We start from the raw sequence: 56,750 nt of genomic DNA on the forward strand, positions 1-56,750 counted from the left end.
ACCGCGCATCCCTGGTCGTGGATGCGCTGGGCATGGCTGCCGGACGTGGCCGGCTCCAACCCGGCTGCATCGTGCATTCGGACCGCGGCAGTGAATACACCTCGGACGAACTCCGGCGCGAGATAAACCGGTTGGGGCTGCGGCAGAGCATGGGCCGCACGGGGTCGTGTTTCGACAACGCCGCCGCCGAGTCGTTCTTCGCGCTCTTGAAGGAAGAGATCGGCACCCGCTCCTGGCCGGACCGGCCGACTGCCCGAGCGGAGGTCTTCGCCTTCATCGAGGCCTTCTACAACCGGCGGCGACTGCGGAAACATCCGGGCTGGGGCTACCTCACCCCGCTGGAGATCAGACAGCGACACGAACAAGGACACGCCCTCACGGCGTAAGCATCGAGTGTCCAGCATCACGGGGAAACTTCAGAGAGTACGACGAGGCCCACACACACCTGCGCGAAGCGCGTCTGCTTGCCAACCGGACCGGATCAGTACGCCACCGACGGCGGATCGAACAGCTCACGCAGCGGATGTAGGCGAAGAGCCAGCAGCGCGCGAAGCGAGCACGTGAAGTAGCCCAACAAGCGTTCCGGAACCCATGAGTTCACCACGCTCCATGAGCCCAGGAATGTCCGAGAGGGGCACCCAGGCCACATGGCCCGCCTCTTCGACGTCAGTCGGGTCACCGATGTGCTGGGCACCGCGCCCAACGAAGATCTCGTGCGGAGAGTCGACCATGCCCACCATGGGTTGGTAGGTCACAACATGTTCCAGCGCGTTAGGTCGCCATCCAGTCTCTTCCTCCACCTCACGCAGAGCCGTGGTGGCAGGATCTTCACTCTCGTCCACGATGCCGCCGGGAAGCTCCCAACCGAATGTCGCGGGAACGAAGCGATAGCGCCAGAGCATCAGGACACGATCTTGATCGTCGATGACGACAGCGATGGCCACATGATGCAAGCGCACAACGTGATGCTCGAAGCGCTCAACGCCGGGCGGCTCGACGTCCACGAGGCTCAGCTTCACCCACCGGTTGTCATACAGAGTCGTCTCACCGTGGATCTGCCAAGGATCCAGGTGTGTAGGCGGCTCTGTGCTAACGGAGAGATCGGGCACGCGGTAAGAGCTTCGACCGTGGACCTCGACGACGCGCTCGGCCACCAGCTTGGCCAGGACCTGCCGAAGGGCCGTACGACCGATGCTCAGCTCTTCAGAAAGCGTGCGCTCAGACGGGAGCTTGGAGCCGGGTGAGTACTTGCCTGTCGAGATCCACTCACGAATGGTGTGGTACACCCGCTCAGACTTGGGTCCCATCCCCTCAGCACGCTCCCGTCGCGTCATTCTGGCCATCACCAGCCTACGGCACCGGCTCGATGAGTTGGTCGCCTGTTGGCGCTGAAACGTCTACCCGAGTGGATCAGAGCGGAGCCAGGCACGCCGGTGCCGCGCGACGGTATACACCTGGTCGACCTGGTCCGCGGTGAGCTTGCCCGCGAGGGGACCCAGAGCGGACACTTCACGCTCCTGATAGATCCGCACGGTGTACTGCGTCACCGCACGGTGCAGGGTTGCAACACCGACAAAGACAAGCACTGGTTCCACTGGAACAACAGCCCCCGTGTGTCTCTCAAGCACCCGCTGAACGTAGGCCGCTTCCGCCTTGCTTGCCGCCGCATACGGGACAGGTCGACCACCGTTGACCTTGGCCATCTCGTCGCCTACCCAGACGGAGGCGCCCTGGTGGCACTTCGTGTTGATGGTGAACACGCCACCAGGGCCGATCAGCAAATGATCGATGTCCCCGCCGTTGCTCTTGGGTACGCCATGCAGAACCCGCCATCCGTACGCAGCGAGGCGTTGTAGCTCTCGGCCTACGCGTCGCTCGCCTTCAAGGCCGACATACCAGCTGTCCCACTCCGAGGAGCGCTTCAATAGCTTGGCCCATGTTCGCTGGACAGTGGATGGACCGCGAGCGGCCATGGCCTCAAGAACCACTGCACCTGGACGGTTCTGCGCCAGATCGTCAGCGACGGTGAGTTCTGGGAGAGCCGGCAGGCGGCGTTGGGCCGGAGTAGGTGGTTGGGCTCCTTTAGGGCGACTCGTCGGCCCTTCGCCCCGGGTAGTGGTGGACTCTGGACGATCAGAACGAACGGTCACCGGATCGCCGAGATGCTGCCGCAGCAACGCCACAGCCTCTCGGCGATACTTCTGTATTTTGATCGTGATGACGCGCGTTGCTCTGTCCGCCCACGCAACCGTGGTTCCGTCCGGCAGGTTGACGTACAACCGATCCTTGCCGTGCCGTTTCCACGGATTCACCGTGAGATCGCTCATTGGCCGCCCCCGGATGTGTGCCGTCCCCACACTCATGGCATCAGCAGCCCCATCACCTGGCAAGAGCGCCTTGCGGTCAGACTTTCCCTACTTCATCAAGGCTCGCTGCGCTCGCTCGCACAGCGGTCATCGGCGCTCAGCGATCATCGCCAACCCAACCGCCGCACCCTCCGCCCAAACGCATCAGCGGTCGCATACGGCCCGCATGCCACTGCCACCACGCTCCGGCCTCAGGAGGGGAAAGACGCAACTGCGGCCAGACCTCAACGCCCCTCTTCCGTGGCCACGCCGCGCCCCTTCCACCCGGTTGCCTACACAAGTAGGTCGGATCAACCGAGGGGCGCACCAAGCGCGGCGGCGCCGGCCGGTCGCCGCCGCGCCGCCTCAATGTCTCCGCCACCGGCCGCACGGCGCCGCCCGCCCGTCGCCGCACACAGCGGCCACATTCCAACACGGGCACGGGGACGAACCGTGATCGCCAACGGTGCAGGTCAAAGACGCTTTGTGTTCCCGAAAGAGGCCGGATCGTGGTGGCAGTGGCATGCGGGCCGACGCTGCCGGATGCGCGGGCGTTCGTGCGGCCCGCTGATCCCGCACCAGGCTGCCGACCGGACGGCGAGCGCGGCCATGAGAGGGGAAAACCCCGCTGGGGCTGGGGCGGTCGGCTCCACGACTTTAGCCAGCCACTTTGGCGCGAGCCTCGAAGATCATGGCCCCAACGTCGTGCTTTACCGGGCAGGTCCACAGACTGCCCGACGCGCCGGAAGCTTACGGGGCCATGATCACTCGCGCCAAAGCAGCTCCCGGCCAAAGTCGCTCCGCCGACCTTGGTCCTTCGGTCACGTTCACGCTGCACACGTTGGGTAATGTCAGGCGGTTGCCAGCGCGCTTGTGCTGCACCAGCCAGGAACGAGAACGCGAACGCATCCTCAGCAACGCCGTCATCCCGTGGCGTCTAGCATCCGGATCGCCACAGTGAACTGTGTTCCCGTAGCCAGAGGCACCTCAAAGCCCAATTACAGGGCGGCGAGCCCACTCCGAGCCCACTCTCTCTATTCTCGGATTACAGCGTGTCTATGGGGCGTCAATCTATTTCGAGGACGTTTCGTCCTCTGAGAAGATGGCACCGCAGCACCGGCCGCTGCACTTGAAAGACTCCTCGCGCGACAGAGGTGCGTAACCCAGGAGCACGGCCCTCCGTGGAGTTAGCCTGCGCTCGGCGCACCTGCCTCGCTGAGAGCACGATGTCCAGGCACAGGATGCCCGTCTCCCTGGCAGGCAGCGCACGGAAGAGAAGTGGCCAGCTGACGCTAAGGCCGTGTCAGTGCGGGCTGCTATCTTCTCACGGGTGAAGGTAGGAGTCATCGGGTCGGCTGTCGCCACCCGCACCGCCCCAGGCAGCAGGGAGAGTCCCTGCACGGGCTCCTGGGCGCACGGACGCCTTCGACAGCGCCCCTCTGATAGGTCGAACCCGCAGATCAGCCGAGGCTCCACCAAAGCTGCCGATGAGCCCAGAGTGAGTGATCGTGCCCACATTGGCTACGTCGGGCCCGAACCACAGCTAGGCATGCTGGGCGTACCGGGCTGCGGCAGTTGGAAGCTGGCGGCACACACTTTCCGGCACGGCACGAGAACAGCACACAGAAGGCGGAGCGAGGCGCGGTGAGCACAGTACAGACGTACGCGATGGGAGAACTGTTCTGCGGTGTCGGCGGCCTTTCCAGGGGCTTCCACAACCAGGGTTTTACTGCACGCTTCGCAAATGACATGTGGGAGCTTGCAGTACACAACTTCTTGATGAATTTCGACAAGAAGTACGCTAAGACCGGCGGCAAGAGCAGTGGCGATATTCTCGGCCTTCCGGGATCTGTAGAGGACCTCGACCCGGCAAAGATCATGCGTCAGGTTCGCTCGTCTCGCGGTACAGCCTCGCTAGTAAGCGGTGAGCTGGACGCCCTCCTGGGCGGACCTCCATGCCAGGGCTTCTCCGTAAACTCTCACATCCGTAACGGCGATGACCCTAGGAATTTCCTCTTCAAGCACTACGTGCGGATTCTGAAAGAAATCGCCCCCAAGGTCTTCGTCCTGGAGAATGTTCCTGGCATGTTTTCCCTCGAAGGAGGTCGCTTCTTCGACGAGCTGCTAGCAGAAATCGGCGCGCTGAACTCCCTCAAATACGGAGGCTACGAGACCAGGTTTAAGATCCTGAACGCCGCACATTACGGCGTGCCACAGGAGAGGTTTCGACTGGTCCTAATCGGCACACGTCGCGACGTCGCAGACGAAGTTGGACCGGTGGAAGTTCCGGAGCCAGTTCACTACTCACTGTCCCGCGCTCACTTCAAGGGCGGTCGTACTCACACCTTCCATTACGCAATCGGCCATCAGCGTATCGAAGGTGTCTCTATGCTGCCCCTGCAGTTCACTTCGCTACTGCCGCCCATCTCGGTCGAAGAGGCCATTGGCGATATTCCCCCGCTCACAAATGGCGGCGGCGTGACAGATGCGATTAGTTACGGCCCGTCTGGTCGCCTGTCTGACTTCCAGAAGCGTATGAGGTTGGGGTCAAAGGCCCTTACAAACCACTGGGCACGAAGCCTCTTCCCGCCGAATACCGAGCGCGTCAAGTACATCCCTGAAGGAGGAGACTGGCGCTCCATCCCTCACGAGCTTTTGCCCGCCGGCATGCAGAGGGCATTGCGCAAGGATCATACGACTCGCTACGGACGGCTGTCGCGAAATCAGCTGGCTGGAACGTTGCTGACCAAGCCCGATCCACACTGGGGCACCTTCATCCACTACGACCTGAACCAACAGCGACTCATCTCCGTGCGCGAGGCTGCTCGGTTTCAGTCCTTCCCGGACACTCACACGTTCTACGGTGCACAGGTCGATCAGTACCGACTCTGCGGTAACGCAGTGCCACCGCTACTTGCCGAAGCTGTAGCAGTCAACGTTAAACAGAAACTTGACGAATACTACGGGCGCACAACCGGCGTTGGATCGGAAGTCGAGCCCCGGATGGCGGTGAACCTCTAGCGTGGCAAAAGATGACGCTCTTCAGGATCTATTCTCTGCTCTCGCGGAATCGTCCGAAGGCAGACTTGCTTTCAGGGTATCGACATCGACGTCACTCGCTAAAGAGTTCGGCATCGAGCTGGCGCGATCTTCCAATCCGGTTTATCTCTTCACGATCACCGAAGCTACAGGTGAGCAGCTTAACTGCGTCGCGTTCACCCTGGCTCTGGATGGAAGTAAGCGTCCAGCAACTCGGGCAGAAGCCTTGGGTAAGAGCTTGGCTGCTTCCGGGGGCAAGCTCTTCCACTTCAACCCATGTCTGCTTGTCTACGACTACGCAGGTCATAGGTTGCTGGGCGTGCCGGCCATCGATCTCTTCGGCGCATTTACGGCCTACGCGTCAGACAGAACCTTGCCCTACTCCGATTCATCATCTTTCTCCCTCACGCCCAACTTTGAGCGCAGCACGGTCTTCATGTACGCGGAAGTGCGCAAGCCAACCGTTTGGGCTAGTTCGACGGCTCTCGAAAACTTTTCGGCCGACGAGTTGATCGCATTTCTGCGAAGAGTCGCAGACAATACGGCGGACCAGGGCGCAGATATCACGACGATCGTGGAGGCGGTCAAGAAACGACTCAACGCCGCCCCGGAGGAAGGAAAGACTAATCACCCCGCAGGGGCTTCTCTGACGCCAGCAACCGCTGAAACCGAGTATGTACACTTGGAACCGCGGGACAACGGGGTACGAATTGAAGACCGCCTCTGGCGTGTAATCTTGGCGGCGATCGCCTCGTCCGCTGCAGTGATTCTTGTCGGTCCACCTGGCACTGGCAAGTCTGCGCTCGTCCGCAAGGCTGTCGGAACGATTAGCGTCGGTCGACAGGCTAGGGGACTACCTGGAATCAAGTCTCCACTTTGGGCCACTCCAGACGAAAGCTGGACCGCCCGTGAGCTGATTGGCGGAGAGACTGTCTCCGAAGGCGATATTGTATTCCGTCCCGGGTGGGTCTTGCGCGCGATTACGGAGGACCGGTGGCTGGTTCTCGACGAAGCTAATCGTGGCGATCTGGACCGGATCTTCGGAGCGCTTCTCACGTGGCTTGCGGGAGGACACGTTGCCGTCGGCGTCGAGTCATCGGCAGCAGACGCAAAGCTCATTGAATTGGGCTGGACGTCGGGGCCTTCTCGAGTCGAGACTGTCGAAGGAACTGATGAGCATAGAGGAGCAATTAAATACCTAGCAGGTGAGAACTGGAGGCTGCTGGGCACGTACAACGCATTCGATTCCCAGCGAGTGTTCCGGATCGGGGCGGCATTGGGACGACGTTTCGTGCGGGTTCCGATTCCACCAATATCACCTGCCCTTTTCATTCAGGTCTTGAAGAGCCACGCTGACGATCTGCATGATGAACTGCTACACAAGATCGGCCTCTTGTACAACGCACATCACCAAGAAGAGGTCACGAAACTAGGACCCGCCCTCTTCTTGGGCATGTGTAATTATTTGAGATCTGCACTCCAAAAGAATTATTTGGGATCCGCTACGCTCGAATCTGTGTCCGACGCGACGACCTCGTTACACCCGGAACATCTGAGCCGAGACCTTGGCCCAGAAGGTGACGGCTCCGATGCCGAGAGGACTCCGAGTGATACGGATGCAATCCTCAGCGAAGCATACGTTTTGAACCTGGGTACTTTCTTGGCCCAGTTGGAAGAGCGAGACTTCGAACAACTTGCCCTCCGCATCCAGGAAGCCTCAGCGCTATCTCGGAAGGAGGTTGAATGGATAAGCGTGATGATCAGGTCGCTAGCCTAACCAGTTTCCCTCCAATTCCGAGTTCGGGGCTCACTGCGGTACTGGCAAGTTGGGTGGGGCGCGGCTCGCTCTTCGAAGCATTGAGCGTTCCTACGGAGGACCGTGAAGTGCGCGAGTGGGCCTCCTCCGATGTGCGCCTTCGCGCGAATAGGATTCTGCTCACACTTCTCGACCCACATCTGGGTGGTTGGCCGAAGCGAACGAGCGAATGGCTTGACTACCTGCCAACCTCCAAGACACATACTCGCGTAATCGAACACGTGCCGTTCGCTGGTGTGGCTTGGGCCGAAAGTAGACGCAGATTTGGGTGGCCTCCGACTGCCTTCATTGGGAAGAATTCTGAGCGCGGCGCAGACATGCTCGCCGTGCAAGTCCTTCGCTGGTGCGCAGACAGGCTCGCACAAATCTGGATGGATGAGAAGGGTGCACAACAGCAGCTCCGGTTTGAGTCCACGGATCAATTGCTGTCAGTGCTTAAATTGCTAGATCTTGAGCCGCTTTCCAGCGCATCCCCAGGGGTTCCTACGCGCGCTGATCTGATCGCGCTAAGGCGAGAAGGATCCCCATGGGGAGGGGTCGCTAGCGTCGCTCAAATCCTCACGGAAGCCGACAACTCCATCGACTACTTGATATATCAGGTTTTGATGCCAGACGATGAAATACGTTGGCGACTATTCCACTTGGCAATTCTGGGCGTACTCTTGTCTGCTCTGCGCGAGGTAGGTTGCCAGATCACATCTCTGCGACCCCTCAGCCCCAAGTCCGGGGGCCCCAATTACGAAGTCGTGAGCCCCAAGGGAGAGTTGTATTTCCTCTGGTTCGAAGCTTCCGGCGTTTGGTCGCACTTCGGTAAATCATCTCCTTTCATCGAGGCGACGAGTGGAATCAGTCATGCCCGCCGCAGCAATGGCGCCGACCTGCTGCTACTAATGCCCGATCGCCGTGCACTGATACTTGAATGCAAGTATTCTTGGAATCATGATGTCGTCGCCCGGGATGGCTATTACCAGGCTATGGCCTATGGCGCTGAGGTGCGATCTCGTCTGGCTGACAGCGTGGTGGCAGCAGCCGTTGGACCCGAGTCCGTCGTATCCGTAGGAAGCTTCTCTAACCTCAGCATTGGGCGAGTAGGAACGATTCCGCCGTCGGGTTTGTCGTCGTTGGTGAATGACTTCGTGAATTCTCCGGCCGTGGGTATTGCCGGAAATTGAAGGGTTGTCCGAGATCAGTTGACCACCCGATCAGTCCCGGGACTGCGAACGCCGGTGGATGCGCGGGCAGCGCCAGTTGGGCAGCACGACCGTCAAGTAGACAAGGCCCGGCGTCGGGCATGCGGTTACGGTGTCAGGGATGACATCCTCCAGTGACCCCTCTCCGTTCGTGCCCCAACCCCAAACCGCTCACGCAATATGGCAGCAGTCAAGCGGCGGGACACTCAGGCAGAGCGGGCCATCCGGTCCCTTCTGCACGCAGCGGGTAAGCGCTACCGCGTCGACGTCCGCGTGGAGCTGGACGGCGCACGCCCAAGACCGGACATCGTCTTCCAACGCGCACGTGTCGCCGTTTTCGTGGACGGGTGCTTTTGGCACTGCTGCCCCGAGCACGGCAGACAGCCGCGTACCAACGGCGGTTACTGGGGACCGAAGCTGGAACGAAACGTTGCCCGAGACCGCGCCGCTGATGCGGCGCTGTCGGCGGCCGGCTGGACCGTCATACGTATATGGGAGCACGAACCTGCGGAAAAGGCCCCTGAACATATCCTGAAGGTTCTGGATACTGTTACCTGAGCTGGGTGGGAAGCCCACTATTACGTGCCATGACACCGTTCAGTCGCCGTTTCACCGAGGTGGCCCGGCGCTGATCAACCCGTACGGAGCCGACGACGCAACCGACAGTCGTGGACGATACGTGGACTGAATGCTTCTGAAGTCAGGTGTGATGCTCCATCACCTGCCCGTACAGTGGCGCGCACAACGGCCTCCGGAGCCGTGTGCGCAGGTTCGAATCCTGCCGGGGGCACCTTGGAGTAGGTGCCTGAGACCCCGCATCAGTGGAGACGCTGACGGCGGGGTCTTTTTGTGTGGTCAGGACGTCGGCGTCCAGGTGTGCCCAGAACGGGGTGGAAAGGAGCGCCATCGCCTTGGTCGTGGCCGCTTCGATGCCGCTCGTGCGGACCTCGTTCAGGGGCATCGCGTGCATGACTGGAGGCAGCGGCTGCATCCCCGCCTCCCTTGATTCGGGCTCGTCCCGGTAGGCGAAGGCGACCTCCAGCCGGGCCGAGTGGGTCACGTCGAAGCCCTCCATCAGTCCCGCCCGTAGGAGCGCTCTCGGCAGGTGCGCCACGCCGCCCGGGCGCAGGTCGAGTACCGCCGGCGCCTCGGTGATCGCCAGGCTGGGCGCCGAGGCATCTCCTTCCGGGGTGGCTCTTTGGGGGCAACTGCGGTGCGAGCGTGACTAGTTGTGTGGTGCGCTTCCTCCTGGTCTGGTTATGGAGCGCATCGCTGCGGGAAGCTCGTACAGATATGGACCAAGTTCCTGTACGTCCGCACTCCGTCAGCGTCGCCGAGGTCGTTCCCGGGGATCTGGTCGCCCTGTCGGGTGAAGACGTCGTACGGCAGCGGTGGTTCGTCGTGATGCACACCCTGCCCGAGTCGCCGGAGTCGGTCCGGGTGACCCTGCGGCCGCCGCTCGGCGGGGTGGACCGGGATGAACTGCTCGCCCGGGGGCGGGAGGTGACGGTGGCCTGCCGGCGGGTGGATGTACGGCACGTGCCGCTGGTGTCGTCGGTGTCGCTGGACGGGGTCGGCTTCCGGGACGGGGACCGGGTGACCTCGCTGCGGGCCGTCGATCCGCTCGCCGCCGAGGTGACGTACGTGCGGCGGTGGGGTGGGTGGCACCGGGACCTCGACGCGGACGCCGGCGAACCGGTGTCGGACGACGACGTGCGGCGGTGGGCCCGCGACGCGGACCGGGACGGGTTCGTCGTACGGCATGAGGCGCGGCCGGCGGCCGAGGCCGCTGCCGTGCCCCGGCCCCGGCGAGTGGTCGTCACCGGGCTCGGGGCCCTGTCACCGCTCGGCGTCGGGGTCGGGGAGTTGTGGCGGGGGCTGCTCGACGGGCGGCACGGGATACGGGAGTTGGCCGGGGAGGAGTTCGCGGGGCTGCCCGTGCGGGTGGCGGGTGTGGTGCCCGTCGACCCTGCCGGACTGCTGCCGCGGGCTGCCGCTCGGCGGATGAACCGGGCCGCACAGTTCGCCGTACTGGCCGCGCGGGAGGCCTGGGCGGATGCCGGGTTCGCCGCGGGCGGGACCCGGGAGAGCGGGATCGATCCGGAGCGGGTGGGGGTGAGCCTCGGGGCGATCCTCGGGGACGCGTCCGTGCTCGTCGGCGGGGACCGCAGGCTGCGGGAGAAGGGGCCGCGAGCGGTCTCACCGCTCACCACGCCGATGACGGTGCCGTCGCAGGCCGCCTCGCAGGTCTCGCTCGACCTGCACATCACGGGCGAGGCGCGGACCGTGACCAGCGCGTGCGCCTCCGGCACGGAGGCCATCGGGGAGGCGATCGACCGCATACGGTACGGCCGGGTCGACGTCGCCCTCGCGGGCGGGGCCGAAGCCGTGGTGACGCCGGCGATCATGGCGTCCTTCGCGTCCATGCGGGCGTTGGCGTCGGGGGGTGTGGACGAGGGGTCGCCCTCCCGGCCGTTCGGGAAGGGGCGCGACGGGTTCGTCAACGGGGAGGGGGCGGGGGTGCTCGTCCTGGAGGCCGAGGAGCATGCCGTCGCCCGGGGTGCCCGGATCTACTGCGAGGCGGCCGGGTGGGGGCTGTCCGCCGACGCGCATCACATGGCCGCGCCCGATCCGTCCGGGAGCGGGGTCGCGCTGGCGCTGCGGCGGGCGGTGCGGGACGCCGGGGGGCATGTGGTGGACGTCGTACACATCAACGCCCATGCCACGGCCACCGTCGAGGGCGATCTCGCGGAGGCGGGAGCCCTGCGGGCCGTGTTCGGGGAGCGCGCCGTGCCGGTCACCGCGCTCAAGGGGCATCTGGGGCATCTGCAAGGCGCCGCGGGCGGGGTGGAGGCCGTCGCCGCGGTGCTGACGCTGCATCACGGGGTGGTGCCGCCGACCGTGGGGAGCGGGGAGGCCGACGAGGCGATCGGGCTGGACGTGGTGCGGGGGGCGCCGCGGGCGTTGCCGGAGCGGGGGGATCTGGTGCTCAGCAATTCGTTCGGGTTCGGAGGGCACAACGCCGTGCTGGCGTTGCGGAGGGTGGGGTAAGGACAAGAAGCCGTAAAGAGGCGGCACCCTCTTCCCGGTCACGCCGACCGCTTGCGCGCCGCCGTCTTCTTCGCCGCCGTCTTCTTCGCCGTGCTCTTGCCCGCCGAGGCCGTCTTCTTCGCCGCCGTGCCCTTCGCCGACGACGCCGTGCTCCTCGCCGACGACGCCCCGCTCTTCGCCGACGACGCGCTCTTCTTCGCCGTGGACGTCGACTTCTTCGCCGAGGGCGAGGCGGTCTTCTTGGCCGCCGTCTTCTTCGCCTCGGACGTCGACTTCTTGCCCGTCGCCTGCTTCGGGGTGGAGCGGGACGTCTTGCGCTGCGGGAGGTGCGTGACCTCCGCCGGCTCCTCGCCCCGCGACTCCTTCGCCGCGCGGACGCTCTTCTCCAAGGCCGCCATCAGGTCCAGGACCTTGCCGCCCGTCGCCGGTTCCGGAGCCTCCCGGGGGACCTCGCCGGCCGCCTTGGCCGCGATGACCTCCTCCACCGCCTCGCGGTACTCGTCGTGCAGGTCCTCCAGGTCGACCTCGCCCAGGGTGTCCATCAGGGCGTCCGCCAGGTCCAGTTCCTTGTCGCGGACCGTGACGTCGACGTCCGGCGCCACGCCCTCGGGGGCGCGGACCTCGTCCGGCCACAGCAGGCCGTGCATCGCGATGGCGTCGCCCACCACCCGGAGCATGCCCAGGCGTTCCCGGCCGCGGAGGGCGAACTTGGCGATGGCGACCTTGTTGCTGCGCTTCAACGCCTCGCGGAGCAGCGTGTAGGGCTTCGCCGCCGGGGCACCGCTGGCGGCGAGGTAGTACGCCGCGTCCATCTGGAGGGGGTCGATGCGGTCCTCCGGGACGAAGGCCACGATCTCGATCGTCTTCGCCGTCGGGATGGGGAGCTGCGCCAGATCCTCGTCGGTGATCGGCACGATCGAGCCGTCCGCGTCCTCGTAACCCTTGCCGATCTCCGACTGGGTGACCTCCCGGTCCTCCAGTTCGCAGAACTTCCGGTACCGGATGCGCCCGCCGTCCTCCGTATGGATCTGGCGGAAGGAGATCGCATGGCTCTCGGTCGCGTTCACCACCTTGATCGGGATGCTGACCAGACCGAACGAGATGGCGCCGTTCCAGATGGATCTCACGTGCAGCACCCTTTCGTTGGATATGAGGCGCGGGATGGGGCGCGGTATGGGGCGCTTTAAGTCTCTTCATCCCATTTTCATGGGAGTCTCATCGTATGACGCCGATCACAGAGGTGGAGGGGCGACGGCTCGCGCTCAGCAACCTGGAGAAGGTGCTGTACCCGGCGACCGGCTTCACCAAGGGCGAGGTGCTGCACTACTACGCCACCACCGCCGACGTACTGCTGCCCCATCTGCGTGACCGGCCGGTCTCCTTCCTGCGCTACCCGGACGGGCCGGACGGACAGGTCTTCTTCACCAAGAACGTGCCGCCGGGTACACCCGAGTGGGTCACCACCGCCGAGGTCCCCCGGTCGGAGGGGCCGGCCCGGATGGTGCTCGTCCAGGACCTGCCGAGTCTGATGTGGGCGGCGAACCAGGTCGCCGAGTTCCACACCCACCAGTGGGTCGCCGGGGCGCCCGGCGCCGCCGACCGGCTGGTCCTCGACCTGGATCCCGGCACCCCCGCGACGATCGTGGAGTGCTGCGAGGTCGCCCTGTGGCTGCGTGAGCGGCTGGCGGAGGACGGGATCGAGGCGTACGCGAAGACCTCCGGTTCGAAGGGGCTGCATCTGCTGGCCGCGGTCCGGGGTTCCTCCTCCGACCAGGTGTCGGAGTACGCCAAGGCGCTCGCGGTGGAGGCCGAGAGGGCCCTGCCCCGGCTGGTCCTGCACCGGATGACCCGCAGCCTGCGCCCCGGCAAGGTCTTCGTCGACTGGAGCCAGAACGCCGCCCGCAAGACCACGGCCACGCCCTACACCCTGCGCGCCCGCCCCGAGCCCTGGGTGTCCGCGCCGGTCACCTGGGCGGAGGTCGAGGAGTGCCGGACCCCCGCGCAGCTCTCCTTCACCGCGCCGGATCTCGCCCCCCGCATCCAGGACTACGGCGACCTGCTGGCCCCGCTCCTCGACCAGGACCGGGCGGGCACCCTGCCGCAGGACTGACCGCCCCCCCATCCGCACCGCCGCGCCCCTTCCCCGGCGTTCCCCAACACCCCACCCCCACCAAAGGAGCCGCATGCATCTCCGACGCGCCCTCATCGTCGGCCTCTCCGCCCTCACCCTCGGTGCCGCTCTCCCCGCCTCCCCCGCCCCCGAGGCCGGCCCGCACACCCCGGACTCCGAGGTGATCACCGACTGGAACCGGACCGCCGAGGAGGTGGTCAGCGTGGACGCCCGCAAGCCCACGGCGGAGCCGTTCATCTGGTACGGCTTCGTCTCGGCGGCCGTGTACAACGCGGTCGTCGGCATCGAGGGCCGCTACACGCCGTACAAGTGGGACGTACGGGGACCCCGTCACGCCTCGTCGGAGGCGGCCGCCGCCGCTGCCGCCCGCCGGGTGCTGCTGACGTACTTCCCGGACTCCAGGGCGCGGATCGACGCGGCCTACGCCGCCTCGCTTTCGAAGATCCCCGACGGCAGGGCCGCGGACGAGGGGGTCGCCTTCGGGGAGCGGGCCGCCGAGCACCTCATCGAGCTGCGGCAGGGGGACGGACGGGACGCGACGGTGACGTACGACCGGACCCCGGCGCCCGGTGTCTGGCGGCCCGCGCCGCCCGGGAACCGGCCCTTCGTGAACCCGTGGATGGCGAAGCTGCGGCCGATGCTGCTGGACTCGCCGGACCGGTTCATGCCCGGCCCGCCGCCCGAGCTGACCTCGGAGCGCTACGCCCGCGACTTCGCCGAGGTGAAGGCGATGGGGGCGAAGAACAGCACCGAGCGGACGGCCGAGCAGACGGAGACTGCCCGGTTCTACACGGATTCGCTGCCGCAGCAGTTGCAGTCCGCGTACCGCGAGCGCGTCACGCGGGGCGGTCTGGACATCGTCGAGGCGGCCCGGCTGTTCGCGGCGGTGAACACCGCCTCCGCGGACGCCACGATCACCACCTGGAACTCCAAGCTGACCTACGCGCTGTGGCGGCCGGTCACCGCGATCCGGCTCGCGGACACGGACGGGAACCCGGACACCGAGGCCGATCCGGCATGGCTGCCGCTGGCCAACACGCCGCCGTACCCCGACTACATCGGGGGGCACTGCGCCACCGACGGGGCCGTGATGGCCGTACTGGACCGGCTGACCGGTGGTGACATCGATCTGCGGGTGCACTCGTCGGTGACGGGCACGACCCGGACCTACCGGGACTCGGCCGACTTCAACCGGGACGTGATCGACGCACGGGTGTGGGAGGGCATTCACTTCCGCACGGCGGACGAGGTCGGCAACCGGATCGGACGGCAGATCGGCCGGTTCGCGCTCGCGCACTACTTCAGGCCGGTCCGCTAGCTCCCGGCGCCCAGGGGGTCAGGGGTTCAGACCCGGGCCCAGGTGTTCCGGTCCCGGGCCATCGCGTGCAGGGCCTCCACGTCCGCCGGTTTGAGGACCCCGCCCTGGCGGGCCAGCTCGCCGAGGTCCGCGTCCTGGAGGATGCGGACCTCGCGCAGCGGGCCGGTGACGGTGACGTCCGCCGGGCCGGCCAGGGCCAGGACCGGGTGGACCTCGGCGGTCAGCGCGTACGAGGCGCGGCCGGCGTCGTCCCGGACGCGGCGCAGCAGGGGCTCCGGCTCGCGGCGGCCGATACGGAGCAGCGGGTCCGCGACCCTGATCCGCTGCTTGCGGGCGTACAGGGTGTGGATCGCGAACAGTCCCGCCGGGCCGATCGCCAGGTGGTGGATCCGCGCTCCGCCGGGCAGTGGGACCGAGTGCAGGGTGTGCCAGCCGGCGCCGTCCAGACGGTCCAGGGCCTCCCCCACCGTCTGTTCGGCGGTGAGCGCGCGGCGCCGGGGGTCGGTGCGCAGGCGGCGGGGCGGTACCGGGTCGCGGTCCAGGGCGATCAGCAGCGCCTCGCCGGGGCGGTTGGGTGCCAGGTCGTCGTCCGGGTGGAGGGTGAGACGGGCCAGCTCGGCCGGGGTCGGGACCGGCGGCGGTCCCACGGTCACCGGTCCGGTGAGGAACGGGCCGAGGACTTCCAGGACGTCCTCCCGGCGCTCGTCGCTGAGCAGGTTGACCCTGGCGGTCTCACGGTCGTACCACGCGATGTTCCTGCCGTCGGTGCGGCAGACGTAGAGCCGTTCCTGACCGTGGCGCCAGGACGGCACGACCCGCAGTGCGCTCATGCACCATCACCCCTTTGACCATGGGAACAGGCGGGGTGCTCCGAGGCAAGAAGACGGTTGCCTTTGAGCGGAGTTGGGTGGGGACGTCGGGGGAGGCGCCGTTTGCGTACCCGCGGGAGGGCGGGGGCGCTCCGCCGAGGGAGCGATCCGGCTGATACGGTCCCGGCGCTCACCCTGGGCCCTGAGCATCGTCCCGCCCTCCCCTCGGCGGGCAAAAGCGACTTACCTCCGCATAAGGTGTACGGGGCCACCGCTCACCTCTGCATCACAGGAGCACCGTGCCTCGCAGCCGTGTCCGTACGACCGCCGCCGTCGCCGTGCTGCTGGCGACCGCCGCGGGCTGCGGGGACGCCGGTGGGCTGCAGGGCGCGGGCGCCACTCCGACCGCGGTCAGCCCGGCCCGGCTCTGGCCGGAGCTGACGCCCGCCTCCAGCCCCGCCTACGAGATCGGCGAGGTGACCACCGAGGTCGTCAAGGGCGTCGAGGTGCCCGGTGACGACATCCGCCGGGTGGACCCGGTCGCGGTGGTCCGCGCCGAGATCGCCGCGCACCCCGACGACTACGCGGGCGCCGAGGCGCCGTATCGCGAGACGGCCCGCCGGATGGCCGACTGCGGCACCGGCGGGGACGCTCGCTGTCCCGTCCTCACCCCGTACTACCGCGACCTCAGCGGCGACGGGCAGGAGGACCTGACGCTCGGCTTCCGGTTGCTGCCCGACCGGCTGACCGCCCTCCGCGTCTACACCGTCCAGAAGCACCGGCTGGTCCGGGTCATGTCCTACGACGACGCCGTGAGCGCGGTCGAACTGGCCGGGCGGTCCGTGATCGTCCGTGCGCCCTCGGAGGTCGCGGGATACGAGTACCGCCTCCAGTGGACCTGGGACGCGCAGGCCAACGCGATGCTGCTGACCCAGGACGAGATGCTGCGCACGGGCGAGCGCAAGCCCTCGGCGTCTGCGTCCGCGTCTGCGTCCGCGTCCGCGAGCGGCCGATGAGGCTCTCGCTGCCCCGCTGGGCCGGGACGCTCGCCACCAAGGCCGCCGTGTTCATCACCGTGATGTGCTGTGCGCTGACCGCGCTGCTCGGGGTGCTGGTGCATGTCTCGGTGACCAACCAGACCGTCGGCCGGGCCCGCACCGAGGCGCTGTCCCGGCTGGCCGACGCGACGACGGCGTTCGAGGCCGGGGACCGGCTGATGCCGGGTGCGGGCGTCGATCCGCCGGGGCTGCCCGGGGCGCTGCGGGAGCTGGCGGTCGGCGGGGACCGGGGCACGATGGTCGCGGACCACGAGGGCCGGCCGACCATGTGGGCGGCGGGGCCGGCCGACGGCGGGCAGGCGCTGGGCGTACAGGTCGACTACGCGCAGCAGGCCCGCACGATCGAGGGTCTGGACCGGGCGATCCTGTGGTCCTCGGCGCTGGCGATCGGGGCGACGCTGCTGGTGGGCGCGCTCGCGGTGACCCGGGTGACCCGGCGGCTGCACACCACCGCCCAGGTGGCCCGGCGGATCAGCGGCGGCGATCTGGACGCGCGCGTGGACGATCCCCGGACGAAGGATCCCTCGCGTCCGCAGGACGAGGTGGCCGCGGTCGCCGCGGCGCTCGATTCCATGGCGGGGTCGCTGCAGGGGAAGTTGCAGACCGAGCAGCGGTTCACCGCGGATGTCGCGCATGAGCTGCGGACGCCGCTCACCGGGCTGCACGCGGCGGCCGAGCTGCTGCCCCCGGGGCGGCCCACGGAGTTGGTGCGGGACCGGGTGGCGGCGCTGCGGACGCTCACCGAGGACCTGCTGGAGATCTCCCGTCTGGACACCGGGCGGGAGCGGCTCGATGTGGACACCGAGCGGCTGGGGGCGCTGGCCGAGCGGGTGGTGCGGGCGGCGGGGAGCCGTACGGAGGTGGTCGTCCTGCGGGATGTGACGGTGGAGACGGACCGGCGGCGGCTGGAGCGGGTGCTGGGGAATCTGGTGGCCAACGCGCACCGGCACGGGCGGGGGCCGGTGTCCCTGACCGTGGACGGGGCTCAGGTGACCGTGCGGGATCACGGGGACGGGTTCCCGGCGTACTTGCTGGAGCACGGGCCGCAGCGGTTCCGGACGGAGGGGGGCGCGAAGGGGCATGGGCTGGGGCTGACCATCGCGTTGGGGCAGGCGGAGGTTCTCGGGGCGCGGCTCACTTTCGCGAATGCGGAGGAGGGTGGGGCCTTGGCGACTCTCTCCCTGCCGGCCGGCGGGGGTTGAGCGCGCTGTCGGGGCGCTCCGGATGGCCCATGCGGAGAGGCGACCGGCGTATCACGCCCCTAGCGTGGCGGTTAGTCAGGATTTGCCCCCTCTCCAGGAGGTACCCCCATGTCGCTCCGCTCCCGCCTCGCCATAACCGCCGCCGCCGGCGCGCTCGCCGCCGCGGCCACCGTCACGCCCGCCGTCGCCGGGGACGACTGGGGCGGGCACCACCAGAACCAGCACTCCCGGCTGTACAAGGGGGTCGTGACCGCCGACACCCTGCTGCTGCGCAGCGCGCCCAACCGGGGGAGCCAGGTCATCCGGACCGCGTACCGCGGGCAGATCGTGAAGATCTACTGCAAGACGGTCGGCCAGAACGTCCAGGGCAACCCGCTGTGGTACCTCCTCCCCGACGGCACCTGGGCCTGGGGATCCGCCCGGTACATCGACAACATCGGGCCCGCGCCACGCTGGTGCTGAGCGACAAGGCGCGCAAGAGGCTCTATTTGGGTAAGTTCCGGACATGAGCAAGGCCGGAATCACCGTGGCGCGAGCGGACGCACCCGCACCCGCCGTTCCCCTCCCCCGGCGCCGTGGCATCGAACTCTCCCTCATCGTCGTCGCCGTCCTGCTCTCCGTGTACGGCTACTGCGCTGTCGGCCTCGCCCGCCACGGCACCGTCCCGCCCGGCGCCGTCGGCTACGGCGCCGGGCTCGGCGTGCTGGCGCTCGTCGCCCACTTGGCGGTGCGGTTCCGGGCGCCTTACGCGGACCCGCTGCTGCTGCCGATCGCCGTGCTGCTCAACGGGCTCGGCCTGGTGCTGATCTACCGGCTCGACCTGGAGACCCCGGGCGACCGGGCGGCGCCCGCCCAACTGGTGTGGTCCACGCTGGGGGTGGCCTTCTTCATCGTGACCATGGTGCTGCTGCGGGACCACCGGGTGCTGCAGCGCTACGCGTACGTCTGCGTGGCCGCCGCTCTCGGGCTGCTGATCCTGCCGATCCTGTTCCCCGCCGTGAACGGCGCCCGCATCTGGGTCCGGATCGCCGGATTCTCCATCCAGCCGGGCGAGTTCGCGAAGGTGCTGCTGGCGGTGTTCTTCGCCGCGTACCTGGCCGCGAACCGGGGGGCTCTCGCGTACGCCGGCCGCCGGGTGTGGCGGGTGCAGCTGCCCACCGGGCGGGTGCTCGGGCCGATCGTGGCCGTCTGGCTGCTGAGCGTCGGCGTCCTGGTCCTGGAACGGGACCTCGGCACCTCGCTGTTGTTCTTCGGCCTGTTCGTGGTCCTGCTGTACGTCGCCACCGGGCGCACCGGGTGGATCGCCGTGGGGCTGCTGCTGGCGTCGCTGGGCGCGGTGGCCGTGGGGTGGCTGGAGCCGCATGTGCACAGCAGGGTCGAGGACTGGCTGCACCCGTTCGCGTCGATCGAGGCGGGCCAGGGCCCCAACCAGCTGGCCCAGTCGCTGTTCGCCTTCGCGGCGGGCGGCGTCACCGGCACCGGCCTCGGGCTCGGCCACTCCGTGCTGATCGGCTTCGCCGTCAAGTCGGACTTCATCCTGGCCACGGCGGGCGAGGAGCTGGGCCTGGCCGGACTGTCCGCGATCTTCCTGCTCTACGGCCTGCTGGTGGAGCGCGGTTACCGGGCCGGGCTCGCGCTGCGCGACCCCTTCGGGCGGCTGCTCGCGGTGGGCCTGGCCTCCATCGTGGCCCTCCAGGTGTTCGTGATCGCGGGCGGAGTGGGCGGACTGATCCCGCTGACCGGCATGGCGATGCCGTTCCTGGCGCAGGGCGGCTCGTCGGTGGTCACCAACTGGGCGATCGTGGCGCTGCTGGTCCGGATGAGCGACTCGGCGCGGCGGCGGTACGACGAGGAGGGGGCGGCGTGACCCGGCACATCCGGCTGGCGGCCGTCTTCTGCGCGCTGCTGCTGGCCGCGCTCCTGGTCAACGCCGCCCGCATCCAGGTCTTCGGGGCCGGCGCCTACGACGGCAACTCCGCCAACCGGCGGGCGACCATCGCCCGGTACGACCAGCCGCGCGGCGACATCCTGGTCGACGGCCGCCCGGTCACCGGCTCCGAGGACACCGGCGAACAGCTCCGCTACGAACGCACCTACCAGGACGGGCCTCTGTACGCGCCGGTGACCGGCTTCGCCTCGCAGGTGTACGGCACGTCGTTCCTGGAGCACGCCGAGGACGGGGTGCTGTCCGGGGCGGACCCGATGCTGTCGCCGTTCCCGCTGCTGAACGACCTGACGCGGGCCCGGAATCCGGGCGGGGACGTGGCGACCACGCTCCGCGCGGCGGCGCAGCGGGCCGCCTACGACGGGCTCGCCGGGCGCAAGGGCGCGGTGGCGGCGATCGAGCCGTCGACGGGCCGGATCCTGGCGCTGGTGTCGGCGCCCTCCTACAACCCGGAGGCGCTGTCGGGCAACGGTCCGGCCGTGGCCCGGTCCTGGATCGGGCTGAACGAGGACCCGGACAAGCCGATGCTCAACCGGGCGGTGCGGCAGACGTATCCGCCGGGGTCGACCTTCAAGGTGGTGACCGCGGCGGCGGCACTGGACGCGGGGGTGGTCACCGAGGTCGGCAGGCGGACCGACTCCCCCGACCCCTACACCCTGCCCGGCACCACGACGAGGCTGACGAACGAGGCGAAGGGGTGCAGGAACGCCTCCTTGCGGGCTGCCTTCGTGTGGTCGTGCAACACGGTGTTCGCGCGGCTGGGGGTGCGGGTGGGGGTGGCCGATCTGGCGGCCACCGCGGAGGCCTTCGGCTTCAACGACACGGGGGTGCGGATCCCGTACGCGGTGGCGCCGAGCACCTTCGACACCTCGGTGGACCGGGCGCAGCTCGCGCTGTCGGCGATCGGGCAGTACAACACCCGGGCCACGCCCTTGCAGATGGCCATGGTCGCGGCGGCGGTCGCCAACGGGGGGCAGGTGCGGGAGCCGTACCTGGTGGAGCGGACGACGAGGGCGGGCGGGACGACGCTGACGACCGCCGGGGCCCGTCCGGTGCGGCAGGCGATGCATCCGGCGACCGCGCGGCGGCTGCGCGAGCTGATGACGGACGTGGTGCGCAAGGGCACGGGCGCGAACGCCGCGATCCCGGGGGCGACCGTCGGCGGCAAGACCGGCACCGCGCAGCACGGGATCGGCAACGCCGGTACGCCGTACGCCTGGTTCGTGTCGTGGGCGCAGGGGGCGCGGGACATGGAGCCGCGGGTGGCGGTCGCGGTGGTGGTGGAGGACGCGGACGCGGACCGCGGGGAGATCAGCGGGGGCGGGGACGCGGCGCCGATCGCGCGGGCGGTGATGGCGGCGGTGCTCGCTGGGTGAGACGGGGGGTTCCGTGGGCCGGGCACCCGACCTAACGTTCGGTCCATGACGCCCATGAGTGAGCCGACGGCCGCTTACCAACTCGCCCAGGTCAATCTCGCCCGCCTCAAGTTCCCCTGGCTTCACCGCAGTTGAAGGACTTCGTCGACGCGCTGGACCCGGTGAACGACGACGCCGACGCGGCGGACGGATTCGTCTGGCGCCTCCAGGGCGAGTCCGGGGACGCGACGGAGATCGCCGTGCTCGGGGACGAGTGGCTGATCATCAACATGTCGGTGTGGCGGGACGCCGAGGCCCTGACGGCGTACATGTACCAGGGCCGCCACCGCGAGATGCTGGCCCGCCGCCGGGTGGGGGTCCCCCCACGCCCTTAAGGCGGTGGGGGAGGTTCGAGAAGGTCGAGGAGGCGATGGTGACCCTGTGGTGGGTCCCGGCCGGTCACCGTCCCACGGTCGCGGAGGCGGAGTCCCGCCTGCTGCACCTGCGGACGAACGGCCCGACGCCGTACGCCTTCACCTTCCGCGCCTCGTTCCCGGCGCAGAGCGCCGAGCCGGTGGCGCTTGCGGTGCCGGACGATCGGGGCTGCCCGGTCTGACGGCGGCCCTGCTCGATCGCAACCGGCGGAACAGGGCCAGGAACTCGGACTGTTCGCTGCACTCCTCCGCCTCGGCCTCGCGCTCGCGCAGTTCGGCGTCGGTGAGCTGCCGGTAGTAGTCGCGCAGGGCCATGCGGCCGAAAGCCACGTGGCGGGCCTCGTCCTGCATGACGTAGGCGAGGATCTGCTTCGGCAGGGGCTTGTCCGTGGTGTCGCGGATCATGCCGAACGCTGCGAGCGCGAGGCCCTCATCGGGTACAGCATCCCGATCTTCTCGTGCAGGAAACGGCCGTAGATCTCGCCCCCTGTTCGCCGTGCAGGAACTGACTGAACTGCCAGCAGGCGTAGTGCCTGCGCAGCTTGCCCTTGTCGGCGTCCGTGAGCTTCGCCCAGTGTCCTTGCCCTTCTGGTACAGGGCGAGCAGACGGTCGCGGCCGTCGTCGCACTCCAGGCGAAGAAAACGGGCCGCGCCGGTCGCCGGCACCTGCCAGAGGGGTTCTCCCGGGTTGTTGGCGTACAGGTCGTATGTCGGCACGTCTCGCAGACTCCCGCCGGGTAGACGCGGGGTCAACAAGTGGCGCGCAGGGGATTGACGAGCTTACTGACAGGCAGTCTCATAAGACACGGAGGATGTGACCCCGGGTAACTGATTGGGAGAACGATGACGACCCTCACCGAAGCCGACGCGCTCGAGGGCCTGCGCGACGCGCTGGGCCTGCTCAAGGACCGGGAGCAGGTGGCCGAACGGCTACTCGACTCCTCCGCCAAACACTCCTTCGATCCCGACAAGGAGCTGGACTGGGACGCGCCCTTCGAGGAGGGCAAGTGGTTCTGGCCGCCGGAGCTGGTGTCGCTGTACGACACCCCGATGTGGAAGCGGATGAGCGAGGAGCAGCGGATCCTGCTCTCGCAGCACGAGTCGGCGGCGCTGGCCTCGCTCGGCATCTGGTTCGAGCTGATCCTGATGCAGCTGCTGGTGCGGCACATCTACGACAAGGCCGCGACGAGCGCGCATGTGCGGTACGCGCTCACCGAGATCGAGGACGAGTGCCGGCACTCGAAGATGTTCGCGCGGCTCATCTCGCGCGGGGAGACGCCCTGGTACCCGGTGAGCCGGGTGCACCAGAACCTGGGCCGCCTGTTCAAGACGATCTCCACGACTCCGGGCTCCTTCACGGCGACGCTGCTCGGCGAGGAGGTCCTGGACTGGATGCAGCGGCTGACCTTCCCGGACGAGCGGGTGCAGCCGCTGGTCCGGGGCGTCACGCGGATCCATGTGGTCGAGGAGGCCCGCCATGTCCGGTACGCCCGTGAGGAGCTGCGGCGGCAGATGCTGACGGCGCCGAAGTGGTCGCAGGAGTTCACGCGGGTCACCTCCGGGGAGTTCGCCCGGGTGTTCTCGGTGGCGTTCGTGAACCCCGAGGTCTACACGAACGTGGGCCTGGACAAGCGGGAGGCGATGGCGCAGGTGCGGGCGAGCGGGCACCGGCGCGAGGTCATGCAGACCGGCTCGAAGCGGCTGACGGACTTCCTGGACGACATCGGAGTGCTGCGCGGCGTGGGGCGGCGGCTGTGGAAGTCGTCGGGGTTGCTGGCCTAGTCGGGGCCGCAGGCCTGGTCGGGGACGGGCGGGGGTGACAGCGCTCAGCGGGCTGCAGGCCCAGTCGGGGACGGGCGGCGGTGGCAGCGCTCGGCGGGCTGCCGACCCAGATCTCGGCCGGGCGGGGGTGACAGCGCTCAGCGGCTGCCGACCCAACCTCGGCCCGGCGGGGGTGACAGCGCTCAGCGGGCTGCCGACTCAGCCGGGGACAGGCGGAAATGGCAGCGCTCGGCGGGCTGCCGGCCCAGCCGGGACCGGGTGGAGCCGATCGAGGGCAGCCGCGCCCCGCCGCTGCCCGACCAGCCGGAGTCGGCCGACGGCAGCCTCACGCCACGGCTGTCCGCCCGCCCGGCGGGGGCGGCGGGCAGCGGCCCCACCCCGCTACCCCCGCCGGGCGGGGGGTGGCCGCGCTGCGCGGCTGACCGCCGCCCGGCGCGGGGGTAGCGGTTACGCTGCACGTCATGAGGCCCCCGGCACCCACTCCCGCGTATCGACGTCTCAGCGTCGAGGAGCGGCGCAGTCAGTTGCTCGCCGCCGCTCTGTCGCTCTTCGCCCACCGGGCGCCCGAAGAGGTCTCGCTCGACGACGTGGCGGAGGCCGCCGGGGTGTCGCGGCCGCTGGTGTACCGGTACTTCCCGGGCGGCAAGCAGCAGCTGTACGAGGCCGCCCTGCGGTCCGCCGCCGAGGAGCTGGAGCAGTGCTTCGACGAGCCCCGGGAAGGGCCGTTGCTGTCCCGGCTCGGACGGGCGCTCGACCGGTATCTGGCCTTCGTCGACCAGCACGACGCCGGGTTCAGCGCGCTGCTCCAGGGCGGCAGCGTCGTCGAGACCTCCCGGACCACCGCCATCGTGGACGGCGTGCGCCGGGCCGCCGCGCGGCACATCCTCAGCCATCTTCGGGTCACCGCGCCCGGGGTCCGGCTCCGGACGACCGTCAAGGTGTGGATCACCGCCGTCGAGGCGGCCTCGCTGCTGTGGCTCGACGAGGACAAGCAGATCCCCCTCGACGAGATGCGCGACTGGCTCGTCGACCAGTTCGTCGCCGTGCTCTCCGTGACCGGCGCCCGCGACCCGCAGACCGCCGAGCTGGTCCGGGCGCTCGCCGAGGATGGCTGACACTGGTGCCGTGAGAAGCGAAGACACCCCCTTCGAGGGCGGGCCCCTGGACGGGCGCGTGCTGCCCGTGCTGCTGGGGATCACCGGGCACCCGCCCAAGACGTACCGCATCCCCGTCCCCGACGCCGCCGGCGGTCCGCCCACCGTGCTGGTCTACCGGCGCGTGCCCCGCGTCGAGGGCCGCCCCGTCGGGCTCACCCGGCGCTGGAAGTACGCGTACGACCCCGAGGGGCGCCCGGAGAACCGGTTGAAGTGGCCCTGGTCGAAGCCAGACGCCACGCCGGGCGGCAAGCCGGACGACGCGCACGGGTGACCCGGTTGCGCCGAACCGCGCACATCCGGCGCGCGCCCCACGAGCGTCCGCCTGATGCTCGCGGTGCGGGGCAGAAGGACTGCTCCGCACCGGAGGTGATGACGTGTCAGGAAGGCTTCCGCTTCTGGTGTGCACGGCGGCGACGGTGGCCGGTGCCGTCCTCGCACCGGTGCCCGCCACGGCCGTCCCCGAGCCCGGCGAGCGGTCCGTCTCCCGGCTGCTGACGGATCTTCAGCGGCTGTACCGGGACGCCGAGCGGGCCACCGAGACCTACAACGCCACCGAGGAGAAGCTCAGGAAGCAGCGCGCCGAGGTCAGGCGCCTGGACGCGGAACTCGCCCGGGTCCGGCTCTCCCTGCACGACAGCCGGGGCGCGGCGGGGCGGCTGGCCCGGCAGCAGTACCAGGACAGCAGCGAGATCTCCTCCTACGTACGGCTGCTGCTCGCCCGGGATCCGCAGCACGCGCTCGACCAGGGGCATGTGATCGGGCAGTTGGCGCGGGAGCGGGCCGAGACGGTGGGGCGGCTGACCGGGAGCGAGCGCAAGGCCGACGCGCTGGCGCGCAAGGCGCGCACGGCGCTCGACCGGCAGCTCGCCCTCGCCGAGCGGCACAAGAGGGACCGGGACGCGGTCGAGGGGCGGCTGGAGGACGTCGAGGAACTGCTCGTCTCCCTCACTCCCGAACAGCTCTCGGAGGTCGCCGCGCTGGAGCGGAAGGGCATCAGCAAGGCGCAGCGGAGCCTGGTGACGTCCGGGGCGCTCAGCAGCGAGCGGAAGGCGTCGAGGGCGGGCGACCGGGCGGTGCGCTATGCCCTGCGGCAGCTGGGCAAGCCGTACCAGTGGGGCGCGGAGGGGCCGCGGACGTTCGACTGCTCCGGGCTCACGTCCCGGGCCTGGAGCCATGCCGGCACCGCCATCCCGCGCACCAGCCAGGAACAGTGGGCGCGGTTGCCGAGGGTGCCGCTGAAGGAGCTGCGCCCCGGCGACCTGGTGATCTACCACCGCGACGCCACCCACGTCGCCCTCTACCTGGGCAAGGGCAAGGTGATCGAGGCGCCGAGGACGGGCGAGAAGATCAAGGTCTCCCCGATGGCTGCCCACCCGGTCCTCGGCGCGGTGCGTCCCGGCTGAATCAGGCCAGGGACGCGAGGTACGCCTCGGTCTTCTCCGGCTCGTAGAAGAAGTTCTCGAAGTCGGCCGGGTCGTTGAACGCGTTGGCGAAACGGTCCGCCGCGGGCTGGAGCTGACCGGCCGCGCCGATCAGGTTCAGGACGTGCTCCGGCGGCGGGGCCAGCATCGCGTTGGTCCACTTGGTGACGTGCTGCGCGGTCGCCCAGTAGCGGTCGAAGGTGGCCTGCATCCACTCCTCGTCGAACGGCTTGTCACCGTGTTCGAGGATGGACGCCAGGTACGCCGCCGCGCACTTGGACGCGGAGTTGGAGCCCTGTCCGGTGATCGGGTCGTTGGCGACGACCACGTCGGCGACGCCGAGGACCAGGCCGCCGCCGGGGAGCCGGCCGATCGGGTTGCGGACGGTGGGCGCGTAGCGGCCGGCCAGTGTGCCGCCGGCGTCGGTCAGTTCGACCTTCGTCGCTCGCGCGTACTCCCACGGCGTGTACTTCTCCATGAGTTCCAGGGTCAGGGAGAGGTGTTCCGCCGGGTCCTTGACGCCGTTGAAGACGTCCAGCGGGCCGCCGGGGATGCCCTCCCAGAACAGGATGTCGGCGCGGCCGGAGGTGGTGAACGTCGGCATGATGAACAGCTCGCCGACGCCGGGCACGAGGTTGCAGCGGACCGCGTCGAACTCCGGGTGCTCCGGGCGCGGGCCGAGGCCGTGCACGTAGGCCACCGCGAGGGCGCGCTGCGGCTCGCTGTACGGGGAGCGCTCCGGGTCGCGGGCGAACATGGAGACCAGCTCGCCCTTGCCGGCCGACACCAGCACCAGGTCGTACGTACGGGAGAAGTAGTCGAGGTCGCCGACCGCCGCGCCGTGGATGACCAGCTGGCCGCCGCGCTGGGCGAAGGTCTCCATCCAGCCGGCCATCTTCACCCGCTGGTCGACGGACTGGGCGAACCCGTCGAGCCGGCCCACCCAGTCGATGGCGCGGGCCGCGGGGCCCTCGGCCCAGGAGCCCGGTGCCGCCACCGAGACGCCGAGGCCCTCGATCTTCGGGGCCTGGGACTCCCAGAAGTTCAGCTGGAGGTCGCGCTCGTGCTGGAGGGCCGTGTGGAACATGCACTGCGTCGACATGACCCGGCCGGTGCGGATCTCGTCCGCGGTCCGGTTGGACATGAGAGTGACCTCGTACCCGTTCGACTGCAGTCCGAGGGCGAGCTGGAGACCGGACTGACCGGCTCCGACGACGAGTATCTTCCGCATGCGGGGCAGTTCTCCTACTCGGGGGTTTCGTCCAGCGCGTGGCCCACCAGGGCCAGGAGGGTCTCGATCACCGAGATCCGGCGCCGCGCATCCATGATCATGACAGGTATGTGCGCGGGGATCGTCAGCGCCTCCCGCACGTCCTCCGGCTCGAACCGCTCACTGCCGTCGAAGTGGTTGACCGCGACGACGTACGGCAGCCCGCAGCTCTCGAAGTAGTCCAGCGCCGGGAAACAGTCCTTCAGCCGGCGGGTGTCGGCCATCACGACCGCGCCGATCGCGCCGCGCACCAGGTCGTCCCACATGAACCAGAACCGCTGCTGGCCCGGTGTGCCGAACAGGTAGAGCACCAGGTCGTCGTCGAGCGTGAGACGGCCGAAGTCCATGGCCACGGTGGTGGTCAGCTTCTCCGGCGTGGCGGTGAGGTCGTCGGTCTCCTCGCTCGCCTCGGTCATCAGCGCCTCGGTCTGCAGCGGCGTGATCTCCGAGACCGCGGTGACCAGGGTGGTCTTGCCGACGCCGAACCCGCCCGCCACGACGATCTTCGTGGCGACGGGGGCGCGGGTGCGGTCCGTCTGCCAGGACTTCAGGTCCTCATCGGTGTCTTCAAAGACGACGGAGTCCACTCAGCACCCTTTCGAGCAGAGCGCGGTCCGGACGGCCGGTGCCGTGACCGGTTCCGGTGCCGTACACACGGATCTTTCCCTGGTCCGCGAGATCGCTCAGGAGCACGCGGACCACGCCGAGCGGCATCTTGAGCAGCGCGGCGATCTCGGCCACCGTGCGCATACGGCGGCACAGTTCGACGATGGCCCGCATCTCCGGCATCACCCGGGTGTTGAGGGAACCATTCGTCAGCTCCCGGCGCTCCGGCGCGGCTTCGAGCGCCGCGGTGCTCGCGACGAACGTCTCCACCAGGAGGACGTGTCCGAAGCGGGTGCGCCCGCCGGTGAGCGAGTAGGGGCGTACGCGGGCGGGCTTGCGGTCGCCGCCGCGGACGGGGAGCTTCTTCGGCGCGCTGCTGCTCATCGGGGACTCCCGGTCGACTCGGCTTCCAGGGATTTTCGTAGCTCGCTGCGGAGTTCGGGCGTCAGGACGTGGCCGGCGCGGCCGACGAACAGGGCCATGTGGTAGGCGACCACACTCATGTCGCACTCCGCGGAGCCGTGCACGCCGAGCAGCGAGCCGTCGCTGATCGACATCACGAACAGGCTGCCCTCGTCCATGGCGACCATCGTGTGCTTCACCCCGCCGAACTCCATGAGCCGGGCGGCGCCGATGGTGAGGCTGCCGATGCCGGAGACGATGGTGGCGAGGTCCGCCGCGGAGCCCCTGGGGCCGGTGCGGGTGCGCTTCGCCTTGGCCTGCTCGTTGCGGTCCGGGTCCGAGGACAGCAGGAGCAGGCCGTCCGAGGAGACCACGGCGACCGACTCGATGCCCGGCACCTCCTCGACCAGGTTCGTCAGCAGCCAGTGCAGGTTGCGGGCCTCACTGCTCAGTCCGAAGGTACTGGGCGCGGTCAACTGCTTGCCTCCTCGACAGTGCCCCCCGTGGCTTCTTCGGATTCGCTGACGGCCGCTCCCCCACGGCCCGTCCCTTCCGCGATCTCTGCTTCTACGTCGCGATAACCGGCCGCCGCCCCCTGACGGAACCCGCCCAGCCTCCTGCGCAGGGCGTCCGCGTCGACGGAGGCGCTGCGCATGCGGGGCGGTTCCGCGGGCGCGGTGATCTTCGGGGTGCGCTTGGGCAGCCCCTTCGCGGTGAGCTGGTCCTCGTCGTCGTCGGCACGGCCGTGTTCCGTCTCGGCTTCCCCTGGGGGGTCCTCGCCGGTGGCGGGGGCCGGTGCGTCCGGTGCGGGGTCCGGCTGTGCGGGCTCCGGCGGTACGGGTGCCAGGAGCTCCATCGTGGTCTCTGCCGGGGTCTCCGGCGGGAGCTGTGCCGGAGTCCTCGGCGGGGTCTGTGCCGGGGCCTCCTCCGCCTTGCGTACGGCCCGCTCGGCCAGCTCCACCAGGCGGTCACCCTGGCCGGCCCGGCCGTGCAGGACGTTGGAGTTGGCCTCGGCGTCGGCGCCGGGCAGGGAGAAGCTCTGAGTGGCGCCGGGGGCCGGGGCGCCGGACGGGGCCGGGACCGCCGTGGGGGCCGCCTGGGCCAGCAGCGCCTTCGGGAGGACGACGACCGCCGCCACTCCGCCCTGCTTCTGCTCCCGGAGCTGGACCCGGACTCCGTGGCGGTGGGCCAGCCGGGCCACCACGTAGAGGCCGAGGCCGAGGCCCTCCTCGCCCTCCTGGTCGTAGGAGGCCTCGGGGTCGAAGTCGGCCAGGCGGTTGTTGAGGCGGGTCATGCGGTCGTCCGTCATGCCGATGCCCTCGTCCTGGACGGAGAGCATCACCTCGCCGTTCTCCAGCAGCCAGCCGGACACCTCGACGGGCATGTCGGGCGGGGAGAACGCGGTGGCGTTCTCCATCAGTTCGGCGAGCAGGTGGGAGAGGTCGTCCGCCGCGAAGCCCGCGAGGTGGGCGTGCGGCGGGAGCGCGGCGATCCGGACGCGTTCGTAGCGCTCGATCTCGCTGACCGCCGCCCGGACCACGTCCACCAGCGGGACCGGGCCCGCGCTGTGCTGGACGTGTTCCGTGCCGGCGAGGACCAGGAGGTTCTCGCTGTGGCGGCGCATCACGGTGGCGAAGTGGTCGAGCTTGAAGAGGGTGGCCAGGCGGTCCGGGTCCTGCTCGCGCTCCTCCAAGCCCTCGATGACCGCCAGTTGGCGTTCCACCAGGCCCAGGGTGCGCAGGGCGAGGTTCACGAAGGTCGAGCCGATGCTGGTGCGCAGCCGCTCCAACTGGGCAGAGGACTTGGCGAGTTCGGCGCGGAGGTCCTCGCGGGCGTCGGCCATCTTCTGGCGCTGGCCCACCAGGTGCTTGCGGTCGGACTCCAGCGTGGCGATGCGCTCGTGGAGGGCGACCGCCTGCGCGTGCAGGGTGTTGACGGAGTCGACGACCTGGGCGAACTCGTCCTTGCGGCCGGTGAACCGGACCGGCTCCTCCGCCGTCGGGTCCGCGGCGCCCGCGAGCCGGGCCGAGCCCAGGCGCACCACGGCCAGCGGGCGGGTGAGGCCGCGGGCCATGCCGGTGGCGACGCCGATCGCGAGCAGCACCAGGACGCCGAGGACCGCGATGCGGATCTCCAGCTCGGTGACGTCGTCGTCGCGCAGGAGGGCGAGGTCCTTGGTGCGGCGGTCGTGCAGGGCGGACTCGGCGCCGCGCATCATCTCGACGCGGGCGGAGAGCGCGGCGTCCAGCTTCTTCACGCCGGTGGCGAGTTCGGCGTCGGTCAGGGTCGGCTGGTCGGTCAGGGCGGCGAGGTACTTCTCGGCGGCCTCGGCCTCCGGTCCGGTGACCGTGGAGTCGTAGGACGTCACCGATGCCTTCGGCGCGGTCTCGCGGAAGTCGGCGAGGGCCGCGTCGGAGCGCAGCCGGGCCTCCTGGGCGGCGGCGGTGAGCGCGTCGCGCTGCTTGGTGTCGGCGTCGGAGGAGGAGCTGACCGTGTCCGGCAGGCCCGTGACAGGGTCGATGACGGTCTGGGTGGTGCGCGGGACGCTGAGGGCCGCGAGCAGCAGGCCGCGGGCGGAGGCGGCCTGCTGTACGGCGGTGTCGAGCTCCACGAGGGCGTGGGCGCCGGAGCCCGCGCGGGGCGGCATGTCCTCGGCCAGCTGTTCGGCGAGCCGGTGGAGTTCGGCGAGGGAGGCGGAGTACGCCTTGTGCGTGTCCAGAGCGGTGCTCTTGCCGGTGAGAGCCGCTCTGCGCAGGGCCGCGATGTCGTCCAGGTCCGCCCGCAGGGAGGCGGGGGTGTCGGGGTTCGCGCGCAGCTCCTCGACGAGGCGGTCGACCCGGGCGCTGCGCTGCTCGGAGGGCGCCTTGGACTTGGGGCGCCCGGCGGCGACGTAGGAGGTGACCTCGTCGCGTTCGTCGGCGAGCGAATGGGCGAGGGCCAGGGCGTCCTCGGTGCGCTCGGAGAGGGTCACCAGCTCCTGGGTGTCGTGCACCTGGGCGGAGGCGGTGACGATCGAGGGGGCGCCGGCTGCCGCGATGGCGGCGGCGACCACGGCCACGGCGACGAAGAGCCGGTTGCGTACATGGGTGGGCCGGCCTTTGCCTGCCGAGGTGGCGCCGGTCCCTGCCGTGCTGCCGGGCGTGTGCTCCGGGCCCCCTGCGGGGACCTTCTGCTTGCCTGAGCGACGAGGCCGCGTCTTCTGCACCGGTGCTCGCATTCCTGAACTCGTGGTACTCATGGGCCCGGGTGACGCTCCGTCAACTGGCGCATACGCCCGGTACGCTTCCCGACCCTCCCAGTGCCGGTGGGCGGGGGTCCCGCATCATCTGACCCGCCACCCGAAGGAGTGAACCCCGGAGGGGAGTTGGCGGGCAAGTTCCGGTGGCGCTTGCGACGGCCGTTCCCGGCGGGCCGGTTGGACGTCCGCGGCGGGCGATGGCAGGATTCGCCGCCACGTCTGCGCGGAGTGAATCATTCCCTCCCAAATCTGGCGCCTGACCTGCGTGCGGGCGCCAATTGCGCGATCGTTGCCAGCCTTTGGCGAACCTTGTGAAGGGCTCGTGCAGACTGGCTGGATGCGTACTGAACTTGTGTCGGAGCCCGGCGATGCCGCCCGCCCCAACGAGGACTTCGCAAGCGTCGGGCTGCCCGCCTCCGGACAGGGCGGCGCGGTGGTGGTCCTCGACGGGGTGACTCCGCCGAGGGGTGCAACGGGCTGTCTGCATTCCGTTCCCTGGTTCACCGCGCGGCTCGGCGGGGCCCTGACCGAACTGACCGTTTCACTCCCGGATGTTCCTCTCACCGACGCCCTGTCGCTCGCCCTCGCGCGTACCGCCGAGGCGCACCGGGGAACATGTGACCTTTCTCACCCGCGCACACCTCAGGCGACGGTCGTCCTGGCCCGCTGGTCACCGGAGACCGTGGAGTACCTGATCCTGTCGGACTCGGCCCTGCTGGTGGAGTCGCCGGACGGCACCCTGACGCCGTACCTCGACGACCGGCTGTCCCTGCTGCCCCGGTCCGCCCTGGCCACGGACGAGATGGTCGACGCCGGCCTGCGGAACAAGGAAGGCGGCTTCTTCACCGCCGCGGCGGATCCCTCGGTGGCCGCCAGGGCGGTGACCGGAACCCTGCCCCGCACCGAGGTACGCGCCCTGGCCGCCCTCACGGACGGGGCGACCCGCTGGGTGGACACCTTCGGCGCCGGAGAATGGCCCGACCTGTTCGACGTGGTCCGCAAGGAAGGCGCCCAGTCCCTCATCGACCAGGTCCGCGCACTGGAACTCGCCGACGAGGACCGGGCCTTCCTCCGGCGAAGCAAGACCCACGACGACGCGACGGTGGTCTTCATCGAGCTCTGACCCACCCCACGCGCGCCCTCCCTGGCCGCGTCGGCCCCCGCGCGTCCCGCGACGGACACCGGTCGGGCCCCGATGCGGACGGGGTCCGGGGCCCGACCGGGGGCAGGCCCTCGACGGGACGCCGGAGGCGACGCGGGGGGCGAGCCTCGACACCGACGGCGGGCCGGGGCCCTTCCGGCGAGCAGGCCCTCGACCGGACGCCGGAGGCGGGGCAGACCCGACACCGGGAGGCGGCCCTCGACGCCAGCAGCAGGCCAGACCCTTCCGAGGGCAGGCCCTCAACAACACGCCGGAGGCGAGGCGGACCCGGCACCGGGGGGCAAGCCTCGACACCAGCAGCGGGCCGGGCCCTTCCGGGCAGCAGGCACCTCGACACGACGCCGGAGGCGGGGCAGACCCGACGGCGGGGGCAAGCCCCGACACCGACAGCAAGGCAAGCCCCTTCCGGCGAGCAGGCACCTCGACACGACGCCGGGAGGCGGACCCAACGCCGGGAGGCGCCCTCGACGCCAGCAGCAGGCCAGACCCTTCCGAGGGCAGGCCCTCAGCAACACGCCGGAGGCGAGGCGGACCCGACACCGGGGGGCAAGCCTCGACACCGGCAGCGGGCCGGGCCCCTTCCGGGCAGCAGGCACCTCGACACGACGCCGGAGGCGGGGCAGACCCGACGCGAGGGCAAGCGCCGACACCGACAGCAAGGCAAGCCCCTTCCGGCGAGCAGACCCTCGACAGGACGCCGGAGGCGAGGCGGACCCGACGCCGGGAGGCGAGCCCCGATACCGGCAGCGAGGCAGATCCAACGCCGGGGCGAGCCTCGACACCGGTGGCAGCAGACCCTCGACACGACGCCAGAGGGAGCCTCGATACGGGCGGCGGGCCAGGGCCTGTGGTCTGGTGCCGAAGGCGCGGCCGGGTCTGGAAGCGACGCCGCGGGCGGGCCTGCCCCACGTCGGAGGCGCGAGGCGGGCCCGGGTCTCGGCGCGGGGCGCAGGCGTGCCGGGGTGTCAGCCCTGGCCCTCCATTTCCTCGTTCAGCTGGTTCAGCAGGCGGGCCAGTTCCGCGACCTCTTTGGGGTCCCAGCCGGAGAGACGGCGGGCGTAGCGGGCTCGGCGGGCGTTGCGTACCTTGCTCACCCGGCCGCGGCCCTCCTCGGTGAGGTGGACCAGCCAGGCCCGCCCGTCCGCGGGGTCGGGCTCGCGGGCGACCAGGCCGAGGTCCTCCAGGGCGCGCAGCTGGCGGGACATGGTGGCCTTGCCGACGCCGATGTACGCCGCGAGTTCCGTCGCCCGTTGCTGCCCGCACTCGTCGAGGCGGATCAGCAGCCCGTAGGCCGCCGACTCCAGGTCCGGATGGACCTCGCGGGCCATCTCGCCCTGGCTGGCCCGTGCCCGCCGCAGCAGTACGGTCAACTCCCGCTCCAGGGAAAGGAACTCGGGCTGGTCCACGCCACGCCCCGGCATCCCCGCGGACACCCCGGATCCGACTCGACGTCCGTCGCCGTTTCCGTCTTCGCGCACGTCAGCCCCTGCCTCGGTTTCCCAGTTCTGAAAGTTTCCGTCACATGCCGTCATCGCCGCAGCTCCGTCAGTATTTCTCAGGCGTAGACCAACGGCAGCCCCCAGCCCCCGGACATCCGACTGGCATGCCCACGCCAGCATTGTCCGACGGCGGACCAACAACAGGCCAACGCCGAGGCGTCGCGTGCCGCCGCGTCCCAGGTCTCTCCGCCGAGCGCCACCGAGCCTTCGGAGGCAGGCTGTGCGTGTGCACAGACCCGGACTGCTCCGCCTCAGCCTCACGGCCCTCCTGCTCACCGCGCTGTCCCTGACATGCGCCGCCCCCACCTCCGCCGAGCCCGGCTCCCCGGCCGGCCCCGACACTCCTGCCCGGGGCTCCGCCCACATGGGCATGGGCGTCCCGGCCCACGACGGCGTCCACGGCCTGCCCGGGGACACCCGCGCCAGCCAGACGGAAGGCGTCGACGTCTCCTCCCACCAGGGCGACGTGGCCTGGTCGACCCTCTGGAGCAGCGGCGTGAAGTGGGCCTACGCGAAGGCCACGGAAGGCACGTACTACACGAACCCCTACTACACCCAGCAGTACAACGGCTCCCACACCGTCGGCATGATCCGCGGCGCCTACCACTTCGCCACCCCGGACACCACGTCCGGCGCAACCCAGGCCGACTACTTCGTCGACCACGGCGGCGGCTGGTCCCGCGACGGCAGGACCCTCCCCGGCGCCCTCGACATCGAGTGGAACCCGTACGGCGCGGCCTGCTACGGCAAGACCCCGAGCGCCATGGTCACCTGGATCCGCGACTTCCTGAACCAGTACAAGGCGCGCACGGGCCGGAACGCGGTCATCTACACGGCGACGAGCTGGTGGACCCAGTGCACGGGCAACTACGCCGGTTTCGGCGCCAGCAACCCGCTGTGGATCGCGCGGTACGCGGCGACGGTGGGGACGCTGCCGGCCGGCTGGAGCCACCACACCATGTGGCAGTACACCTCGACCGGCCCGACGGTCGGCGACCACGACAGGTTCAACGGGGCCCTGGACCGGGTCCAGGCCCTCGCCCACGGCTGAGCGCACGACGAAGGCCCGGGCCTCCCTCTCAGGAGCCGGGCCCTCGCCTTCGTCCGGCAGCGTCCGTCACGCCGCCGCCGGAACCTCCGCCCGCGCTCCGGCCGTGGCCGGGGACAGGGCCAGGTCGAGCACCTGCCGTACGTCCGTGACGGCGTGCACGTCGAGCTTGTCGAGGACCTCGGCGGGCACGTCGTCCAGGTCCGGCTCGTTGCGCTTGGGGATGATCACCGTCGTGACGCCCGCCCGGTGCGCGGCCAGCAGCTTCTGCTTCACCCCGCCGATCGGCAGGACCCGCCCGGTCAGGGACACCTCCCCCGTCATCGCCACGTCCGTGCGGACCAGCCGGCCCGACAGCAGCGAGGCGAGCGCCGTCGTCATCGTGATGCCCGCGCTGGGCCCGTCCTTCGGGACCGCGCCCGCCGGGAAGTGGATGTGCACACCCCGGTCCTTCAGATCGGCCACCGGCAGTTCCAGCTCGGCGCCGTGCGAGCGGAGGAAGGACAGGGCGATCTGGGCGCTCTCCTTCATCACGTCACCGAGCTGCCCGGTCAGCGTCAGCCCCGCCGCGCCCGTCTCCGGGTCGGCCAGGGACGCCTCCACGAACAGCACGTCACCGCCGGCACCGGTCACCGCGAGGCCGGTCGCCACACCGGGGACCGCCGTACGGCGTTCCGCCGGGTCCTGGGCCGACTCGGGCACGTGGTGCGGGCGCCCGATCAGACCGCGCAGATCGCCGTCCGTCACGGTGAACGGCAGCTCCCGCTCGCCCAGTTCGTGCTGGGCCGCGACCTTGCGCAGCAGCCTCGCGACCGAGCGCTCCAGGTTGCGCACGCCCGCCTCGCGCGTGTACTCACCGGCGAGCCGGCGCAGCGCGCTCTCGTCCAGGGTCACCTCGTCCCGGTCCAGACCGGCCCGCTCCAGCTGGCGCGGCAGCAGGTGGTCGCGGGCGATGACGACCTTCTCGTCCTCGGTGTAGCCGTCGAGGCGGACCAGCTCCATACGGTCGAGCAGGGCCTCCGGGATGGCCTCCAGGACGTTGGCCGTGGCGAGGAACACCACGTCGCTGAGGTCGAGTTCGACCTCCAGGTAGTGGTCGCGGAAGGTGTGGTTCTGCGCCGGGTCCAGGACCTCCAGCAGCGCCGCCGCCGGGTCGCCGCGGAAGTCGGAGCCCACCTTGTCGATCTCGTCGAGCAGGACCACCGGGTTCATCGACCCGGCCTCCTTGATCGCCCGCACGATCCGGCCGGGCAGCGCGCCGACGTACGTACGCCGGTGACCGCGGATCTCCGCCTCGTCCCGGACACCGCCGAGGGCCACGCGCACGAACTTGCGCCCCATGGCGTGGGCGACCGACTCCCCGAGCGAGGTCTTGCCGACGCCGGGCGGGCCGACGAGAGCCAGTACGGCACCGCCGCGCCGGCCGCCGACGACACCGAGCCCCCGGTCGTTGCGGCGCTTGCGCACCGCGAGGTACTCGGTGATCCGCTCCTTCACGTCCTCCAGGCCCGCGTGCTCGGCGTCCAGGACGGACTTCGCGCCCTGGATGTCGTAGGCGTCCTCGGTCCGTTCGTTCCAGGGCAGTTCGAGGACCGTGTCGAGCCAGGTCCGGATCCAGGAGCCCTCGGGCGACTGGTCGCTGGACCGCTCCAGCTTGTCGACCTCCTTCAGGGCCGCCTCGCGGACCTTCTCCGGCAGGTCGGCGGCCTCGACGCGGGCGCGGTAGTCGTCGGACTCCTCGCCCTCCGCCTCGCCGTTCAGCTCGCGCAGCTCCTTGCGCACGGCCTCCAGCTGGCGCCGCAGCAGGAACTCGCGCTGCTGCTTGTCGACGCCTTCCTGGACGTCCTTGGCGATGGTCTCGGCGACGTCCTGCTCGGCGAGGTGGTCACGCAGTTGCTGGGTGGCGAGCTTGAGGCGGGCGACCGGGTCGGCGGTCTCCAGCAGCGCCACCTTCTGTTCGGTGGTGAGGAACGGCGAGTACCCGGAGTTGTCGGCGAGCGCGGATACGTCGTCGATGGCCTGGACCCGGTCCACGACCTGCCAGGCGCCGCGCTTGCGCAGCCATGCGGTGGCGAGCGCCTTGTACTCCTTCACCAATTCGGTGACCTGCCCCGGCAGCGGGTCGGGGGCGCTGTCGTCGATCCGGGTGCCCTCGACCCACAGGGCGGCGCCGGGACCGGTGGTCCCGGCGCCGATCCGCACGCGGTCGCGGCCGCGGATCAGGGCCCCCGGGTCACCGTCGGCGAGCCGGCCCACCTGCTCCACCGTGCCGAGCACGCCGGTGCTCGCGTACGTGCCGTCGATGCGCGGAACCAGCAGCACCCGTGGCTTGCCCGGCTCGGATCCGGCGGCCGCTTGGGCCGCCTCCACGGCGGCGCGTACATCGGCGTCGTTCAGATCCAGCGGGACCACCATTCCGGGCAGCACGACCTCGTCATCGAGCGGCAGCACAGGCAGGGTGAGCGGTGTGGACGTCGATGCCATGATCTCCCCTTCGGCAGTCAAGTTGAGCTATGCCGACTCAATGCTCGGGAAAGCTTGAATGTTCCCCGACCTCCGTTCGCTGTGAGCGATCACCGCCGACGAGGCCGGAGCTGCCAAGATGAGGGGATGCCCGCTTCGTACGACATCCCCGAAGTCCTGGACCGTCGCGAAGGCCCGCATGGCGAGGTCGTGTTGCGCCGGCACGGTGACCTGCTGCAGATCATCGCCAACGGCTGTTTCCTCATGGACACTTCCGACGGCCGCTCCGAGCGGCTGCTCGTGGACGCGGCCCGGGACGCCCTCGACGGCAGACCTCGACCGAGGGTGCTGATCGGAGGTCTCGGCGTGGGGTTCTCGCTCGCACACGCCGCCGCCGATCCCCGCTGGGGGCGGATCACGGTCGTCGAACGCGAGCCCGCCGTCATCGACTGGCACCGCACCGGACCTCTCCGCGACCTCACCGCACAGGCCTGCGCGGACCCGCGGACCGAGATCCTCGAAACGGATCTCCTCCCCTACGTCAATGAGACATCCGACACGTTCGACGCGCTGTGTCTGGACATCGACAACGGCCCCGGCTGGACGGTCACGGAGGGCAACCAGGGCCTGTACTCGGTGGCCGGACTGGCAAGCTGTGCAAGGGTTTTGAGCCCCGGCGGGGTGCTGGCCGTGTGGTCCGCGCAGCCCTCTCCGGAATTCGAAGAAACCTTGCGGAATGCCGGGTTCAATCAGGTGCGTACCGAAGAGATCCCCGTTGCCCGGGGCGTTCCCGACGTCGTGCACCTCGCCGTCGGACCTGGATAGCCGAGCTGCGGCGACTCCCCGTACGCTGCTGCCCTGGCGCGGATCATTCAAGCGTCAATCGCAAGCATGCGCAGGCATGTGCCAGACAAACGGATCACCCCACGGATTCCGGAAAGCAACTTCAGGGGCGGGCGATGGAGCAGACACACACCTCCCACAACGGCACGACGGCGACACCCGGCGCACAGCGCCGGGTGCTGGTGGTAGAGGACGATCCGACCATCGTGGACGCCATCGCGGCCCGCCTGCGCGCCGAGGGATTCCTCGTGCAGACCGCGGGCGACGGGCCCTCGGCCGTCGACACGGCGGAGGCCTGGCAGCCCGACCTGCTGATCCTCGACATCATGCTGCCGGGCTTCGACGGTCTGGAGGTCTGCCGTCGCGTCCAGGCGCAGCGCCCGGTCCCGGTGCTGATGCTCACCGCGCGCGACGACGAGACCGACATGCTGGTCGGACTCGGCGTCGGCGCCGACGACTACATGACCAAGCCGTTCTCGATGCGCGAGCTGGCCGCCCGCGTCCATGTGCTGCTGCGCCGCGTGGAGCGGGCCGCGATCGCCGCCTCCACCCCGCGCAGCGGCATCCTGCGCCTCGGCGAGCTGGAGATCGACCACGCGCAGCGCCGGGTGCGGGTGCGCAGCGAGGACGTCCACCTGACGCCCACCGAGTTCGACCTCCTGGTGTGCCTGGCGAACACCCCGCGCGCGGTGCTCTCCCGTGAGCAGCTGCTCGCGGAGGTGTGGGACTGGGCGGACGCCTCCGGCACCCGGACCGTCGACAGCCACATCAAGGCGCTGCGCCGGAAGATCGGCGCCGAGCGCATCCGTACCGTGCACGGCGTGGGCTACGCCCTGGAGACCCCGACGCCATGAGCGACGGGCCGGCCGCGCGGAGAGGCCCCAGGGAGCCCTGGGGCGGCGTACGTCCGTTCTCGATCAAGACCAAGCTGGGCGCGCTGGTCGTCATCTCGGTGCTGATCACCACCGGTCTGTCGATGATCGCGGTGCAGACCAAGACGGAGCTGCGCTTCATCACCGTCTTCTCGATGATCGCCACCCTGCTCATCACCCAGTTCGTGGCACACTCGCTCACCGCGCCGCTGGACGAGATGAACACGGTGGCCCGTTCGATCTCGCACGGCGACTACTCCCGCCGGGTGCGCGAGAACCGCCGGGACGAGCTGGGTGACCTGGCCGAGACGATCAATGTCATGGCCGACGAGCTGGAGGCCCAGGACCAGCAGCGCAAGGAGCTGGTGGCGAACGTCTCGCACGAGCTGCGCACCCCCATCGCGGGCCTGCGCGCGGTGCTGGAGAACATCGTCGACGGGGTCACCGAGGCCGACCCCGAGACCATGCGCACCGCGCTGAAGCAGACGGAGCGCCTGGGCCGCCTGGTCGAGACGCTGATGGACCTGTCCCGCCTCGACAACGGCGTCGTACCGCTGAAGAAGCGCCGGTTCGAGGTGTGGCCCTATCTGTCCGGGGTGCTGAAGGAGGCCAACATGGTCGCCTCCACGCGCGCGGGGATCGCCTCGGGCTCGGGCGGCCACACCCGTACGGACGTCCATCTGCACCTCGACGTCTCGCCGCCGGAGCTGACCGCGCACGCGGACCCCGAGCGCATCCACCAAGTGGTGGCGAATCTCATCGACAACGCGGTCAAGCACAGCCCCGCGCACGGGCGTGTGACGGTGAAGGCCCGGCGCGGGCAATGGCCCGAGTCGCTGGAGCTGGAGGTGCTGGACGAGGGCCCCGGCATCCCGAAGTCGGAGTGGCACCGGGTGTTCGAGCGGTTCAACCGCGGCGCGGTGTCCGCGCCGCACGGTCCGGGCAGCGACGGCGGTACGGGTCTGGGCCTGGCCATCGCCCGCTGGGCGGTGGATCTGCACGGCGGCCGGATCGGAGTGGCCGAATCCGAGCGGGGTTGCCGGATTCTTGTCACTCTTCCGGGACTGCCATCCGCGTCGAGTTGACGTAGGGTTCGAACCGGAGCCACAAGATCCACGGGCGTTCGGGCAGCCGGACACGTGTGATCAGGCAGAGGCCCGCGCCGTCGGCGCGTCAGGCCGGTATCGACGCATCCCCGAGCAAGCGGAACCACGCTTGTTTCCCGCCATTTCCCAGCGCGAAACACGCTCTCCGATGTGACTTACGCGACGATGAACGGGCCCGGACTGACCTTCCCCGCCAGGGAGGCGTAGCCTTTATTCCCGCTGTCCATCACCTTGTGAAGCGGAAGAGGGCGGTTGCCGCCGTGTCGCCACAGTCCCCCAGTAACTCGAGCATCTCGACCGACACCGACCAAGCGGGCAAGAACCCCGCTGCCGCGTTCGGTCCCAATGAGTGGCTCGTCGACGAGATCTATCAGCAGTACCTCCAGGACCCGAATTCGGTAGACCGCGCCTGGTGGGACTTCTTCGCCGACTACAAGCCGGGGTCGCCTGCCGCCCCGGCTCCGGCGGGCAACGCGGTCGCGGAGACCGCCGCGCCCGCCGCATCCGCTCCGGCCGCCCCCGCGGCTCCGGCTCAGGCCGCTCCCGCGGCTCCGGCTCCAGCGGCCCCGCAGCCGGCCGCCGCCGCGCCTGCCGCGCCGGCGCCCGCCGCGCCCGCCCAGGCCCCAGCTCCGGCTGCCGCTCCGGCTGCCGCCAAGCCCGCCGCCGCCAAGCCGGCCGCCGCGAAGGCCGCTCCGGCCGCCGCGGCCCCGGAGGGCCCCGAGCTGGTGCCGCTGCGCGGCCCGGCCGCCGCGGTCGTGAAGAACATGAACGCCTCGCTGGAGCTGCCCACGGCCACGTCCGTGCGCGCGGTCCCGGTGAAGCTGCTCTTCGACAACCGCATCGTCATCAACAACCACCTCAAGCGGGCCCGGGGCGGGAAGATCTCCTTCACGCACCTGATCGGCTACGCGATGGTGCAGGCCATCAAGGCCATGCCGGCGATGAACTACGCGTTCGGCGAGAAGGACGGCAAGCCGACGCTGATCAAGCCGGCGCACGTCAACCTCGGCCTCGCCATCGACCTGGTCAAGCCCAACGGCGACCGCCAGCTGGTCGTCGCGGCGATCAAGAAGGCCGAGACGCTGAACTTCTTCGAGTTCTGGCAGGCCTACGAGGACATCGTCCGCCGCGCCCGCGACGGCAAGCTGACGATGGACGACTTCTCCGGCGTCACGGTCTCCCTGACCAACCCCGGCGGCCTCGGCACCGTCCACTCGGTCCCGCGTCTGATGCCCGGCCAGTCGGTCATCATGGGCGTCGGCTCCATGGACTACCCGGCGGAGTTCCAGGGCACCTCCCAGGACACGCTGAACAAGCTCGGCATCTCGAAGGTCATGACGCTCACGTCGACCTACGACCACCGGGTCATCCAGGGCGCCGCCTCCGGCGAGTTCCTGCGCCAGGTCGCCAACCTGCTCCTCGGCGAGAACGGCTTCTACGACGACATCTTCGAGGCGCTGCGGATCCCGTACGAGCCGGTCCGCTGGCTCAAGGACATCGACGCCAGCCACGACGACGACGTCACCAAGGCCGCCCGGGTCTTCGAGCTGATCCACTCCTACCGGGTCCGCGGCCACGTCATGGCCGACACCGACCCGCTGGAGTACCGCCAGCGCAAGCACCCCGACCTGGACATCACCGAGCACGGCCTGACCCTGTGGGACCTGGAGCGCGAGTTCGCGGTCGGCGGTTTCGCGGGCAAGTCCCTGATGAAGCTGCGCGACATCCTCGGCGTGCTGCGCGACTCGTACTGCCGCACCACCGGCGTCGAGTTCATGCACATCCAGGACCCCAAGCAGCGCAAGTGGATCCAGGACCGCATCGAGCGGGCGCACACCAAGCCGGAGCGCGAGGAGCAGCTGCGCATCCTGCGCCGGCTGAACGCCGCGGAGGCCTTCGAGACCTTCCTGCAGACGAAGTACGTCGGCCAGAAGCGCTTCTCCCTGGAGGGCGGCGAGTCGGTCATCCCGCTGCTGGACGCGGTCATCGACAGCGCGGCGGAGTCGCGGCTGGACGAGGTCGTCATCGGCATGGCCCACCGCGGCCGCCTGAACGTGCTGGCGAACATCGTCGGCAAGTCGTACGCCCAGATCTTCCGCGAGTTCGAGGGCAACCTCGACCCGAAGTCGATGCACGGCTCCGGCGACGTGAAGTACCACCTGGGCGCCGAGGGCACCTTCACCGGCCTGGACGGCGAGCAGATCAAGGTGTCGCTGGTCGCGAACCCCTCGCACCTCGAAGCCGTCGACCCGGTCCTGGAGGGCGTCGCCCGCGCCAAGCAGGACATCATCAACAAGGGCGGCACGGACTTCACCGTCCTGCCGGTGGCCCTGCACGGCGACGCGGCCTTCGCGGGCCAGGGCGTGGTGGCCGAGACCCTGAACATGTCGCAGCTGCGCGGCTACCGCACCGGCGGCACGGTCCACATCGTCATCAACAACCAGGTCGGCTTCACGGCGGCTCCCGAGTCGTCGCGCTCCTCGATGTACGCCACCGACGTGGCCCGCATGATCGAGGCGCCGATCTTCCACGTCAACGGCGACGACCCCGAGGCCGTCGTCCGCGTGGCCCGGCTGGCCTTCGAGTTCCGCCAGGCGTTCAACAAGGACGTGGTGATCGACCTCATCTGCTACCGCCGCCGCGGTCACAACGAGTCGGACAACCCGGCCTTCACCCAGCCGCTGATGTACGACCTGATCGACAAGAAGCGCTCGGTGCGCAAGCTGTACACCGAGTCCCTGATCGGTCGCGGCGACATCACCCTGGAAGAGGCCGAGCAGGCGCTCCAGGACTACCAGGGCCAGCTGGAGAAGGTCTTCACGGAGGTCCGTGAGGCCACCTCGCAGCCGTCCGCGGCCGAGCCGTCGGACCCGCAGGCCGAGTTCCCGGTCGCGGTGAACACCGCGGTCACCGCCGAGGTCGTCAAGCGGATCGCCGAGTCCCAGGTCAACGTCCCCGACAACATCACCGTCCACCCACGGCTGCTGCCGCAGCTGCAGCGCCGGGCGTCGATGGTCGAGGACGGCACGATCGACTGGGGCATGGGCGAGACGCTCGCGATCGGCTCGCTGCTCCTGGAGGGCGTCCCGGTCCGCCTCGCCGGCCAGGACTCCCAGCGCGGCACCTTCGGCCAGCGGCACGCGGTGATCATCGACCGTGAGACGGGTGACGAGTTCACGCCGCTGATGTACCTCTCCGAGGACCAGGCGCGCCTGAACGTCTACAACTCCCTGCTCTCCGAGTACGCGGCGATGGGCTTCGAGTACGGCTACTCGCTGGCCCGTCCCGAGTCGCTGGTGATGTGGGAGGCGCAGTTCGGCGACTTCGTCAACGGCGCGCAGACGGTCGTGGACGAGTTCATCTCGTCGGCCGAGCAGAAGTGGGGCCAGACCTCCGGCGTCACCCTGCTGCTGCCGCACGGCTACGAGGGCCAGGGCCCGGACCACTCCTCGGCCCGCCCGGAGCGCTTCCTGCAGATGTGCGCCCAGGACAACATGACGGTCGCGATGCCGACGTCCCCGTCGAACTACTTCCACCTCCTGCGCTGGCAGGTGCACAACCCGCACCACAAGCCGCTGATCGTCTTCACCCCGAAGTCGATGCTGCGTCTGAAGGCCGCGGCGTCGAAGGCGGAGGAGTTCACCACGGGCCAGTTCCGCCCGGTGATCGGGGATGCCTCGGTCGACCCGGCCGCGGTGAAGAAGGTCGTCTTCTGCGCCGGCAAGGTCTACTACGACCTGGAGGCCGAGCGGCAGAAGCGCGGCGTCACGGACACGGCGATCATCCGCATCGAGCGCCTGTACCCGCTGCCGGGTACTGAGCTCCAGGCCGAGATCGCCAAGTACCCGAACGCCGAGAAGTACCTGTGGGCCCAGGAGGAGCCGGCGAACCAGGGCGCGTGGCCGTTCATCGCCCTGAACCTCATCGACCATCTGGACCTGGCGGTCGGCGCGGAGGTCCCGCACGGCGAGCGGCTGCGCCGCATCTCCCGCCCGCACGGCTCGTCGCCGGCGGTGGGTTCGGCCAAGCGCCACCAGGCCGAGCAGGAGCAGCTGGTGCGCGAGGTGTTCGAGGCGTAAGCCCGCTGCGTACCCGGCAGGGCCGCACCCCATTTGGGGTGCGGCCCTGCCGTTTATCCTGGTGGGCATGTACTTCACCGACCGAGGCATCGAAGAACTGGAGAAGCGGCGGGGCGAGGAGGAGGTCTCCTTCGAGTGGCTCGCCGAGCAGCTGCGCACGTTCGTCGACCTGAACCCGGACTTCGAGGTGCCGGTGGAGCGGCTCGCCACCTGGCTGGCCCGACTGGACGACGAGGACGACGAGTAGCCGTCCACCCCACGGCGGTGAGAAGCGGGGCGCCCCGAGGGCGCCCCGTCGTCAGTGGGCGCGGGCAGCCGCGTCGCCAGTCGCACGGCGGGGTCACGCCGTCAGTCACGCCCCGGGTCCCGCCGTCAGTCGCGCGCCCGGGTCACGCCGTCGGTCGCGGCCGGGTCACGTCGTACGCCAGTCCCAACGCGCCGTGCGCCAGCAGCGCCCCCGCCACGGTTCAGCCGCCGTCAGCGCTACGGCGGTGAGGAGCGGGGTGCCCAGAGGGCGCCCCGTCGTCAGTGGGGGCGGGCCGCCGCGTCGCCAGTCACGCGCCAGGGTCACGCCGTCAGTCGCGCGGCCGGGTCACGTCGTACGCCAGTCCCAGCGCGCCGTGCGCCAGCAGCAGCGCCCCCGCCGCGGTCCAGCCGCCGCTGCGCCGCCGCAGTCCGAGGGCGGTGAGCGGGAGGCCGGCGGCGAGCTGGGCGGCGGCGAGTGTGCGGGCCTTGGGGGTGCCGGACCAGGGGAGCCAAGGGGCCAAGCGGCCGACGTCGATCGCGTCGAGTTCCGCGCGGAGGGTGCGGTGCGGGCCGGGCCGCCGGCCGGGGCGGGCGTACGGCTGGGCGCGGGCCGTCGCGTGGAGGCGGTCGGCCGGTTCGCCGGGGGTGAGACCGGCGGGGAGGGAGACGCCCGCCCGCGTGAGGACCGCGAGCAGGCCGAGCAGCCGGGCACGCGCGTCGGCGTCGGGGTCCGGCCGGGTGAGCCGGTCCAGGGACTCCATGTCGAGGACGGGATCGAGGCCGAGGCGGGCGGCGAAGGTGCGCATGGCCTCGTCCTCGCCGACCGGGGTGCCGTTGGTGAGCCAGATATATCCGACGGGGCGGCGGAAGCCGGACGCGAGGGTGTAGCCGGCGCGGTCCTCGTCCCACCACAGCGCGAGCACGGGCCAGGGGGCGGCGACGGCGAGGGCGGTGGCCCAGCCGGTCAGCACGCGGTCGACGGACTCGTCGCCGTCCGCCCAGGGCCTGCCCTCGGGCACCAGCACGCTCCACTCCCCGCCCGCGGGGCGGACCAGCATGCGGGTGCCCAGCAGCCGGGCGGGAAGGGCGACGGCATCGGGGTCCGCCCGGCAGAGCAGCAGGGCTCCGGGAGCGGGCGCCCCGGAAACGGGACCGGTGCGGGGAGAATCCGGCGACATGGTCACACGCTAGGGCGATTTCTGATGGTTGGGCGTATTTCCGGGCCACGATCGTCCCCAAAAAGAGTGTCTTGACTTTCCGTGAGCGCGATATATCGTGAATGACAAGAGACGCGATATGGCGCGTCGCCTTCGGGGAGGTCGTCACCATGTCCGAGTGGTCCGTCGCGGAGCCGACCAAGCTCACCTTCGACGTGCCCGTGCGAGATCTCCACGTACGGATCGTCAACGGCACGGTGAACGTGGTGGGCACGGACGAAGGTTCCGCCCGCCTGGAGATCTCCGAGATCGAGGGCCCTCCCCTGCTGGTCACCCAGGAGGACGGCACCCTCACGGTCGCCTACGAGGACCTGCCCTGGAAGGGCTTCCTGAAGTGGCTCGACCGCAAGGGCTGGCGGCGCAGCGCCGTGGTCTCGCTGGCGGTGCCCGCCGACACCCGGATCGAGGTGGGCGTGGTCGGCGCGGGCGCGGTCATCTCCGGGGTGCGCGGCCCCGCGGTGGTGAAGGGCGTCACCGGCGACACGACCCTGGTCGGGCTCTCCGGCCCGGTGCGCGCCGACACGGTCTCCGGGAATCTGGAGGCCCAGGCCGTCACCGGAGATCTGCGCTTCAACTCCGTCTCGGGGGATCTGACGGTCGTGGAGGGCTCGGGCCCCTCCGTGCGGGCGGACTCGGTCAGCGGCTCGATGATCGTCGACCTCGACCCGGAGGGCCCCACGGACGTACGGCTGACCAGCGTCTCCGGCGAGATCGCCATCCGGCTTCCGCAGCCGGCCGATGCCGACGTCGAGGCCAACACCGCGAGCGGCACCATCTCCAACGCCTTCGACGGGCTCCGGGTGCACGGCCAGTGGGGCGCCCACAAGATCACGGGCCGGCTGGGCGCGGGCAACGGCAAGCTGCGGGCGACCACGGTCTCCGGTTCCATCGCCCTGCTGCGCAGGCCACCCCGCGAGGAGGAGCCCTGGGAGGCGGAGGCATGGGAGGAGGCCCCGGCGGACAGCGCCCCGGCCGCCTCGGGGGAGAATTCCGGTTCCGGCCGGGAGACCACCGCCCCCACCGACGCCGAACCGGGCGACCCGGCCGACGGCACGACCGACAAGAAGGTGCTCTGACATGCCTCCCGTCTTCGCCCACGGCCGCCTGCGCCTGTACCTGCTGAAGCTGCTGGACGAGGCCCCGCGCCACGGCTACGAGGTGATCCGCCTCCTGGAGGAGCGCTTCCAGGGCCTGTACGCACCCTCGGCAGGCACCGTCTACCCCCGGCTGGCGAAGCTGGAGAGCGAGGGCCTGGTCACCCACACCACCGAGGGCGGCCGCAAGGTGTACGCCATCACGGACGCGGGGCGGGCCGAGCTGGCCGACCGCAGTGGCGAACTGGCCGATCTGGAGCTGGAGATCCGGGAGTCGGTCGCGGAGCTCGCCGCCGAGATCCGGGCCGATGTGCGCGGCGCCGCCGGTGATCTGCGGCGCGAGATGCGGGCGGCGGCGTCCGAGGCCCGCCAGGGCAACGGCGCCCAGGCGGACGCCGCCTTCGGTGACTTCGCGGACTTCACCGACAAGGAGGCCTGGCGCGCCGCCAAGGAGGAGATGCGCCGCGCCAAGCAGGAGTGGAAGGAACAGGCCCGGCGCGCCAAGGACGAGAGCCGGCGTGCCCGCGACGAGGCCCAGCGCGCCCGGCGCCAGGCCAAGGAGGCCCAGGACCGGGCCCGGGTCCAGGCCCAGGAGGAGGTGCAGCGCATCGCCAAGCGCGTCCAGGACCATGTGCAGGACCACTTCGCGCGGGGCGACTGGCCGGCCGGGGTGCGCGAGGGCCTGACCGAACTGGCCAAGGAGTTCGGCGAGTTCGGGAAGGACTACGGCAAGGAGTTCGGCCGGGGCTTCGGCTTCGGCCGCGGCGGTACGGATTCCGGGCCCGCCCCCGAGTACACCGACACCCCCGAGGACTTCCCCGCCGCGTACGAACCGGCCTGGGCCCATGAGGCCCCGACCGGGGACCCGGCCCGCGATCTGGACCGCCTCCTGGACCGCTTCCGCGACGACATCCGGGACGCGGCCCGGGACCACGGCGTCACCGCGGACCAGCTCCGCGACGCCCGTCGCCATCTGTCGACGGCGGCGGCGCACATAGGGGTGGTCCTCCGGACGCCGCAGCCCTGAGGCGCCGCAGCACCTCGTGGACCGGCCGAGCAGGCACCGGGATCACCCGGCCTTGGCCTCGCCGCCCCGTAGAGGACCCGGGTCAAAGACGCATCGCCCGCGACGCCCGCGACGCCCGTCGCCATCTGTCGACGGCGGCGGCGCACATAGGGGTGGTCCTGCGGACGCCGCAGCCCTGAGGCGCCGCAGCACCTCGTGGACCGGCCGAGCAGGCTCCGGGGTCACCCGGCCTGGGCCTCGCCCGCCCCGTAGAGGACCCGGGTGAGGGACGCGTTGGTCACGCCGTGGTCGGCCAGGACCTCGGCGGAGACGCCGGGGCGGGCCGTCAGGGCGAGGAGGAGGTGCTCGTCGCCGATGTGCCGGTCGCGGTGGGCCATCGCGATGCGCAGGGAGCACACCAGCGTGTCCTTGGCCTCCCTGCCGAAGGGAATGCGTCCGGACCACCAGCCCTTGCCCTTGCGGTTGCCGGACATCGCGCCGGCGCCGTGCACCTCCTCGACCCGGGCGACGATCTCCGCGACGTCGATGCCGAGTCCCGCGAGGGCGTCGGTCTCCGCCTGGGACAGCCCGGCCCGCCGTCGGGCCTCGCCGAGCGCCTCCCGTACCGACTCCCTGCGCTCCGCGAGCCCCAGCGCGGCCAGCGCGAAGGAGGCGCGGCTGCCCTGCCGGTCCAGCAGGGCGAGCAGCAGATGCTCGGCATCCACCCTCCCGGCCCCCGCCCCCTCCGCGTGCTCGACCGCGCCCGTCACGATTGCCCGGGCATCCTTGGTGAACCGCTCGAACATCAATGCCTCCCGTACTTCTTGTGCACGGCCTGCCTGCTGACACCGAGCTCCGCGGCGATCTCCTGCCACGACCACCCCTGATTGCGCGCATTGCGCACCTGCACCGCCTCCAGCTGCTCCAGCAGCCGGCGCAGCGCGGCGACGGCACGCAGTCCGACCCTCGGGTCGCGGTCGCCCGCGCGCTCGGCGAGATCCGTTGCCTCACTCATGCCGTCAATCTAGGTTGACATCCCCCACGTTGTCAACCTCGGTTGACATCTCGCGCACGGGAAAGGCGGGCCCGGCAACCGCCCGGACCCGCCTGACCGACATGCTGGGAGAGGCTCAAGAGTTGGTGAGCACGATCTTGCCGAACTGCTCCCCCGACGCCAGCCGTTCGAAGCCCTCCCGGGCCCGGTCCATCGGCAGCACCTCGTCGATGACGGGCCGCACACCGGTGGCGGCGCAGAAGGAGAGGAGGTCCTCCAGCTCGCCCTTGGTACCCATCGTGGAGCCGACGACCTTCAGCTCCAGGAAGAAGATCCGGGTCAGCTCGGCGTGCGAGGGCCGGTCACCGCTGGTGGCACCGGAGATGACCAGCGTGCCACCGGGCTTCAGCGACTTGACCGAGTGCGACCAGGTCGCGGCGCCCACGGTCTCGATGACGGCGTCGACCCGCTCCGGCAGCCGCGCCCCCGACTCCACGGCCTCCACCGCGCCGAGCTCCAGCGCCCGCTTGCGCTTGGCCTCGTCCCGGCTGGTGGCGAAGACCCGCAGCCCCGCGGCTTTGCCGAGGACGATCGCCGCCGTGGCGACACCGCCGCCCGCGCCCTGGACGAGGACGGAGTCGCCGGGGCGTACCCCCGCGTTGGTGAAGAGCATCCGGTACGCCGTCAGCCAGGCCGTGGGCAGACAGGCGGCCTCCGCGAAGGAGAGCTCCTTCGGCTTGGGGAGGATGTTCCAGGTCGGCACGGCGACCTGGTCCGCGAAGGTGCCCTGGTAGCGCTCGGTGAGGATGGAGCGCGGCTCCTTGGGGCCCACGCCATGGCCGCTCTGGCCGATGACGGAGTGCAGGACGACCTCGTTGCCGTCCTCGTCGACGCCGGCGGCGTCGCAGCCGAGGATCATCGGCAGCTTGTCCTCTGCGAGGCCCACGCCACGCAGGGACCACAGGTCATGGTGGTTGAGGGAGGCGGCCTTGACATGGACGACGCTCCAGCCGGGACGGGCCTCGGGGGCGGGACGCTCCCCCAACTCAAGGCCGGTGAGCGGCTGGTCGCGGTCGATTCGGGCGGCATAGACGGCGAACATGACCTTGACGATAGGCCCGCACGCCCGGCTCGGGAACCGGGGGCGGCTGTGACACATGCCCTCTTGCCAGCAGTAGCCACCGCGCATCCGGGTGCGCGGGCCGGAACCACCCGCCCGGCCCACCGCCAAGGTAAAAAATGACCCCGGCCGGACAACAGCCCGGCCGGGGTCATCTCGCCTACGACTCAGCTCACCGCCGAGCCACGCCCTCCGCGCGGGCCGCGGCGGCGACCGCCGCCGTGACCGCCGGGGCGACCCGCTCGTCGAACGGCGACGGGATCACGTAGTCCGCGGCCAGGTCGTCCCCGACCACCGAGGCCAGCGCCTCCGCGGCCGCGATCTTCATGCCCTCGGTGATCCGGGAGGCCCGGACCTGAAGGGCGCCCGCGAAGATGCCGGGGAACGCCAGGACGTTGTTGATCTGGTTCGGGAAGTCCGAACGGCCCGTCGCCACGACCGCCGCGTACTTGTGCGCGACGTCGGGGTGCACCTCGGGGTTCGGGTTGGCCATCGCGAACACGAAGGCACCCGGCGCCATGGAGGCGACCGCGGCCTCCGCGACCGTACCGCCGGAGACGCCGATGAAGACGTCGGCACCGGCGAGGGCGTCCTCCAGGGAGCCGGTCAGCCCCGCCTTGTTGGTGAAGGAGGCGACCTCGCGCTTCACGTCGGTCAGATCCGCACGATCCGCCGAGATGATGCCCTTGCGGTCGGCGAGCGCGACATCACCGATGCCGGCCTCGACCAGCATCTTGGCGATGGCGACCCCGGCCGCGCCGGCGCCCGAGATGACCGCCCGCAGTTGCCCGATCTCCCGCCGGCTCAGCCGCGCCGCGTTCCGCAGCGCCGCCAGCGTCACGACCGCCGTACCGTGCTGGTCGTCGTGGAAGATCGGGATGTCGAGGCGCTCCTGGAGCTTGCGCTCGATCTCGAAGCACCGCGGCGCCGAGATGTCCTCGAGGTTGACGCCCCCGAAGGAGGGCGCGAGGCGCACCACGGTCTCGACGATCTCGTCGACGCCGGTGCAGTCCAGCGCGATCGGCACCGCGTCCACGCCGCCGAACTGCTTGAACAGAATCGCCTTGCCTTCCATCACCGGAAGGGAGGCCTCAGGACCGATGTCGCCGAGCCCGAGCACGGCCGTACCGTCCGTCACGACGGCGACGACCGACGACTTCCACGTGTAGTCGTGGACGAGATCCGGCTGCTCGGCGATGGCGCTGCACACTTTCGCCACGCCGGGTGTGTACGCGAGGGACAGGTCGTCCTTGTCGCGGACCGGCACGGTGGCTTGCACAGCCATCTTGCCGCCGCGGTGCAGCGCGAACGCGGGGTCGAAGGAATCGAGGGGCTCCGCCCCTCCGTCCTGACCCGTATCGCTGTCGCTGCGAGGATTGACGATCTCCGCTGCCACTTTGTCTGACCCCTTAAATATTCATGGTTTGAGGGTGGCCACTCCCAGGTGAGGGGTGGGCGGGCACCGCGCACAGCCCAGTTACCGATACGTACGGTCACTTGAGGGCACATACGCGACGGGCGCGCCGCACACGCGCCCTGGAGCCCCGGATGAGGGGTGTAAAGCACCTTCTTACCGGACGGACGGCGTCGAGGACGAGTCCAATACGTGCAAGCTCACATGGCGGAACGAAGAACGATCATCGATCACCGCATTCCGGTGACATGAATCATGCGGCGGCATACCGACAAGTAGCCCAACGCCCTTGACGAGGGCCCGACCGGCGCTCAAGCGCAACGGTGGCGAGGCCCCACGGCCATCCGCATCATGAGATGCACCGAAGATCTTCCGGCCGGAAGGAGGGATTCCCGCAGAAGATGCGGTCGGGATGTACCGACCTGGTGCGGTTCGGGGGTAACCCGTTATCCGATTTTGACATAGCTGGCCCCCTGAATGGCTCAGTCCGAATGGCAAGATGCCGTAATCACACGAGGTCGCGACACTCGAAGACGTGTGCTCTCGTCGACCCATCGGCAACTCCACCCATCCGCCGGAGGAACCCACCATGACCGCACGCACCACCCGTCGTACGACCGCCACGCGCTCCCGGCTGGCAGCGGTCGGCTCGATCGCGGTCGCAGGCGCCCTGATGCTCACCGGCTGCGGTGACCAGACGAAGGACGACAGCAGCGAGACCGAAACGAAGACCTCGGCGCCCCTGGCCGACAAGCTTCCGGCATCCATCGCCAGCAAGGGTGTCATCAAGGTCGGCTCCGACATCGCGTATGCGCCGGTGGAGTTCAAGGACGATTCCGGCAAGGTGGTCGGGATCGACCCCGACATCGCCGCGGCGATGGGCAAGCAGCTCGGCGTGAAGTTCGAGTTCCAGAACGCCACGTTCGACACCCTCATCGGTGGTCTCGCCTCCAACCGGTACGACATCGCCATGTCGGCCATGACCGACACCAAGGACCGCCAGGAGGGCGTCGACTCGGACACGGGCAAGAAGGTCGGCGAGGGCGTCGACTTCGTCGACTACTTCACCGCCGGTGTCTCCCTCTACACCAACAAGGGCGACACCCAGGGGATCAAGACCTGGGACGACCTGTGCGGCAAGACCATGGCCGTGCAGCGCAACACCTTCTCGCACGACCTCGCCAAGGAGCAGGCGAAGAAGTGCAAGGACGACGGCAAGAAGGAACTCAAGGTCGAGGACTTCGCCACCAACCCGGAGGCCGAGACCCGGATGCGCTCCAAGGGCGCCGACGTCGTCTCCGCCGACTTCCCGATCGCCGCCTACTCGGTGAAGAACGCGGGCGGGGGCAAGAACTTCGAGATCGTCGGCGACCAGGTCGAGGCAGGTCCGTACGGCATCGCCGTGTCCAAGGAGGACACCGAGCTGCGTGACGCGCTCCAGGCCGCCGTGCAGGCCATCATCGACAACGGCGAGTACGAGAAGATCATCAAGAAGTGGGGCGTCGAGGACGGCGCGATCACCGAGGCCAAGATCAATGGTGGTTCCTGATCCCGTCTCGGCACCGCTCGTTCTGAAAGGCACCACCCGTGACTGTTGACGTCAACAAGACGGACGGTCCCGCCGACCCGACGCCCTCAGCCGGGCCGGAGGCCATCAAGGCCATCCCGGTCCGGCACCCGGGGCGCTACGTGTCCGCGGCCCTCGCTCTCGCCATCTTCGGCGTGATCGTCTACGCCTTCGCGCAAGGCAACATCAACTGGGACGCGATCCCCGAGTACTTCTTCGACGACCGCATCATGGACGGCGTCTGGAAGACCCTCCTGCTCACCGTGCTCTCCATGGTGATCGGCATCGCCGGCGGCATCCTGCTCGCCGTCATGCGCCTGTCGAAGAACCCGGTGACCTCGTCGATCGCCTGGCTCTACATCTGGTTCTTCCGGGGTACCCCGGTCCTGGTCCAGCTGTTCGTCTGGTTCAACCTCGGCCTGGTCTTCGAGTACATCAATCTCGGCCCGATCTACAAGGACTACTGGTCGTCCTTCATGACGCCGCTGCTGACGGCGCTGCTCGGGCTCGGCCTCAACGAGGCCGCGTACATGGCGGAGATCTGCCGCGCCGGCCTGCTCTCGGTCGACGAGGGCCAGAGCGAGGCGTCCCAGGCGCTCGGCATGAGCCACACCAAGACGCTGCGCCGCATCGTCATCCCGCAGGCGATGCGCGTCATCGTGCCGCCCACGGGCAACGAGGTCATCAACATGCTGAAGACCACGTCACTGGTGGCGGCGGTGCAGTATGCGGACCTGTTCAAGCAGGCCCAGGACATCGGCCAGAACGCGGGCTCCACCGTGGAGATGTACTTCCTCGCCGCCGCCTGGTACCTGATCATGACCTCGATCCTGAGCGTCGGCCAGTACTACATCGAGCGGCACTACGCGCGCGGCTCGTCCCGAAGCCTGCCCCCGACGCCCATGCAGCGCATCAAGGCGGCCGTCCTGCCCGCTCGCCGCCCGAAGGGAGTCACGGTATGACCGACGTGACGAAGCAGCCCTCCCAGGACTCGGAGTCCGCCCGGGCCATGGTGAAGGCCGAGGGCGTCCACAAGTCCTTCGGCAGTATCGAGGTCCTCAAGGGCATCGACCTGGAGGTGCGGACCGGCGAGGTGTTCTGCCTCATCGGCCCCTCCGGCTCCGGCAAGTCGACGTTCCTGCGGTGCATCAACCACCTGGAGAAGATCAACGCCGGCCGGCTGTACGTCGACGGCCAGCTGGTCGGCTACCGCCAGAAGGGCGACAAGCTGTACGAGCTCAAGGACAGCGAGGTCGCGCAGCAGCGACGGGACATCGGCATGGTGTTCCAGCGCTTCAACCTGTTCCCGCACATGACCGCCGCGGAGAACGTCATGGAGGCGCCCATCCAGGTCAAGGGCGTCAGCAGGAGCCAGGCCCGGGAGCGGGCGCGGGAGCTGCTGGAGAAGGTCGGCCTCGGCGACAAGGCCGCCAACTATCCCTCGCAGCTCTCCGGCGGCCAGCAGCAGCGGGTGGCGATCGCCCGGGCGCTGGCGATGGACCCGAAGCTGATGCTGTTCGACGAGCCGACCTCGGCCCTCGACCCGGAGCTGGTCGGTGACGTCCTCGACGTCATGCGCGACCTCGCCGAGTCCGGCATGACGATGGTCGTCGTCACCCACGAGATGGGCTTCGCCCGCGAGGTGGGCGACAACCTCGTCTTCATGGACGACGGCGTGGTCGTCGAGTCGGGCGACCCGCGCGAGGTCCTGACGGACCCGCAGCACGAGCGGACGAAGGCGTTCCTGTCCAAGGTCCTCTGACCCTGGCAGGACCCCGGCGGAACGAAGGGGCGGTACGGGACTCCCGTACCGCCCCTTCGTGCACTGCCGCTACGGCCGCAGCCGACAGAGCGGGTCTACTTCAGCGCCAGCACCAGGGCGTCCGACGGTGAGCACCACACCGGCCGGGCCTCGGCGAAGCCCTTCTCGCGCAGCACGCGCGCGTGCCACTGCGCGGACGGGGTGTCGCCGTCGGCGTGCTCGCCGTAGATCTCGAAGCGGCGCGCCGTGGGCTCGGCGAGGACGGGGTCCTTGGCCGCGACCTGCCACCACTCGGCCCAGTCCAGGGCGCCGTCGGCCTTGGCCCGTTCCATGCGCGCGTGCCGCTGCGCCCGCTCGACGGCGTTGATCCGGGGGGTGGTGTCGTCGATCATGTGGTCCGCGTTCATGAAGACACCGCCTTCGCGGACCAGACCGGCGACCTGGCCGTAGAGGGCCGCGAGGGGTTCGCTGTGCAGCCAGTGCAGGGCCGTGGCGGTCAGCACGGCGTCGTAGGAGTCGTACGGCAGCTTCGCCGGCCAGTCGGGGTCCTTGAGGTCGGCGGTGACGAAGGCGACCCGCTCGTCGCCCGCGAAGGTGCCCTCCGCAATGGCGAGCAGCGCCGGGTCCAGGTCCACGCCGGTGCTGGTGGCGCCGGGGAGCCGGGCGAACAGGCGGGCCGTGATGGAGCCTGTGCCGCAGGCCAGGTCGAGGACCCGGGGCTCGGGCCCGACGAGCGCCTCCACCATGTCCAGCATGATCCGGAAGCGCTCCTCCCGGTCGGGCATGTACCACTCCTGCTGCCGGTCCCAGCTCTCCTGCCAGGCGTGCCAGTCGGTTCCGGTACCGGTCGTCATGGGAGCCCCCTCCTCGGACGTATGCGTAATACCCTGGAAGCACGATCGTCTGTTACCCCGACCGCACCCCGACCATAGAGCGCCTTCGTAAGGACTACAAGTGGAACTGGCCTATTACTCGGACTACGCTGTGCGTCTCGTCAACAGCGAGGACCCGGCCCGGGGCAAGGACTCGCTGACGTCCGTCGAGGCCGTCCGCGATCTGTTCGGCGGGAACCAGTCGGCGGCCCGCCGTGCCACGGACGCCGACGTCACCCGGTTCCGCTCGGTCCGGGGCCGGCTGCGTTCGGTGTTCGAGGCGGCCGACGGCGGCGACGAGACGCTCGCCGTGGACCTGCTGAACTCACTGCTGCTGGAGTTCCCGGTCAGCCCGCAGATCTCCGGGCACGACTTCCGGGACGACGACGGCCGCCCGCTGTGGCACATGCACCTCGCCGACCACCCGTCGAACGCCACCGCGGGCTACGCGGCCATCGCGGCGATGGGCCTGGCCTTCCATCTCACGGAGTACGGCGTGGACCGGCTCGGCCTGTGCGAGGCGGCGCCGTGCCGCAACGCCTACCTAGACACCTCGACCAACCGCTCCCGGCGCTACTGCTCTGACCGCTGCGCCACCCGCGCGAACGTGGCCGCCTACCGGGCCCGCAAGCGCCTGGCGGCCGACCGGTCGGACAGCACGGGCCGCACCGCGGACAGCGCCCAGCGCACCAGCGCGAACGGCGAGCGCTGACCGGTCCCGCGCGGCCGGAACCGGGCCCGCACCTTGCCCAGCACCAGCTCCGCCGGGACCGTGCCGTAGTCGGTGCTGTCCCCGCCCGCGTAGGCGTTGTCCCCG

General features: G+C 69.9%; 49 protein-coding genes, 1 tRNA gene and 2 pseudogenes (1 of these 52 running past the window's edge). 32 read left to right on the forward strand and 20 right to left on the reverse strand.

The genetic code is table 11. The annotated features are described in order from the left end of the window. A partial coding sequence (locus ACWD11_RS00005) for an integrase core domain-containing protein (protein ID WP_451280328.1) occupies positions 1-386 on the forward strand: 386 nt, incomplete at its 5' end. 126 nt (positions 387-512) lie between these two features. On the opposite strand, the gene ACWD11_RS00010 is transcribed toward ACWD11_RS00005, so the two are convergent. Together ACWD11_RS00010 and ACWD11_RS00015 are read right to left on the reverse strand one after the other, a co-directional pair. Continuing rightward, a complete protein-coding gene (locus ACWD11_RS00010; protein ID WP_451280330.1) occupies positions 513-1,307 on the reverse strand; it encodes an NUDIX domain-containing protein in 795 nt (264 codons plus the stop codon). A 90-nt stretch (positions 1,308-1,397) separates the two neighbouring features. Next, positions 1,398-2,327, reverse strand: a complete 930-nt coding sequence (locus ACWD11_RS00015; RefSeq protein ID WP_451280332.1) for a nuclease-related domain-containing protein — start codon at positions 2,325-2,327, stop codon at positions 1,398-1,400. 1,662 nt (positions 2,328-3,989) lie between these two features. Between ACWD11_RS00015 and ACWD11_RS00020 the strand changes: the two genes are divergently transcribed. The 6 genes from ACWD11_RS00020 to ACWD11_RS00045 all read left to right on the forward strand — a co-directional run bounded on the left by ACWD11_RS00020 (position 3,990) and on the right by ACWD11_RS00045 (position 11,441). Beyond that, positions 3,990-5,366 carry a DNA cytosine methyltransferase gene (locus ACWD11_RS00020; RefSeq protein ID WP_451280334.1) on the forward strand — a complete coding sequence of 459 codons (1,377 nt, stop codon included), beginning with the start codon at positions 3,990-3,992 and terminating at the stop codon, positions 5,364-5,366. A 1-nt stretch (position 5,367) separates the two neighbouring features. Then, positions 5,368-7,161: an AAA family ATPase gene (locus ACWD11_RS00025; RefSeq protein WP_451280335.1), complete on the forward strand. Its 1,794-nt coding sequence runs from the start codon at positions 5,368-5,370 to the stop codon at positions 7,159-7,161. A 785-nt stretch (positions 7,162-7,946) separates the two neighbouring features. Continuing rightward, positions 7,947-8,372: a hypothetical protein gene (locus ACWD11_RS00030; RefSeq protein WP_451280337.1), complete on the forward strand. Its 426-nt coding sequence runs from the start codon at positions 7,947-7,949 to the stop codon at positions 8,370-8,372. 198 nt (positions 8,373-8,570) lie between these two features. Beyond that, positions 8,571-8,948 (forward strand): very short patch repair endonuclease, encoded by a 378-nt coding sequence (locus ACWD11_RS00035; RefSeq protein ID WP_451280339.1) that lies wholly within the window; start codon positions 8,571-8,573, stop codon positions 8,946-8,948. A 165-nt stretch (positions 8,949-9,113) separates the two neighbouring features. After that, positions 9,114-9,180 (forward strand) — tRNA-Arg (locus tag ACWD11_RS00040). Positions 9,181-9,683: 503 nt separating this feature from the next. Continuing rightward, positions 9,684-11,441, forward strand: a complete 1,758-nt coding sequence (locus ACWD11_RS00045) for a beta-ketoacyl-[acyl-carrier-protein] synthase family protein (protein WP_451280341.1) — start codon at positions 9,684-9,686, stop codon at positions 11,439-11,441. Between the two features lie 38 nt (positions 11,442-11,479). Here the strand turns inward: ACWD11_RS00045 and ku are convergent, their stop codons facing one another. Continuing rightward, the gene (gene ku / locus ACWD11_RS00050) at positions 11,480-12,568 is read right to left on the reverse strand and encodes a non-homologous end joining protein Ku (protein WP_451280343.1); all 1,089 of its coding nucleotides are present in this window, start codon (positions 12,566-12,568) and stop codon (positions 11,480-11,482) included. Between the two features lie 95 nt (positions 12,569-12,663). Between ku and ligD the strand changes: the two genes are divergently transcribed. Together ligD and ACWD11_RS00060 are read left to right on the forward strand one after the other, a co-directional pair. Further along, positions 12,664-13,551 carry a non-homologous end-joining DNA ligase gene (gene ligD, locus ACWD11_RS00055; protein WP_389414949.1) on the forward strand — a complete coding sequence of 296 codons (888 nt, stop codon included), beginning with the start codon at positions 12,664-12,666 and terminating at the stop codon, positions 13,549-13,551. A 73-nt stretch (positions 13,552-13,624) separates the two neighbouring features. Next, on the forward strand, positions 13,625-14,890 hold the full coding sequence (locus ACWD11_RS00060) for a vanadium-dependent haloperoxidase (RefSeq protein WP_389414950.1): 1,266 nt from the start codon (positions 13,625-13,627) through the stop codon (positions 14,888-14,890). Between the two features lie 26 nt (positions 14,891-14,916). On the opposite strand, the gene ACWD11_RS00065 is transcribed toward ACWD11_RS00060, so the two are convergent. Continuing rightward, positions 14,917-15,720: a nuclease-related domain-containing protein gene (locus ACWD11_RS00065; RefSeq protein WP_389414951.1), complete on the reverse strand. Its 804-nt coding sequence runs from the start codon at positions 15,718-15,720 to the stop codon at positions 14,917-14,919. Positions 15,721-15,998: 278 nt separating this feature from the next. Between ACWD11_RS00065 and ACWD11_RS00070 the strand changes: the two genes are divergently transcribed. The 6 genes and pseudogenes from ACWD11_RS00070 (at position 15,999) to ACWD11_RS00095 (ending at position 21,875) form a co-directional block, all read left to right on the forward strand. Further along, entirely contained in the window at positions 15,999-16,715 is a 717-nt protein-coding gene (locus ACWD11_RS00070) for a hypothetical protein (protein ID WP_389414952.1), read from the forward strand. Further along, the gene (locus ACWD11_RS00075) at positions 16,712-17,959 is read left to right on the forward strand and encodes an ATP-binding protein (RefSeq protein WP_451280346.1); all 1,248 of its coding nucleotides are present in this window, start codon (positions 16,712-16,714) and stop codon (positions 17,957-17,959) included. Before ACWD11_RS00070 ends, ACWD11_RS00075 begins: the two co-directional genes overlap by 4 nt. A gap of 108 nt (positions 17,960-18,067) precedes the next feature. Continuing rightward, positions 18,068-18,421, forward strand: a complete 354-nt coding sequence (locus tag ACWD11_RS00080) for an SH3 domain-containing protein (RefSeq protein WP_451280348.1) — start codon at positions 18,068-18,070, stop codon at positions 18,419-18,421. 43 nt (positions 18,422-18,464) lie between these two features. Next, positions 18,465-19,826, forward strand: a complete 1,362-nt coding sequence (locus ACWD11_RS00085; protein WP_389414955.1) for an FtsW/RodA/SpoVE family cell cycle protein — start codon at positions 18,465-18,467, stop codon at positions 19,824-19,826. Next, positions 19,823-21,280 (forward strand): penicillin-binding transpeptidase domain-containing protein, encoded by a 1,458-nt coding sequence (locus ACWD11_RS00090; protein ID WP_451280351.1) that lies wholly within the window; start codon positions 19,823-19,825, stop codon positions 21,278-21,280. The genes ACWD11_RS00085 and ACWD11_RS00090 overlap by 4 nt, the downstream gene beginning before the upstream one ends. A gap of 54 nt (positions 21,281-21,334) precedes the next feature. Beyond that, positions 21,335-21,875, forward strand: a pseudogene (locus tag ACWD11_RS00095) (DUF3291 domain-containing protein). Positions 21,876-21,882: 7 nt separating this feature from the next. On the opposite strand, the pseudogene ACWD11_RS00100 reads toward ACWD11_RS00095, so the two are convergent. Continuing rightward, positions 21,883-22,410 (reverse strand): annotated as a pseudogene (locus tag ACWD11_RS00100) (aminobenzoate oxygenase); the annotation flags it as partial. Between the two features lie 126 nt (positions 22,411-22,536). Here ACWD11_RS00100 and ACWD11_RS00105 point away from each other — a divergent pair. Beyond that, complete coding sequence (locus ACWD11_RS00105; RefSeq protein ID WP_389414957.1) at positions 22,537-23,475, forward strand: AurF N-oxygenase family protein; 939 nt, start codon at positions 22,537-22,539, stop codon at positions 23,473-23,475. A 182-nt stretch (positions 23,476-23,657) separates the two neighbouring features. Here the strand turns inward: ACWD11_RS00105 and ACWD11_RS00110 are convergent, their stop codons facing one another. Next, positions 23,658-23,804, reverse strand: a complete 147-nt coding sequence (locus ACWD11_RS00110) for a hypothetical protein (protein ID WP_389414958.1) — start codon at positions 23,802-23,804, stop codon at positions 23,658-23,660. A 132-nt stretch (positions 23,805-23,936) separates the two neighbouring features. Here ACWD11_RS00110 and ACWD11_RS00115 point away from each other — a divergent pair, with 132 nt between their 5' ends. The 3 genes from ACWD11_RS00115 (at position 23,937) to ACWD11_RS00125 (ending at position 26,035) form a co-directional block, all read left to right on the forward strand. Next, positions 23,937-24,590 carry a TetR/AcrR family transcriptional regulator gene (locus ACWD11_RS00115; protein ID WP_451280353.1) on the forward strand — a complete coding sequence of 218 codons (654 nt, stop codon included), beginning with the start codon at positions 23,937-23,939 and terminating at the stop codon, positions 24,588-24,590. Further along, complete coding sequence (locus ACWD11_RS00120; RefSeq protein WP_451280355.1) at positions 24,583-24,903, forward strand: hypothetical protein; 321 nt, start codon at positions 24,583-24,585, stop codon at positions 24,901-24,903. Before ACWD11_RS00115 ends, ACWD11_RS00120 begins: the two co-directional genes overlap by 8 nt. 103 nt (positions 24,904-25,006) lie before the next feature. Next, entirely contained in the window at positions 25,007-26,035 is a 1,029-nt protein-coding gene (locus tag ACWD11_RS00125; protein WP_389414961.1) for a C40 family peptidase, read from the forward strand. A gap of 1 nt (position 26,036) precedes the next feature. On the opposite strand, the gene ACWD11_RS00130 is transcribed toward ACWD11_RS00125, so the two are convergent. From ACWD11_RS00130 to ACWD11_RS00150, 5 genes are read right to left on the reverse strand one after another with little or no spacing between them, the layout of a single operon-like run. Then, entirely contained in the window at positions 26,037-27,284 is a 1,248-nt protein-coding gene (locus ACWD11_RS00130; protein WP_389414962.1) for a styrene monooxygenase/indole monooxygenase family protein, read from the reverse strand. A 14-nt stretch (positions 27,285-27,298) separates the two neighbouring features. Next, on the reverse strand, positions 27,299-27,910 hold the full coding sequence (locus tag ACWD11_RS00135) for a GTP-binding protein (RefSeq protein WP_389414963.1): 612 nt from the start codon (positions 27,908-27,910) through the stop codon (positions 27,299-27,301). Further along, positions 27,891-28,313 carry a DUF742 domain-containing protein gene (locus tag ACWD11_RS00140; protein ID WP_250075918.1) on the reverse strand — a complete coding sequence of 141 codons (423 nt, stop codon included), beginning with the start codon at positions 28,311-28,313 and terminating at the stop codon, positions 27,891-27,893. Before ACWD11_RS00140 ends, ACWD11_RS00135 begins: the two co-directional genes overlap by 20 nt. Then, positions 28,310-28,807, reverse strand: coding sequence for a roadblock/LC7 domain-containing protein (locus ACWD11_RS00145; protein ID WP_250075916.1), 498 nt, complete (start codon positions 28,805-28,807; stop codon positions 28,310-28,312). The genes ACWD11_RS00140 and ACWD11_RS00145 overlap by 4 nt, the downstream gene beginning before the upstream one ends. Beyond that, positions 28,804-31,536, reverse strand: coding sequence for a nitrate- and nitrite sensing domain-containing protein (locus ACWD11_RS00150; RefSeq protein ID WP_451280358.1), 2,733 nt, complete (start codon positions 31,534-31,536; stop codon positions 28,804-28,806). The genes ACWD11_RS00145 and ACWD11_RS00150 overlap by 4 nt, the downstream gene beginning before the upstream one ends. A gap of 370 nt (positions 31,537-31,906) precedes the next feature. Here ACWD11_RS00150 and ACWD11_RS00155 point away from each other — a divergent pair, with 370 nt between their 5' ends. Further along, positions 31,907-32,692: a protein phosphatase 2C domain-containing protein gene (locus tag ACWD11_RS00155; protein ID WP_389414965.1), complete on the forward strand. Its 786-nt coding sequence runs from the start codon at positions 31,907-31,909 to the stop codon at positions 32,690-32,692. Positions 32,693-33,696: 1,004 nt separating this feature from the next. Here the strand turns inward: ACWD11_RS00155 and ACWD11_RS00160 are convergent. Further along, positions 33,697-34,209, reverse strand: a complete 513-nt coding sequence (locus ACWD11_RS00160; protein ID WP_389414966.1) for a MarR family winged helix-turn-helix transcriptional regulator — start codon at positions 34,207-34,209, stop codon at positions 33,697-33,699. A 241-nt stretch (positions 34,210-34,450) separates the two neighbouring features. On the opposite strand from ACWD11_RS00160, the gene ACWD11_RS00165 reads away from it, so the two are divergent. Next, positions 34,451-35,281, forward strand: a complete 831-nt coding sequence (locus ACWD11_RS00165) for a lysozyme (protein WP_451280361.1) — start codon at positions 34,451-34,453, stop codon at positions 35,279-35,281. Between the two features lie 66 nt (positions 35,282-35,347). On the opposite strand, the gene lon is transcribed toward ACWD11_RS00165, so the two are convergent. Then, a complete protein-coding gene (gene lon, locus ACWD11_RS00170; protein WP_389414968.1) occupies positions 35,348-37,762 on the reverse strand; it encodes an endopeptidase La in 2,415 nt (804 codons plus the stop codon). 126 nt (positions 37,763-37,888) lie between these two features. Between lon and ACWD11_RS00175 the strand changes: the two genes are divergently transcribed. The 5 genes from ACWD11_RS00175 (at position 37,889) to ACWD11_RS00195 (ending at position 44,888) form a co-directional block, all read left to right on the forward strand. Next, positions 37,889-38,566, forward strand: coding sequence for a spermine/spermidine synthase domain-containing protein (locus ACWD11_RS00175; RefSeq protein ID WP_451280363.1), 678 nt, complete (start codon positions 37,889-37,891; stop codon positions 38,564-38,566). Between the two features lie 134 nt (positions 38,567-38,700). Next, positions 38,701-39,438: a response regulator transcription factor gene (locus ACWD11_RS00180; RefSeq protein WP_389414970.1), complete on the forward strand. Its 738-nt coding sequence runs from the start codon at positions 38,701-38,703 to the stop codon at positions 39,436-39,438. Further along, positions 39,435-40,541, forward strand: coding sequence for a sensor histidine kinase (locus tag ACWD11_RS00185; RefSeq protein WP_451280365.1), 1,107 nt, complete (start codon positions 39,435-39,437; stop codon positions 40,539-40,541). Before ACWD11_RS00180 ends, ACWD11_RS00185 begins: the two co-directional genes overlap by 4 nt. Before the next feature lie 281 nt (positions 40,542-40,822). Then, positions 40,823-44,641, forward strand: coding sequence for a multifunctional oxoglutarate decarboxylase/oxoglutarate dehydrogenase thiamine pyrophosphate-binding subunit/dihydrolipoyllysine-residue succinyltransferase subunit (locus tag ACWD11_RS00190; protein ID WP_451280367.1), 3,819 nt, complete (start codon positions 40,823-40,825; stop codon positions 44,639-44,641). Positions 44,642-44,708: 67 nt separating this feature from the next. After that, positions 44,709-44,888 (forward strand): DUF6104 family protein, encoded by a 180-nt coding sequence (locus ACWD11_RS00195; RefSeq protein WP_018544467.1) that lies wholly within the window; start codon positions 44,709-44,711, stop codon positions 44,886-44,888. A 328-nt stretch (positions 44,889-45,216) separates the two neighbouring features. On the opposite strand, the gene ACWD11_RS00200 is transcribed toward ACWD11_RS00195, so the two are convergent. Then, positions 45,217-46,065 (reverse strand): hypothetical protein, encoded by an 849-nt coding sequence (locus ACWD11_RS00200; protein ID WP_451280369.1) that lies wholly within the window; start codon positions 46,063-46,065, stop codon positions 45,217-45,219. A 149-nt stretch (positions 46,066-46,214) separates the two neighbouring features. Here ACWD11_RS00200 and ACWD11_RS00205 point away from each other — a divergent pair, with 149 nt between their 5' ends. Continuing rightward, complete coding sequence (locus ACWD11_RS00205; RefSeq protein WP_451281108.1) at positions 46,215-47,180, forward strand: DUF4097 family beta strand repeat-containing protein; 966 nt, start codon at positions 46,215-46,217, stop codon at positions 47,178-47,180. A 1-nt stretch (position 47,181) separates the two neighbouring features. Beyond that, positions 47,182-48,225, forward strand: a complete 1,044-nt coding sequence (locus ACWD11_RS00210; RefSeq protein WP_451280371.1) for a helix-turn-helix transcriptional regulator — start codon at positions 47,182-47,184, stop codon at positions 48,223-48,225. A 221-nt stretch (positions 48,226-48,446) separates the two neighbouring features. Here the strand turns inward: ACWD11_RS00210 and ACWD11_RS00215 are convergent, their stop codons facing one another. The 4 genes from ACWD11_RS00215 to ACWD11_RS00230 form a co-directional block, all read right to left on the reverse strand. Next, complete coding sequence (locus tag ACWD11_RS00215) at positions 48,447-49,010, reverse strand: Clp protease N-terminal domain-containing protein (RefSeq protein ID WP_451280373.1); 564 nt, start codon at positions 49,008-49,010, stop codon at positions 48,447-48,449. Then, positions 49,010-49,219, reverse strand: coding sequence for an HTH domain-containing protein (locus tag ACWD11_RS00220; protein ID WP_250075886.1), 210 nt, complete (start codon positions 49,217-49,219; stop codon positions 49,010-49,012). The genes ACWD11_RS00215 and ACWD11_RS00220 overlap by 1 nt, the downstream gene beginning before the upstream one ends. 115 nt (positions 49,220-49,334) lie before the next feature. Continuing rightward, the gene (locus tag ACWD11_RS00225) at positions 49,335-50,300 is read right to left on the reverse strand and encodes a zinc-binding dehydrogenase (protein WP_451280375.1); all 966 of its coding nucleotides are present in this window, start codon (positions 50,298-50,300) and stop codon (positions 49,335-49,337) included. A 190-nt stretch (positions 50,301-50,490) separates the two neighbouring features. Then, a complete protein-coding gene (locus ACWD11_RS00230) occupies positions 50,491-51,714 on the reverse strand; it encodes an NAD(P)-dependent malic enzyme (RefSeq protein WP_451280377.1) in 1,224 nt (407 codons plus the stop codon). A gap of 607 nt (positions 51,715-52,321) precedes the next feature. On the opposite strand from ACWD11_RS00230, the gene ACWD11_RS00235 reads away from it, so the two are divergent. The 3 genes from ACWD11_RS00235 to ACWD11_RS00245 are packed head-to-tail and all read left to right on the forward strand — an operon-like array spanning position 52,322 to position 55,061. Continuing rightward, positions 52,322-53,281: an ABC transporter substrate-binding protein gene (locus ACWD11_RS00235; RefSeq protein ID WP_451280379.1), complete on the forward strand. Its 960-nt coding sequence runs from the start codon at positions 52,322-52,324 to the stop codon at positions 53,279-53,281. Positions 53,282-53,319: 38 nt separating this feature from the next. Next, positions 53,320-54,261 carry an amino acid ABC transporter permease gene (locus tag ACWD11_RS00240; RefSeq protein ID WP_389414979.1) on the forward strand — a complete coding sequence of 314 codons (942 nt, stop codon included), beginning with the start codon at positions 53,320-53,322 and terminating at the stop codon, positions 54,259-54,261. After that, positions 54,258-55,061 (forward strand): amino acid ABC transporter ATP-binding protein, encoded by an 804-nt coding sequence (locus tag ACWD11_RS00245; protein ID WP_451280382.1) that lies wholly within the window; start codon positions 54,258-54,260, stop codon positions 55,059-55,061. The genes ACWD11_RS00240 and ACWD11_RS00245 overlap by 4 nt, the downstream gene beginning before the upstream one ends. Before the next feature lie 95 nt (positions 55,062-55,156). Here the strand turns inward: ACWD11_RS00245 and ACWD11_RS00250 are convergent, their stop codons facing one another. Next, positions 55,157-55,915 (reverse strand): class I SAM-dependent methyltransferase, encoded by a 759-nt coding sequence (locus ACWD11_RS00250; protein WP_451280383.1) that lies wholly within the window; start codon positions 55,913-55,915, stop codon positions 55,157-55,159. 100 nt (positions 55,916-56,015) lie between these two features. On the opposite strand from ACWD11_RS00250, the gene ACWD11_RS00255 reads away from it, so the two are divergent. After that, entirely contained in the window at positions 56,016-56,645 is a 630-nt protein-coding gene (locus ACWD11_RS00255; RefSeq protein WP_389414982.1) for a CGNR zinc finger domain-containing protein, read from the forward strand. Here the strand turns inward: ACWD11_RS00255 and sodX are convergent. Beyond that, on the reverse strand, positions 56,549-56,750 hold the final stretch of the coding sequence (sodX, locus tag ACWD11_RS00260; protein ID WP_389415618.1) for a nickel-type superoxide dismutase maturation protease. 233 nt of this gene lie beyond the right edge of the window; the window shows 202 of its 435 coding nt (coding positions 234-435); the start codon falls outside the window, past its right edge — the gene reads right to left on this strand; the stop codon is at positions 56,549-56,551. The genes ACWD11_RS00255 and sodX overlap by 97 nt on opposite strands.

The sequence above is a fragment of the Streptomyces sp. NPDC002776 genome (assembly GCF_053592195.1).

Bases quoted from the DNA above. Each gene is read 5' to 3' on its own strand.
- ACWD11_RS00010 (WP_451280330.1), bottom strand. From the start codon at position 1,307: ATGGGACCCAAGTCTGAGCGGGTGTACCACACCATTCGTGAGTGGATC.
- ACWD11_RS00015 (WP_451280332.1), bottom strand. From the start codon at position 2,327: ATGAGCGATCTCACGGTGAATCCGTGGAAACGGCACGGCAAGGATCGG.
- ACWD11_RS00035 (WP_451280339.1), top strand. From the start codon at position 8,571: ATGGCAGCAGTCAAGCGGCGGGACACTCAGGCAGAGCGGGCCATCCGG.
- ACWD11_RS00045 (WP_451280341.1), top strand. From the start codon at position 9,684: ATGGACCAAGTTCCTGTACGTCCGCACTCCGTCAGCGTCGCCGAGGTC.
- ligD (WP_389414949.1), top strand. From the start codon at position 12,664: ATGACGCCGATCACAGAGGTGGAGGGGCGACGGCTCGCGCTCAGCAAC.
- ACWD11_RS00060 (WP_389414950.1), top strand. From the start codon at position 13,625: ATGCATCTCCGACGCGCCCTCATCGTCGGCCTCTCCGCCCTCACCCTC.
- ACWD11_RS00065 (WP_389414951.1), bottom strand. From the start codon at position 15,720: ATGAGCGCACTGCGGGTCGTGCCGTCCTGGCGCCACGGTCAGGAACGG.
- ACWD11_RS00075 (WP_451280346.1), top strand. From the start codon at position 16,712: ATGAGGCTCTCGCTGCCCCGCTGGGCCGGGACGCTCGCCACCAAGGCC.
- ACWD11_RS00080 (WP_451280348.1), top strand. From the start codon at position 18,068: ATGTCGCTCCGCTCCCGCCTCGCCATAACCGCCGCCGCCGGCGCGCTC.
- ACWD11_RS00085 (WP_389414955.1), top strand. From the start codon at position 18,465: ATGAGCAAGGCCGGAATCACCGTGGCGCGAGCGGACGCACCCGCACCC.
- ACWD11_RS00105 (WP_389414957.1), top strand. From the start codon at position 22,537: ATGACGACCCTCACCGAAGCCGACGCGCTCGAGGGCCTGCGCGACGCG.
- ACWD11_RS00115 (WP_451280353.1), top strand. From the start codon at position 23,937: ATGAGGCCCCCGGCACCCACTCCCGCGTATCGACGTCTCAGCGTCGAG.
- ACWD11_RS00120 (WP_451280355.1), top strand. From the start codon at position 24,583: ATGGCTGACACTGGTGCCGTGAGAAGCGAAGACACCCCCTTCGAGGGC.
- ACWD11_RS00130 (WP_389414962.1), bottom strand. From the start codon at position 27,284: ATGCGGAAGATACTCGTCGTCGGAGCCGGTCAGTCCGGTCTCCAGCTC.
- ACWD11_RS00140 (WP_250075918.1), bottom strand. From the start codon at position 28,313: ATGAGCAGCAGCGCGCCGAAGAAGCTCCCCGTCCGCGGCGGCGACCGC.
- ACWD11_RS00155 (WP_389414965.1), top strand. From the start codon at position 31,907: ATGCGTACTGAACTTGTGTCGGAGCCCGGCGATGCCGCCCGCCCCAAC.
- lon (WP_389414968.1), bottom strand. From the start codon at position 37,762: ATGGCATCGACGTCCACACCGCTCACCCTGCCTGTGCTGCCGCTCGAT.
- ACWD11_RS00175 (WP_451280363.1), top strand. From the start codon at position 37,889: ATGCCCGCTTCGTACGACATCCCCGAAGTCCTGGACCGTCGCGAAGGC.
- ACWD11_RS00180 (WP_389414970.1), top strand. From the start codon at position 38,701: ATGGAGCAGACACACACCTCCCACAACGGCACGACGGCGACACCCGGC.
- ACWD11_RS00185 (WP_451280365.1), top strand. From the start codon at position 39,435: ATGAGCGACGGGCCGGCCGCGCGGAGAGGCCCCAGGGAGCCCTGGGGC.
- ACWD11_RS00195 (WP_018544467.1), top strand. From the start codon at position 44,709: ATGTACTTCACCGACCGAGGCATCGAAGAACTGGAGAAGCGGCGGGGC.
- ACWD11_RS00200 (WP_451280369.1), bottom strand. From the start codon at position 46,065: ATGTCGCCGGATTCTCCCCGCACCGGTCCCGTTTCCGGGGCGCCCGCT.
- ACWD11_RS00205 (WP_451281108.1), top strand. From the start codon at position 46,215: ATGTCCGAGTGGTCCGTCGCGGAGCCGACCAAGCTCACCTTCGACGTG.
- ACWD11_RS00210 (WP_451280371.1), top strand. From the start codon at position 47,182: ATGCCTCCCGTCTTCGCCCACGGCCGCCTGCGCCTGTACCTGCTGAAG.
- ACWD11_RS00215 (WP_451280373.1), bottom strand. From the start codon at position 49,010: ATGTTCGAGCGGTTCACCAAGGATGCCCGGGCAATCGTGACGGGCGCG.
- ACWD11_RS00220 (WP_250075886.1), bottom strand. From the start codon at position 49,219: ATGAGTGAGGCAACGGATCTCGCCGAGCGCGCGGGCGACCGCGACCCG.
- ACWD11_RS00225 (WP_451280375.1), bottom strand. From the start codon at position 50,300: ATGTTCGCCGTCTATGCCGCCCGAATCGACCGCGACCAGCCGCTCACC.
- ACWD11_RS00235 (WP_451280379.1), top strand. From the start codon at position 52,322: ATGACCGCACGCACCACCCGTCGTACGACCGCCACGCGCTCCCGGCTG.
- ACWD11_RS00245 (WP_451280382.1), top strand. From the start codon at position 54,258: ATGACCGACGTGACGAAGCAGCCCTCCCAGGACTCGGAGTCCGCCCGG.
- ACWD11_RS00250 (WP_451280383.1), bottom strand. From the start codon at position 55,915: ATGACGACCGGTACCGGAACCGACTGGCACGCCTGGCAGGAGAGCTGG.